The sequence below is a fragment of the Pedococcus sp. P1_H8 genome, assembly GCF_056405175.1.
Genome location: NZ_JBFUCP010000011.1, coordinates 56,597 through 111,642 on the forward strand (window position 1 = coordinate 56,597; position 55,046 = coordinate 111,642).

58 protein-coding genes, 1 tRNA gene and 1 pseudogene (2 of these 60 running past the window's edge) are annotated in these 55,046 nt (G+C 69.2%); 21 read left to right on the forward strand and 39 right to left on the reverse strand.

What is annotated here, in order from left to right:
• Positions 1 to 499: the 3' portion of an alpha/beta fold hydrolase gene (locus tag AC1DYG_RS16125; RefSeq protein ID WP_477640885.1), read on the forward strand. The gene continues 413 nt to the left of window position 1, outside the view; only the last 499 of its 912 coding nucleotides appear in the window; the start codon falls outside the window, past its left edge; it ends in the stop codon at positions 497 to 499.
• Between the two features lie 139 nt (positions 500 to 638).
• On the opposite strand, the gene AC1DYG_RS16130 is transcribed toward AC1DYG_RS16125, so the two are convergent.
• From AC1DYG_RS16130 to nth, 3 genes are read right to left on the reverse strand one after another with little or no spacing between them, the layout of a single operon-like run.
• Positions 639 to 1,850 (reverse strand): MarP family serine protease, encoded by a 1,212-nt coding sequence (locus tag AC1DYG_RS16130; RefSeq protein ID WP_477640886.1) that lies wholly within the window; start codon positions 1,848 to 1,850, stop codon positions 639 to 641.
• On the reverse strand, positions 1,850 to 2,542 hold the full coding sequence (locus AC1DYG_RS16135; RefSeq protein ID WP_477640887.1) for an NUDIX hydrolase: 693 nt from the start codon (positions 2,540 to 2,542) through the stop codon (positions 1,850 to 1,852). Before AC1DYG_RS16135 ends, AC1DYG_RS16130 begins: the two co-directional genes overlap by 1 nt.
• The gene (gene nth, locus AC1DYG_RS16140) at positions 2,539 to 3,306 is read right to left on the reverse strand and encodes an endonuclease III (protein WP_477640953.1); all 768 of its coding nucleotides are present in this window, start codon (positions 3,304 to 3,306) and stop codon (positions 2,539 to 2,541) included. Before nth ends, AC1DYG_RS16135 begins: the two co-directional genes overlap by 4 nt.
• Before the next feature lie 120 nt (positions 3,307 to 3,426).
• Here nth and AC1DYG_RS16145 point away from each other — a divergent pair, with 120 nt between their 5' ends.
• Entirely contained in the window at positions 3,427 to 4,104 is a 678-nt protein-coding gene (locus AC1DYG_RS16145) for a Crp/Fnr family transcriptional regulator (RefSeq protein ID WP_477619215.1), read from the forward strand.
• 9 nt (positions 4,105 to 4,113) lie between these two features.
• Here the strand turns inward: AC1DYG_RS16145 and AC1DYG_RS16150 are convergent, their stop codons facing one another.
• From AC1DYG_RS16150 to AC1DYG_RS16165, 4 genes are read right to left on the reverse strand one after another with little or no spacing between them, the layout of a single operon-like run.
• A complete protein-coding gene (locus AC1DYG_RS16150) occupies positions 4,114 to 4,953 on the reverse strand; it encodes an MBL fold metallo-hydrolase (RefSeq protein WP_477640888.1) in 840 nt (279 codons plus the stop codon).
• Complete coding sequence (locus AC1DYG_RS16155) at positions 4,950 to 5,813, reverse strand: NUDIX hydrolase (RefSeq protein WP_477640889.1); 864 nt, start codon at positions 5,811 to 5,813, stop codon at positions 4,950 to 4,952. The genes AC1DYG_RS16150 and AC1DYG_RS16155 overlap by 4 nt, the downstream gene beginning before the upstream one ends.
• 6 nt (positions 5,814 to 5,819) lie before the next feature.
• Positions 5,820 to 6,296: a RidA family protein gene (locus tag AC1DYG_RS16160; protein ID WP_477640890.1), complete on the reverse strand. Its 477-nt coding sequence runs from the start codon at positions 6,294 to 6,296 to the stop codon at positions 5,820 to 5,822.
• Complete coding sequence (locus AC1DYG_RS16165; RefSeq protein WP_477614564.1) at positions 6,293 to 6,448, reverse strand: DUF4177 domain-containing protein; 156 nt, start codon at positions 6,446 to 6,448, stop codon at positions 6,293 to 6,295. Before AC1DYG_RS16165 ends, AC1DYG_RS16160 begins: the two co-directional genes overlap by 4 nt.
• Before the next feature lie 63 nt (positions 6,449 to 6,511).
• Here AC1DYG_RS16165 and AC1DYG_RS16170 point away from each other — a divergent pair, with 63 nt between their 5' ends.
• Genes AC1DYG_RS16170 through bagB form a run of 3 tightly spaced genes read left to right on the forward strand, consistent with a single transcriptional unit; the run spans position 6,512 to position 9,522 of the window.
• Positions 6,512 to 7,279, forward strand: coding sequence for an alpha/beta hydrolase family protein (locus AC1DYG_RS16170; protein ID WP_477640891.1), 768 nt, complete (start codon positions 6,512 to 6,514; stop codon positions 7,277 to 7,279).
• 9 nt (positions 7,280 to 7,288) lie between these two features.
• The gene (bagA, locus tag AC1DYG_RS16175; RefSeq protein ID WP_477640892.1) at positions 7,289 to 8,293 is read left to right on the forward strand and encodes an ATPase BagA; all 1,005 of its coding nucleotides are present in this window, start codon (positions 7,289 to 7,291) and stop codon (positions 8,291 to 8,293) included.
• The gene (gene bagB / locus AC1DYG_RS16180; protein WP_477640893.1) at positions 8,293 to 9,522 is read left to right on the forward strand and encodes an ATPase BagB; all 1,230 of its coding nucleotides are present in this window, start codon (positions 8,293 to 8,295) and stop codon (positions 9,520 to 9,522) included. Before bagA ends, bagB begins: the two co-directional genes overlap by 1 nt.
• A 192-nt stretch (positions 9,523 to 9,714) precedes the next feature.
• Here bagB and AC1DYG_RS16185 read toward each other — a convergent pair whose 3' ends face one another.
• The gene (locus AC1DYG_RS16185) at positions 9,715 to 10,050 is read right to left on the reverse strand and encodes a WhiB family transcriptional regulator (RefSeq protein WP_477640894.1); all 336 of its coding nucleotides are present in this window, start codon (positions 10,048 to 10,050) and stop codon (positions 9,715 to 9,717) included.
• A gap of 271 nt (positions 10,051 to 10,321) precedes the next feature.
• Here AC1DYG_RS16185 and AC1DYG_RS16190 point away from each other — a divergent pair, with 271 nt between their 5' ends.
• Positions 10,322 to 12,754: a transglycosylase domain-containing protein gene (locus tag AC1DYG_RS16190; RefSeq protein WP_477640895.1), complete on the forward strand. Its 2,433-nt coding sequence runs from the start codon at positions 10,322 to 10,324 to the stop codon at positions 12,752 to 12,754.
• A 114-nt stretch (positions 12,755 to 12,868) separates the two neighbouring features.
• Here the strand turns inward: AC1DYG_RS16190 and AC1DYG_RS16195 are convergent, their stop codons facing one another.
• On the reverse strand, positions 12,869 to 13,333 hold the full coding sequence (locus AC1DYG_RS16195) for a GatB/YqeY domain-containing protein (RefSeq protein WP_477640896.1): 465 nt from the start codon (positions 13,331 to 13,333) through the stop codon (positions 12,869 to 12,871).
• A 78-nt stretch (positions 13,334 to 13,411) separates the two neighbouring features.
• Between AC1DYG_RS16195 and AC1DYG_RS16200 the strand changes: the two genes are divergently transcribed.
• Complete coding sequence (locus tag AC1DYG_RS16200; RefSeq protein ID WP_477640897.1) at positions 13,412 to 14,347, forward strand: metallophosphoesterase; 936 nt, start codon at positions 13,412 to 13,414, stop codon at positions 14,345 to 14,347.
• A 103-nt stretch (positions 14,348 to 14,450) separates the two neighbouring features.
• A tRNA-Pro gene (locus AC1DYG_RS16205) sits at positions 14,451 to 14,527 on the forward strand.
• An 81-nt stretch (positions 14,528 to 14,608) separates the two neighbouring features.
• Here the strand turns inward: AC1DYG_RS16205 and AC1DYG_RS16210 are convergent.
• Genes AC1DYG_RS16210 through AC1DYG_RS16235 form a run of 6 tightly spaced genes read right to left on the reverse strand, consistent with a single transcriptional unit; the run spans position 14,609 to position 19,827 of the window.
• Positions 14,609 to 15,748 (reverse strand): tyrosine-type recombinase/integrase, encoded by a 1,140-nt coding sequence (locus tag AC1DYG_RS16210; protein WP_477640898.1) that lies wholly within the window; start codon positions 15,746 to 15,748, stop codon positions 14,609 to 14,611.
• Complete coding sequence (locus tag AC1DYG_RS16215) at positions 15,745 to 15,981, reverse strand: helix-turn-helix transcriptional regulator (RefSeq protein WP_477640899.1); 237 nt, start codon at positions 15,979 to 15,981, stop codon at positions 15,745 to 15,747. Before AC1DYG_RS16215 ends, AC1DYG_RS16210 begins: the two co-directional genes overlap by 4 nt.
• Complete coding sequence (locus AC1DYG_RS16220; protein WP_477640900.1) at positions 15,978 to 17,540, reverse strand: replication initiator; 1,563 nt, start codon at positions 17,538 to 17,540, stop codon at positions 15,978 to 15,980. The genes AC1DYG_RS16215 and AC1DYG_RS16220 overlap by 4 nt, the downstream gene beginning before the upstream one ends.
• Before the next feature lie 3 nt (positions 17,541 to 17,543).
• Positions 17,544 to 19,100, reverse strand: coding sequence for an FtsK/SpoIIIE domain-containing protein (locus AC1DYG_RS16225; RefSeq protein WP_477640901.1), 1,557 nt, complete (start codon positions 19,098 to 19,100; stop codon positions 17,544 to 17,546).
• A gap of 14 nt (positions 19,101 to 19,114) precedes the next feature.
• A complete protein-coding gene (locus AC1DYG_RS16230) occupies positions 19,115 to 19,363 on the reverse strand; it encodes a hypothetical protein (protein WP_477640902.1) in 249 nt (82 codons plus the stop codon).
• Positions 19,363 to 19,827 (reverse strand): plasmid replication, integration and excision activator, encoded by a 465-nt coding sequence (locus AC1DYG_RS16235; RefSeq protein WP_477640903.1) that lies wholly within the window; start codon positions 19,825 to 19,827, stop codon positions 19,363 to 19,365. The genes AC1DYG_RS16230 and AC1DYG_RS16235 overlap by 1 nt, the downstream gene beginning before the upstream one ends.
• Positions 19,828 to 19,949: 122 nt before the next feature.
• Here AC1DYG_RS16235 and AC1DYG_RS16240 point away from each other — a divergent pair, with 122 nt between their 5' ends.
• From AC1DYG_RS16240 to AC1DYG_RS16250, 3 genes are all read left to right on the forward strand, one after another.
• Entirely contained in the window at positions 19,950 to 20,750 is an 801-nt protein-coding gene (locus tag AC1DYG_RS16240; RefSeq protein WP_477640904.1) for a GntR family transcriptional regulator, read from the forward strand.
• 19 nt (positions 20,751 to 20,769) lie between these two features.
• The gene (locus AC1DYG_RS16245) at positions 20,770 to 21,426 is read left to right on the forward strand and encodes a YdcF family protein (protein WP_477640954.1); all 657 of its coding nucleotides are present in this window, start codon (positions 20,770 to 20,772) and stop codon (positions 21,424 to 21,426) included.
• Positions 21,427 to 21,700: 274 nt separating this feature from the next.
• Positions 21,701 to 22,735: an SIR2 family protein gene (locus tag AC1DYG_RS16250; protein WP_477640905.1), complete on the forward strand. Its 1,035-nt coding sequence runs from the start codon at positions 21,701 to 21,703 to the stop codon at positions 22,733 to 22,735.
• Between the two features lie 388 nt (positions 22,736 to 23,123).
• Here AC1DYG_RS16250 and AC1DYG_RS16255 read toward each other — a convergent pair whose 3' ends face one another.
• The 3 genes from AC1DYG_RS16255 to AC1DYG_RS16265 all read right to left on the reverse strand — a co-directional run bounded on the left by AC1DYG_RS16255 (position 23,124) and on the right by AC1DYG_RS16265 (position 24,945).
• A complete protein-coding gene (locus tag AC1DYG_RS16255; RefSeq protein ID WP_477640906.1) occupies positions 23,124 to 23,468 on the reverse strand; it encodes a hypothetical protein in 345 nt (114 codons plus the stop codon).
• 108 nt (positions 23,469 to 23,576) lie between these two features.
• Entirely contained in the window at positions 23,577 to 24,095 is a 519-nt protein-coding gene (locus tag AC1DYG_RS16260; protein WP_477640907.1) for a DUF6584 family protein, read from the reverse strand.
• A gap of 328 nt (positions 24,096 to 24,423) precedes the next feature.
• A complete protein-coding gene (locus tag AC1DYG_RS16265) occupies positions 24,424 to 24,945 on the reverse strand; it encodes an HNH endonuclease (RefSeq protein ID WP_477640908.1) in 522 nt (173 codons plus the stop codon).
• A 366-nt stretch (positions 24,946 to 25,311) separates the two neighbouring features.
• Between AC1DYG_RS16265 and AC1DYG_RS16270 the strand changes: the two genes are divergently transcribed.
• A complete protein-coding gene (locus AC1DYG_RS16270) occupies positions 25,312 to 25,920 on the forward strand; it encodes a hypothetical protein (RefSeq protein ID WP_477640909.1) in 609 nt (202 codons plus the stop codon).
• 961 nt (positions 25,921 to 26,881) lie between these two features.
• Here the strand turns inward: AC1DYG_RS16270 and AC1DYG_RS16275 are convergent.
• The 7 genes and pseudogenes from AC1DYG_RS16275 to AC1DYG_RS16305 form a co-directional block, all read right to left on the reverse strand.
• Positions 26,882 to 27,313 (reverse strand): hypothetical protein, encoded by a 432-nt coding sequence (locus AC1DYG_RS16275; RefSeq protein ID WP_477640910.1) that lies wholly within the window; start codon positions 27,311 to 27,313, stop codon positions 26,882 to 26,884.
• A gap of 119 nt (positions 27,314 to 27,432) precedes the next feature.
• Positions 27,433 to 28,587: a hypothetical protein gene (locus AC1DYG_RS16280; RefSeq protein WP_477640911.1), complete on the reverse strand. Its 1,155-nt coding sequence runs from the start codon at positions 28,585 to 28,587 to the stop codon at positions 27,433 to 27,435.
• 56 nt (positions 28,588 to 28,643) lie between these two features.
• A pseudogene (locus tag AC1DYG_RS16285) lies at positions 28,644 to 29,306 on the reverse strand (ABC transporter ATP-binding protein); the annotation flags it as partial.
• Between the two features lie 142 nt (positions 29,307 to 29,448).
• Positions 29,449 to 29,790, reverse strand: a complete 342-nt coding sequence (locus AC1DYG_RS16290; RefSeq protein ID WP_477640912.1) for a hypothetical protein — start codon at positions 29,788 to 29,790, stop codon at positions 29,449 to 29,451.
• 375 nt (positions 29,791 to 30,165) lie between these two features.
• Positions 30,166 to 31,914, reverse strand: a complete 1,749-nt coding sequence (locus AC1DYG_RS16295) for a S8 family serine peptidase (protein WP_477640913.1) — start codon at positions 31,912 to 31,914, stop codon at positions 30,166 to 30,168.
• Positions 31,915 to 32,071: 157 nt separating this feature from the next.
• Positions 32,072 to 32,422, reverse strand: coding sequence for a hypothetical protein (locus AC1DYG_RS16300; RefSeq protein ID WP_477640914.1), 351 nt, complete (start codon positions 32,420 to 32,422; stop codon positions 32,072 to 32,074).
• A gap of 52 nt (positions 32,423 to 32,474) precedes the next feature.
• Positions 32,475 to 33,266 carry a VOC family protein gene (locus AC1DYG_RS16305; RefSeq protein ID WP_477640915.1) on the reverse strand — a complete coding sequence of 264 codons (792 nt, stop codon included), beginning with the start codon at positions 33,264 to 33,266 and terminating at the stop codon, positions 32,475 to 32,477.
• Positions 33,267 to 33,436: 170 nt separating this feature from the next.
• Here AC1DYG_RS16305 and AC1DYG_RS16310 point away from each other — a divergent pair, with 170 nt between their 5' ends.
• Positions 33,437 to 36,733: a S8 family serine peptidase gene (locus AC1DYG_RS16310; RefSeq protein ID WP_477640916.1), complete on the forward strand. Its 3,297-nt coding sequence runs from the start codon at positions 33,437 to 33,439 to the stop codon at positions 36,731 to 36,733.
• 52 nt (positions 36,734 to 36,785) lie between these two features.
• Here the strand turns inward: AC1DYG_RS16310 and AC1DYG_RS16315 are convergent, their stop codons facing one another.
• Together AC1DYG_RS16315 and AC1DYG_RS16320 are read right to left on the reverse strand one after the other, a co-directional pair.
• Entirely contained in the window at positions 36,786 to 37,172 is a 387-nt protein-coding gene (locus AC1DYG_RS16315) for a hypothetical protein (RefSeq protein WP_477640917.1), read from the reverse strand.
• Between the two features lie 72 nt (positions 37,173 to 37,244).
• A complete protein-coding gene (locus AC1DYG_RS16320) occupies positions 37,245 to 37,514 on the reverse strand; it encodes a DUF7218 family protein (protein ID WP_477640918.1) in 270 nt (89 codons plus the stop codon).
• 157 nt (positions 37,515 to 37,671) lie between these two features.
• Between AC1DYG_RS16320 and AC1DYG_RS16325 the strand changes: the two genes are divergently transcribed.
• Both AC1DYG_RS16325 and AC1DYG_RS16330 read left to right on the forward strand, forming a co-directional pair.
• Positions 37,672 to 38,172 carry a DUF6328 family protein gene (locus AC1DYG_RS16325; RefSeq protein WP_477640919.1) on the forward strand — a complete coding sequence of 167 codons (501 nt, stop codon included), beginning with the start codon at positions 37,672 to 37,674 and terminating at the stop codon, positions 38,170 to 38,172.
• 19 nt (positions 38,173 to 38,191) lie between these two features.
• The gene (locus AC1DYG_RS16330; RefSeq protein WP_477640920.1) at positions 38,192 to 38,845 is read left to right on the forward strand and encodes an MBL fold metallo-hydrolase; all 654 of its coding nucleotides are present in this window, start codon (positions 38,192 to 38,194) and stop codon (positions 38,843 to 38,845) included.
• A gap of 3 nt (positions 38,846 to 38,848) precedes the next feature.
• Here the strand turns inward: AC1DYG_RS16330 and AC1DYG_RS16335 are convergent, their stop codons facing one another.
• A complete protein-coding gene (locus AC1DYG_RS16335; RefSeq protein ID WP_477640921.1) occupies positions 38,849 to 38,998 on the reverse strand; it encodes a hypothetical protein in 150 nt (49 codons plus the stop codon).
• A gap of 156 nt (positions 38,999 to 39,154) precedes the next feature.
• Between AC1DYG_RS16335 and AC1DYG_RS16340 the strand changes: the two genes are divergently transcribed.
• Positions 39,155 to 41,077 (forward strand): DUF362 domain-containing protein, encoded by a 1,923-nt coding sequence (locus AC1DYG_RS16340; protein ID WP_477640922.1) that lies wholly within the window; start codon positions 39,155 to 39,157, stop codon positions 41,075 to 41,077.
• Positions 41,074 to 42,207: an NAD-dependent epimerase/dehydratase family protein gene (locus AC1DYG_RS16345; RefSeq protein ID WP_477640923.1), complete on the forward strand. Its 1,134-nt coding sequence runs from the start codon at positions 41,074 to 41,076 to the stop codon at positions 42,205 to 42,207. Before AC1DYG_RS16340 ends, AC1DYG_RS16345 begins: the two co-directional genes overlap by 4 nt.
• On the opposite strand, the gene AC1DYG_RS16350 is transcribed toward AC1DYG_RS16345, so the two are convergent.
• Genes AC1DYG_RS16350 through AC1DYG_RS16370 form a run of 5 tightly spaced genes read right to left on the reverse strand, consistent with a single transcriptional unit; the run spans position 42,155 to position 46,054 of the window.
• The gene (locus AC1DYG_RS16350) at positions 42,155 to 42,865 is read right to left on the reverse strand and encodes a hypothetical protein (RefSeq protein ID WP_477640924.1); all 711 of its coding nucleotides are present in this window, start codon (positions 42,863 to 42,865) and stop codon (positions 42,155 to 42,157) included. The genes AC1DYG_RS16345 and AC1DYG_RS16350 overlap by 53 nt on opposite strands.
• Before the next feature lie 10 nt (positions 42,866 to 42,875).
• Positions 42,876 to 43,664: a hypothetical protein gene (locus AC1DYG_RS16355; RefSeq protein WP_477640925.1), complete on the reverse strand. Its 789-nt coding sequence runs from the start codon at positions 43,662 to 43,664 to the stop codon at positions 42,876 to 42,878.
• Between the two features lie 5 nt (positions 43,665 to 43,669).
• Positions 43,670 to 44,335 (reverse strand): COG1470 family protein, encoded by a 666-nt coding sequence (locus AC1DYG_RS16360; RefSeq protein ID WP_477640926.1) that lies wholly within the window; start codon positions 44,333 to 44,335, stop codon positions 43,670 to 43,672.
• 7 nt (positions 44,336 to 44,342) lie between these two features.
• Positions 44,343 to 44,798 (reverse strand): hypothetical protein, encoded by a 456-nt coding sequence (locus AC1DYG_RS16365; protein ID WP_477640927.1) that lies wholly within the window; start codon positions 44,796 to 44,798, stop codon positions 44,343 to 44,345.
• Positions 44,798 to 46,054 carry a hypothetical protein gene (locus AC1DYG_RS16370; protein ID WP_477640928.1) on the reverse strand — a complete coding sequence of 419 codons (1,257 nt, stop codon included), beginning with the start codon at positions 46,052 to 46,054 and terminating at the stop codon, positions 44,798 to 44,800. The genes AC1DYG_RS16365 and AC1DYG_RS16370 overlap by 1 nt, the downstream gene beginning before the upstream one ends.
• 281 nt (positions 46,055 to 46,335) lie before the next feature.
• Between AC1DYG_RS16370 and AC1DYG_RS16375 the strand changes: the two genes are divergently transcribed.
• Genes AC1DYG_RS16375 through AC1DYG_RS16385 form a run of 3 tightly spaced genes read left to right on the forward strand, consistent with a single transcriptional unit; the run spans position 46,336 to position 48,218 of the window.
• Positions 46,336 to 46,839 carry a hypothetical protein gene (locus AC1DYG_RS16375; RefSeq protein WP_477640929.1) on the forward strand — a complete coding sequence of 168 codons (504 nt, stop codon included), beginning with the start codon at positions 46,336 to 46,338 and terminating at the stop codon, positions 46,837 to 46,839.
• Between the two features lie 60 nt (positions 46,840 to 46,899).
• Positions 46,900 to 47,448, forward strand: coding sequence for an RNA polymerase sigma factor (locus AC1DYG_RS16380; RefSeq protein ID WP_477640930.1), 549 nt, complete (start codon positions 46,900 to 46,902; stop codon positions 47,446 to 47,448).
• A gap of 26 nt (positions 47,449 to 47,474) precedes the next feature.
• On the forward strand, positions 47,475 to 48,218 hold the full coding sequence (locus AC1DYG_RS16385) for a hypothetical protein (protein WP_477640931.1): 744 nt from the start codon (positions 47,475 to 47,477) through the stop codon (positions 48,216 to 48,218).
• 48 nt (positions 48,219 to 48,266) lie between these two features.
• On the opposite strand, the gene AC1DYG_RS16390 is transcribed toward AC1DYG_RS16385, so the two are convergent.
• The 6 genes from AC1DYG_RS16390 to AC1DYG_RS16415 form a co-directional block, all read right to left on the reverse strand.
• On the reverse strand, positions 48,267 to 48,692 hold the full coding sequence (locus AC1DYG_RS16390) for an NUDIX hydrolase (protein WP_477640932.1): 426 nt from the start codon (positions 48,690 to 48,692) through the stop codon (positions 48,267 to 48,269).
• Between the two features lie 142 nt (positions 48,693 to 48,834).
• The gene (locus tag AC1DYG_RS16395; RefSeq protein ID WP_477640933.1) at positions 48,835 to 50,553 is read right to left on the reverse strand and encodes an AMP-binding protein; all 1,719 of its coding nucleotides are present in this window, start codon (positions 50,551 to 50,553) and stop codon (positions 48,835 to 48,837) included.
• Between the two features lie 13 nt (positions 50,554 to 50,566).
• Positions 50,567 to 51,766 (reverse strand): pyrophosphate--fructose-6-phosphate 1-phosphotransferase, encoded by a 1,200-nt coding sequence (locus tag AC1DYG_RS16400; RefSeq protein WP_477640934.1) that lies wholly within the window; start codon positions 51,764 to 51,766, stop codon positions 50,567 to 50,569.
• A gap of 61 nt (positions 51,767 to 51,827) precedes the next feature.
• Positions 51,828 to 52,646, reverse strand: a complete 819-nt coding sequence (locus AC1DYG_RS16405) for a L,D-transpeptidase family protein (protein WP_477640935.1) — start codon at positions 52,644 to 52,646, stop codon at positions 51,828 to 51,830.
• Complete coding sequence (locus AC1DYG_RS16410; RefSeq protein ID WP_477640936.1) at positions 52,643 to 53,563, reverse strand: M15 family metallopeptidase; 921 nt, start codon at positions 53,561 to 53,563, stop codon at positions 52,643 to 52,645. Before AC1DYG_RS16410 ends, AC1DYG_RS16405 begins: the two co-directional genes overlap by 4 nt.
• A gap of 69 nt (positions 53,564 to 53,632) precedes the next feature.
• The gene (locus tag AC1DYG_RS16415; RefSeq protein WP_477640937.1) at positions 53,633 to 54,487 is read right to left on the reverse strand and encodes a LytR C-terminal domain-containing protein; all 855 of its coding nucleotides are present in this window, start codon (positions 54,485 to 54,487) and stop codon (positions 53,633 to 53,635) included.
• A 148-nt stretch (positions 54,488 to 54,635) separates the two neighbouring features.
• Between AC1DYG_RS16415 and AC1DYG_RS16420 the strand changes: the two genes are divergently transcribed.
• Positions 54,636 to 55,046 carry the 5' portion of a hypothetical protein gene (locus AC1DYG_RS16420; RefSeq protein ID WP_477640938.1) on the forward strand. Its footprint extends 96 nt past the window's final position, so only the first 411 of its 507 coding nucleotides appear in the window; its start codon is at positions 54,636 to 54,638; its stop codon lies off the right edge, out of view.

The window sequence follows — 55,046 nt, forward strand, 5'->3', positions numbered from 1 at the left end:
GGTGTTCCGCAAGGCGTCCTTCGCGAACCCACGCCAGCTCAAGGCCAACGCCTATCTCGGCGGCCTGCAACGGCCGTTCGTGCCGGAGCGGCAGATGACCGTCCACGGCGGCTACGTCCAGCGGCTGCTGCGCGAGTGGGCCTCCCCTGAAGGGATCTGGCCCTCGCCCGAGGAGGCGCGAACCTACGCCGACGCGATGGCCCTGCCGTTCGTGGGGCACTCGGCCGCGGAGTACTACCGCTGGGTCGTGCGCAGTCAGATCCGCCCCGACGGCTGGCGGTTCGCCGCGAGGATGCGGACCACCATCACCCTGCCCGTGCTCCAGCTGCACGGCGAGCACGACCGGGCGGTGCTGCCCGACACGTCCAGCGACTCGGCGGACTTCGTCACCGGCCCGTTCGAACGACACCTGGTGCCCGCGGCGGGCCACTTCCTGCCCGAAGAGGCGCCTGAGGTCGTCAACGACTACCTCTGCGCCTGGCTCACCACCCTCCGCTGACGGTCAGCCCGCGACGCAGACTCCCCGTCACGGGTTCGCCGACTTGTTGCCGGCAGGTCGTCATCGAGGCCCCCAAAAGACCATCCCGTGACCACCGGAGAGCAACAAGTCGCCGAGCTCGAGGGATCGACCGCCAGCCTCAGCTGGCGACGCAGGCGCCGGTGTCCACCGGGGTGGACGCGCTCGACGCAACGTCGAGGACCGGCTTGGCCTCGTCCATGGTCAGGGCATAGCCCGTGCTGGGGTCGTCCAGCGACTTGGCGAACACGACGCCGACGACCCGGCCGTCGGTCGACAACAGCGGACCGCCCGAGTTGCCCGGCCTGATCTGGGCGTAGAGCGAGTAGACCTCACGACTGGTCCCGGGACTGCCGTAGATGTCCGAACCCCGCGCGTCGACGACCTCGCGGACGCGGGCCGCGTCGAGCCGGTAGGGACCGTCGAGCGGGAAGCCCGCCACGACACCGCTGTCGCCGCGGGAGAGGTCGGGCCCCTGGCGCAGCGGTTCGGCGGGAAGGCCCGGCACGGAGAGCACGGCGAGGTCGCGCTTCGCGTCGAAGATGACGACTCGGCCGGTGTAGGACCGGCCGGTGCCGTGGATGCGCAGCGTGGCGGTCTCCATGCCGGCCACGACGTGGGCGTTGGTCACCACCCGCTCGCGGGCGACGACCCAGCCGCTGCCCTCCTGGCCGCGGTTGCAGGCAGCCGCGACACCGGTGATCTTGATGATGGAGGAGGCGGCGTCGCGCACGCCGGCGGTCTGGGCCACGGACGGGTCCGGAGGCGCGACCGGCGCGATCCGCTCACTCTCCAGGCCGTCGAAGACCCGCGGGAAACCCTCGCGGTCGAGCACCTCGCGGAATGACGCGAAGAGCCTCGACGTGCCCGGGGGCACCACGTTGTCGATCGTGCGCAGCACCCGGGACTCACCGATCGCCTTGGCGATGGGCGCCGGGGCGCCACCGCGCAGGGCGCCGGCGATGAACCACACGAGGATCGCGGCGGACAGCACGACGGCCACCGCTCCGAACGTCGCGTCGAACCACTGGGCCGGCTTGATCTTGAGCCGTGACCGCAGCGAACCGCCGATCGCCACGGCGACCGCCTGGCCGCTCGAGGCCAGGATGAACACCCCGGCGATGAGGACGACCGAACGCAGCAGCGGGGAGGACTCGAGCTCGGTCCAGTGGCCGATCGCCAACGGCAGCAGCCACATGGCGAGCGCTCCGCCGAGGAAGAAGCCGGCGAGGGACAAGACGCTGACCACCAAACCCTGTCGAAACCCGGTGAAGCCGTAGCTGATGAAGAGCAGGATCAGGAGGTAGTCCAGGACGGTGAGTCCGAGGAACATCAGGCTCGGCCTTCCGTCGCGGTCTTGGTCAGGGCGTCCTGGGACCCGCCCGGCCGGTACCGGTCTGGGAGGGGACGCTCAACGCTACGGTCCCACGGAACGGTCAAACCACCGAAATCGAGCACAGCGGACAATAGCCCCGCCGTGAATCCCCACACGAAGAGCCCGTCGAACTCGAACCCCGGCCCCCGGTAGCCACTGGGGTGCGACACCGTGAACCGGGCCGCCGGGTCGAGCAGGTCGGCCAGCGGAGCCCGCACCGCCCGGTGCACCTCGACCGGGTCGACGGCGTCGAGCGGGCCGGCCTCGCGCCACCACCCCAGCACGGGGGTGACGACGAACTGCCGCGGGCTGAGGTAGATGTCGGGGAGGGTCGCGACCACCTCGATCGTCGCCGGGTCGATCCCCACCTCTTCCTGGGTCTCGCGCAGGGCAGCCGCGGCGGCCGAGGCATCCGAGGGCTCGCGCTTGCCACCGGGGAAGGAGATGTCGCCGGGCTGGGTGCGCAGGGTGTGCGCCCGCTCCGTCAGCACAACGTCCTGGCCCTCACCCTCGGAGGGCCCGAACAGGATCATCACGCTGGAGCGCTGCCCACCCTCGGGGGGTGGCGCGAACGTCTCGAAGTAGCCCCGGTCGGCGGCCGCGATCGCGTCGCGGGCGCGGTCGATCCAGGCAGGTCGGGCCGTCGTCACGATGTGGCGACCCCCGCCGTGGGCGCCGTCGACACCGTGGGTATGCCGCGTGGCTGCGATGGCGCGCCGCCGGCGGCAGGTGCCGCCGCGGCATACGGATTGGTGGCCCCGGGGGCGAGCTCGAACTTGAGCAGCTTGTCGGCCTTGACGGGGTCGGTCTCGCCGACGCCGTAGGAGGGACACAGTCGCGCGACCGGGCAGGCGCCACAGGCGGGCTTCTTGGCGTGGCAGGTGCGGCGCCCGTGGAAGATGAGGACGTGCGACAGCATCGTCCACTCCTTGCGCGGGATCAGCGCCCCGACGGCGTGCTCGACCTTGACCGGGTCGTCCTCGGTCGTCCAGCCGAACCGGCGGACCAGCCGCCCGAAGTGGGTGTCGACGGTGATGCCCGGGATGCCGAAGGCGTTGCCCAGCACGACGTTGGCCGTCTTGCGCCCCACGCCGGGCAGCGTGACCAGGTCCTTCATCCGCGGGGGGACCTCGCCGTCGAAGCGCTCGACCAGCTCGGCGCCGAGCTTCATCACCGAGTTGGTCTTGGCCCGGAAGAAGCCCGTCGGCTTGAGCAGGGTCTCCATCGCCTCGCGGTCGGCGCCGGCGAGCGCCGCGGCGTCGGGGTAGCGCGCGAAGAGCTGGGGGGTGACCTTGTTGACCATGACGTCGGTGGTCTGGGCCGACAGGACGGTCGCCACGAGCAGCTGCAGGGGGTTCTCGAAGTCGAGCTCGCAGTGGGCGTAGGGGTAGTGCTCGTGCAGCGCCCGGTACATCCGCCGGGCACGCCGGGTGAGGGCGACGGGGGACTCTTCACGGGCGGCCGGCTCGGGGGATCCAGACACCTCCACAGACTACGGGGCGGCGCGGACATCCGACGTGGCACACTGTCGCCCGTGGATCACGACGTGGTGAAGAAGGCCCCGCTGTTCGCTGCGCTGGACGACGAGGCGTCCTCGACGCTGATGGCCTCGATGACGCAGACTCGGCTCGAGCGCGGCGACGTGCTGTTCACGGAGGGCGACCAGGGCGACCGTCTCTATGTCATCCGTGAGGGCAAGGTCAAGCTCGGTCGCCGCAGCGCCGACGGTCGCGAGAACCTCGTGGCGATCCTCGGCCCCGGCGAGATGTTCGGCGAGCTGAGCCTGTTCGACCCCGGCCCGCGCACGATGACGGCGACCGCGGTGGCCGAGACCCAGCTGCTCGGCATCGGCAACGACGACCTCAACGGCCTGCTCGAGGGTCGCCCCAGCGTCGCGAAGGTCCTGCTCGCGGCCCTGGCGAAGCGGCTGCGTCGCACCAACGAGAACCTCGCCGACCTGGTCTTCACCGACGTGCCCGGCCGCGTCGCCAAGGCGCTGCTCGACCTGTCGGCCCGCTTCGGCCGCCCCGTCGAGGAGGGGGTCCTCGTCGCCCACGACCTCACCCAGGAGGAGCTCGCCCAGCTGGTCGGCGCCTCCCGAGAGACCGTCAACAAGGCCCTCGCCGACTTCGCCACCCGCGGGTGGCTGCGCCTCGAGGCGCGGGCCGTCCTGCTGCTCGACGTCGAGCGTCTCCAGCGTCGCGCCCGGTGATTCAGGCGGCTATTCCAGCTTGAGGTAGTCCAGCTGGGCCGCCACGGACATCGCCGCCGCCGGCCAGACCTCCCGGGGCACGTCGGCATACACCCGCTCGACCACGGCCCGGACCACGTCAGGCGCCTCGCTCGCTCCGTCAGCCAGCGCCTGCCGCACCTGCTCCAGCCGTTCGGCGCGGTGGATCCGGTAGAACGCGACCATCGCCGCGGCGTCCGGCACGACCGGCCCGTGCCCGGGCAGGATCGCGGTCACCGCACCGTCGCCGGTCAGGTGCGCAATGCGCTCCAACGACGCGAGGTATGCCGCCAGCTCACCGTCGGGGTGCGCCACCACCGTGGTGCCGCGGCCGAGGACCGTGTCGCCGGTGAGGAGCGCGTGATCGGCGGGCAGGGCGAAGGACAGTGAGTCGGAGGTGTGACCCGGGGTCGCGACGACTCGTAGCTCGAGCCCGCCCACAGTGACGACGTCGCCGTCGGCCAGGTCGTCGTGCCCGCGCCCGACCGCCCGGGTCGGCGCGCCGCTGAGCTCGGCGAAGCGCCCCGCTCCCTCGGCGTGGTCGGCGTGACCATGGGTGAGGATCGTCTGGGCGACCCGGGCCCCGCGGGCGGACACCGCCTCGACGACCGCCTGCAGGTGCCCCTCGTCGAGCGGGCCGGGGTCGATGACGACCGCATCGGTGGCGCCCGGCTCGAGCAGCACCCACGTGTTGGTGCCGTCGAGAGTCATCGGGCTCGGGTTCGGGCACAGCACGCACAGGGCGCGCTCGGTGACCTGGCCGCCGTGCCAGTCGCCGACCGCCGCCGAGGGAGTCGGTGGGGTCGCTGGCCGGGCCGGGTTGGGGGTCATCGGGGGAGCTCTGCCCGCATCACCAGTCCGTCGCCGGTGTCGACCAGCTCGGGTTGCACGGGGGCGATCACGGGGCGTTCGGCGATGAACTCCCGCGCCGACGTCGCGGCGGCGACCTCCTCGACCGCGACGACGGTGGGCGGGAGCATCAGGGCCCGTCCGTCGCGCCAGGCATCGAGCAGGTCTGCCGGGCGCACCCAGTCGGCGACGTCGGCCTCGGTGGTGTCGTCGTCGGCACGCTGACCCTCGGGGACGGCCGCACTGAAGAACCGGGTGTCGTAGCGCCGCACCTCGAACTCGGGCGTGATCCAGTGGGCGCGGTAGCCGAGCAGGTCCGACCGCAGCAGCAGGTCGTGCTCGCGCAGCACCTCCGACAGCGAGGCCTCACGCTGGAGCAGTCGCTGTCGCTGCTCGTGCCAGTGCTTCCCGCTGACGTCGGCGATCACCTCGTCGGCCGTCGGACCGGCCAGCAGGACACCGCACTCCTCGAAGACCTCACGGACCGCAGCCGCCACGAGCACCCGGGCCGTCGCCTCGTCCACGTCGAGCCGGGCCGCCCATTCGGCGGGGGTCGGACCGGCCCACGGCAGACCGGGGTCGGCGTCGCGCGGGTCGACCCCGCCGCCGGGAAAGACCATCATCCGCGGGGCGAACTCCATCGTCGCCACCCGGCGCAGCATGAAGACCTCGACATCCGAGTCACCGTCCGAAGCCCCGTCGCGCACGAACATGACCGTGGCGGCGCGCTTGGGCACAACCGGGCCGTCGGGCGAGGGCGCACTCAGCCAGGAGTCCGCCCTGGCCCGCAGCGACGGGGAGTCGGCGATCGGGAACTCGCGCCTGACCAAGCGCCGGACCACCCGGGACTACTCGTCGGCGAGGGCGACGACGATCTCGACCTCGACGGGGGCGTCCAGCGGGAGCACGGCGACCCCGACGGCCGACCGGGCGTGGATGCCCGCGTCACCGAAGGCCTTGCCCATCAGCTCGCTGGCGCCGTTGATGACGCCGGGCTGACCGGTGAAGGCGGGGTCGGACGCGACGAACCCGACCAGCTTGACCACCTGGGCCACCTTGTCGAGGTCGCCGACGATGCTCTTGACCGCGGCGATGGCGTTGAGCGCGCAGATCTCCGCGAGCTTCTTCGCGTCCTCCGGCGGCACGAGGCCGTGGCCTTCGCCGACCTTGCCGGTCTGCACGAGGGCGCCGGAGACCATCGGCAGCTGCCCGGAGGTGTAGATCCGGCGTCCGTCCTGGATCGCGGGGACATAGGCGGCCACCGGCGTGGCGACCTCGGGCACGGTCAGGCCGAGCTCGGCCAGACGATCTTCGACTGCACTCATGCTCTCTCCCGCTTCAGGTAGGCGACCAGGCCGTTGCCGTCAGGACCGGTGAGGACCTGGACCAGCTCCCAGCCGTCCTCACCCCACTGGTCGAGGATCTGCTTGGTGGCGTGGACGATGAGCGGCACCGTCGCGTACTCCCATTTCTGCATGTCCCGCAGCCTATCCCCGTGATGTCCGGGCGCCGACCGGCAGGAGTGCACGAGGATGGGGGCATGGCCAACCATCGCGACCCCAGCCAGGTGCTCGACGAGGTGGCCGCTCCCCCCACGCGCACCACGGCCTACGGCGACGATCCCGCCCAGGTCTACGACGTGCGCCTGCCGGACCGCGTCACTCGGAACCTCACCGTGGTCGTCGTGCACGGCGGGTTCTGGCGTCCCGAGTACGACCGCACCCACGCCAGCCGGCAGGCCCAGGCCTTCGCCGATGCCGGCTACCCCACCGCCGCCGTCGAGTACCGCCGGCCGGGGATGCCCGGGGGCGGTTGGCCCGGCACTGCCGACGACGTCGCCGCCGCCATCACCGCCGTGCGCCGCGACCCCGATCTCGGCCACCCACCGGTGCTGGTCGGCCACTCCGCAGGGGGGCAGCTCGTGGCCTGGGCCGCCGCCCAGCCGTGGGCCCACGGCCTGCGCGGCATCGTGAGCCTCGCCGGCGTCCTCGCCCTCGGCCACGGCGCCGAGACCGGCGTGGGCGGCACCGCCATCACCGACTTCCTGGGCGGCTGGCCCACCGACTCACCGGAGGCGTATGCCGCGGCCGACCCGCTCGGGCTCGCACCCGGCATACCTGCGCTGTTGGTGCACGCCCACGACGACGACGTGGTGCCGTTCGACCAGAGCGAGCGGTATGCCGCGGCGCACCACGCGCCGAACGTGCGCCTCACGCCGGTGCCCAGTGGCGGCCACTACGGACTGATCGACCCCGAGCACCCGGCTTTCGCGCAGGTCCTCGCCGCGGTCGACCTGCTCTCCTCCTAGGCTGACGGCATGCCTGAGCCCACCCACGACCTGTCCCGGGTCCGGCTCCACGTGGTCACCGGCAAGGGCGGCACGGGCAAGACCACGGTGGCGGCCGCGCTCGCGCTGGCGCTCGCCCGCCAGGGCAAACGGGTGCTGCTGGCCGAGGTCGAGGGGCGCCAGGGGATCTCCCAGACGTTCGACGTGCCGCCGCTGGGGCACACCGAGACGCGCATCGTGACCGACCGCAGCGGCGGACAGCTGTGGGCGATCTCGGTCGACGCGAAGGACTCGCTGCGGGAGTACCTCCAGAAGTTCTACAAGGTCGGCAAGGCGATGTCGGTGCTCGACCGGTTCGGCGCCGTGGACTTCGCCACGACGATCGCGCCCGGGGTGCGCGACGTCCTGCTCATCGGCAAGGTCTACGAGGCTGCGGGTCGCCGCACCGGCAAGGGTCCGGCGGCACCGGCCTACGACGCGGTGGTGCTCGACGCTCCCCCGACCGGTCGGGTCGTCCGGTTCCTCAACGTCAACGCCGAGGTGGCCGATGTCGCCAAGGTGGGCCCGATCCGCTCGCAGGCCGACTCGATCACCCGGATGCTGAGGAGCCACACCACCGCCGTCCACGTCGTCACGCTGCTCGAGGAGATGCCGGTGCAGGAGACCGTCGACGCCCTGGCCGAGCTGCGTCGCACGGAGCTTCCGTTGGGTGCGATCGTCGTCAACCAGCTGCGCGACCCGCTGCTCTCCGACAAGGCGCTGTCGGCGGTGCGCCGGGCCCGCAACGCGAGGTTGGCCAAGGGCGTCGCGGCCGATCTCGCCACGGTCGGGGTGCGGGTCACCGACGGCATGGTCGCGGGCCTGCTCGCCGATGGCGCCAACCACGCCGACCGGATCGCCCTCGAGCGGGAGCAGGACGCGATCCTCGAGGAGGAGGGCCGGCTCACGATCCGGCTGCCCTTCCTGGCGGAGGGCACCGAGGCCGGCGGGATCACCGTGCTGGCGCAGTCGCTGGGCGAGCAGGGGATGGTCTGATGGCCCCGCGCGCCAGGGTAGGACAAGCCGCCACGAACACCGCTGCGCCTCGGAGTGCCGCACCGGGCAAGACCACCGCGCTCGACCTGGCGGCCCTGCTGACCGACCCCCGGACCAGGATCGTCGTCTGCTGTGGCGCCGGTGGAGTGGGCAAGACCACGACGGCAGCCGCCCTCGGGCTGTGGGCGGCAGAGCACGGCCGCAAGGTCGTCGTCCTCACCATCGACCCGGCCCGCCGGCTCGCCCAGTCACTCGGCCTGACCGAGCTCGACAACACGCCCCGTCCGGTGGACGGAGTCGGCACGAGCGACCAGCCGGGCGGAACGCTCGACGCGATGATGCTCGACATGAAGCGCACCTTCGACGAGGTGGTCGAGCAGCACGCCACCCCCGACAAGGCCGCCCAGATCCTCGCCAACCCCTTCTACCAGGCCGTCTCCAGCTCGTTCGCGGGCACGCAGGAGTACATGGCCATGGAGAAGCTGGGTCAGCTGCGGGCCGAGGCGGGCCGCGACGGCCGCTGGGACCTCATCATCGTGGACACGCCCCCGTCGCGGTCGGCGCTGGACTTCCTCGACGCCCCCAAGCGGCTCGGGTCGTTCCTCGACGGCCGCTTCATCCGGCTCCTGTCGGCCCCGGCCAAGGCGGGCGGACGCGCCGGGTTCAAGGTGTTCAGCGTCGGGGTCAACGTCGTCACCAACACCCTGTCCAAGGTGCTCGGTGGCCAGCTGCTGCAGGACGTGCAGACCTTCGTGGCCGCCCTCGACACGATGTTCGGTGGCTTCCGCGAGCGGGCCGACCAGACCTACGCCCTGCTCAAGGACTCCGAGACGGCCTTCGTCGTGGTCGCCGCGCCCGAGCGCGACGCGCTGCGGGAGGCGTCGTTCTTCGCCGGCCGCCTCGACGAGGAGGGTATGCCGCTCGCCGGCCTGGTCGTGAACCGGATCCAGCGCGTGGCCGCGCCTTCCCTGACGGCCGCCCGAGCCCTGGCCGCGGCGGAGCAGCTCGCCGATGCCGACGACCCGTCCCCCACGGCGGCGACGGCCGAAGGCCTGCTCCGCCTGCACGCGTCCCTGGCCGAGACGGCGGCGCGGCAGGAACGGCTGGCCGCCCGGTTCACGGCCGGACACCCCGGCATACCCGTCGTCGAGGTCCCGGCGTCAGCGCAGGACATCCACGACCTCGACGGCCTGCGCGAGATCGCCACCGCCCTGACCGCCTCCCCCTAGCCCTTTTATCGGGTTTAGGGACAAGGGTGCGCTTCACCCGACAACCGTTCCGGGGTGAGGCGCACCCTTCTCGGGTGGAGCGCTGCCAGTCCGGACGACGGGCCGATCAGGGCCGGACGCGACAAAGTCCCTGGACCCGGGGGGATGGGCAGGGACTCTGTCGTGGAGGTGACAGCCGTGGGGTGCGGACCGTCAGGCGCTCTCGGCCTCGGTCGGCGTCTGGTTGCGGGCCTGGGCGAACAGGGCGGCCCAGGAGGAGATGTTGGGTCGGCGCTTGAGCAGGGCCCGACGCTCACGCTCGGTCATCCCGCCCCACACGCCGAACTCGGTGCGGTTGTCGAGGGCGTCCGCGAGGCACTCGGCGATGACCGGGCACCGCTGGCAGACGACCTTGGCGGTCTGCTGCGCTGCGCCCTGGACGAACAGGGCGTCAGGGTCGGACTTGGAGCAGGAGCCCATGGGCGCCCAGTCATCCATCCATCCCGTGCCGACAGCCTGTCCGCCGGGTCGCGCTGGTGCGATGGTCATTTCGGTGCCTCCAGATACTGCTGATTCAGACGCTTCGCTGTGCGTCTTATGTCCGTATCGACGTTTGAAAACGATAGGAAGTGAAAGCACCTTCACGACATGGCCCATTCGTGTAGTTCTGCGATGGCCGAAGGGACTAGTCATTCCGAGCCATGCCGTCCCAGCACGAAGGGGTCGTGGCCAAAAGCGGCAAACGTGACAAGCGGGCCCAATTCGAGGCGACGGTCGTCCAGAACCGGGTTACCCCATGTTCGGCAGTTACCCTGTGGCCATGCACGAACGCGCCACCGACCTCGGAAAAGTTGTCAGTCTGCTCGGAGCCTTTGTCGCCACGGCGATGGTTGCGGGCATCTTGGCGGCCGGCCTGCTGATCCCCGCAGCCTTCGCCACGGGCCGCACGGCCACCGGTGGAGTGAAGATGTTCGACGACCTCCCGGGGGAGTTCACCGCCACCCAGCTGTCGCAGCAGTCCACGATCAAGGACGCGCGCGGCGGGATCCTGGCGACCCCCCAGCAGGAGAACCGGATCATCGTCAACCTCAAGGACGTCGCGCCGATCATGCAGAAGGCGCAGATCGCGATCGAGGACAGCCGCTTCTACGAGCACGGTGGCGTCGACCCGCGCGGCATCCTGCGCGCGGTCGCGTCCAACGCCCAGGGCGGCGACACCCAGGGTGCCTCCACGCTGACCCAGCAGTACGTCAAGCTCACGTTGCAGGAGAACGCCCTGCGCAACAACGACGAGGAAGCGGCCCAGGCCGCGGTGCGCAAGAGCGCCTCGCGCAAGGTCCAGGAGATCAAGTACGCGGTCACCCTGGAGAAGGAGATGACCAAGGACCAGATCCTGCAGGGCTACCTCAACCTGGCCTACTACGGCGACCTCGCGTACGGCATCGAAGCCGCCGCCCAGCACTACTTCAGCGTCAGCGCGAAGAAGCTCAACCTGCCCCAGGCAGCCCTGCTGGCCGGCCTCGTCCAGAACCCGGGCAAGACCGACCCCCGCAACAACCCCGAGAAGGCCCAGGCGCGCCGCGACGTCGTCCTGGACCGGATGCGCTCCCTCAACATCATCACCGACAAGGAGCTCAAGGCCGCCAAGGCGATCCCGGTCTCGAAGATGCTCAAGCTGAAGAACCCGCTGAGCAACTGCGCGGCCTCGTCCGAGCCGTACTTCTGCAACTACGTCATGGCCTACCTCAAGGACACCAGCAACCACGCCCTGGACGCCCTCGGCAAGTCGGAGCCGGAGCGGATCAAGAACATCACCGGCGCGGGGCTGACCATCCAGACCACCCTCGACCCGGTCGTGCAGAAGATGGCACTGAAGGAGCTCACCCAGCGCGTCCCGATCGGCAACAAGGCGCTCCCCCGGGCCAAGGGCGACAAGTCCAAGAACGGCAAGACGCGTTTCGTGGGAGCCGCCGCAAGCGTCGTCTCCCCCGGGACCGGCCGGGTCGTGGCCATGGTCCAGAACACCAGCTTCCCCAGGTCCAGCAAGGACACCAGCGTCGCCTACAACCAGGTCAACCTGAACGTGGACCGCGCCTACGGCGGGACCGTGGGCCAGCACTTCGGCTCCACAGCCAAGATGTACGCCATCGTCACCGCGCTGCAGAAGGGTCTGTCGGTCAACGGCACCGTCCCGTCGAAGTACGCCAACACCAAGAAGCCGGCTGTCTACAGCCCCGCTGAGCAGGGATCCTGCGGCTCGCAGGATCCCTGGATGGTCCGCAACGACGAGTCGATCGGCGGCAAGCCGATCCCCTTCAAGAAGGCCACCGCCAGCTCCGTCAACACCGCCTTCGCCTCGCTGGTCCTCAAGCTGGGAGTGCCGACCGTCCGCAAGACGATGACGACGATGGGTCTGCACTCTGGCAGCGGTGGGCAGATCGAGTGCGGCCCGTCAGCGGTCACGCTCGGATCAGCGGACGCGACCCCCCTGACCCTGGCCGCGTCGTACGCGACGCTGGCCGCGGATGGCAAGTACTGCCCGCCGAACCCCATCCTCTCGATCACCACGGCGGACAAGAAGCCCCTCAAGATCGGCGCCAACCCCTGCAAGCAGGTCATCGACAAGGACATCGCACGCGGCACGACCGAGCTCCTCAAGGGCGTCATCAAGAGCGGCACCGGCAAGGCCGCCTCGCTGGGCAGCCGTCCGGCCGCCGGCAAGACCGGCACGACCGAGGACAACGCCGAGGGCTGGTTCATCGGCTACACCGCCCAGCTCTCCACGGCAGTCTGGATCGGCACCCCCGACAGCCAGTCCAGCCTGCGCAACCTGACGCTCGGCGGCCGCAGCTACGGCGACATCTTCGGTGGCACCCTGTCCGCCCCGACGTGGCGGGCGATCATGCTCGGAGCCTCCGAGGGGATGCCCGAGCGCCAGTTCGGCGAACCCAGCGCCAAGGTCCTCAACGGCGACCGCATCGCGGTGCCGGTCGTGAGTGGCATGTCGATCGCCGAGGCCAGCGCACGGCTCAAGGAAGCCGGTTTCCTGGTTCAACTGGCCGGGCAGACCCCCAGCGGGTACCCGCAGGGCATCGTGGTCTACACCGACCCGAGTGGCACGGCGCTCCGCGGGTCGACGGTCGGCCTCTACGTCTCCACCGGGGTCGCCCCCGTCCCCAAGCCCCCCAAGACCCCGGACCCGAAACCGACCAAGACCAAGGGCCCCGGGCCATTCCCGCCACCACCAGGGTGACCCCCTGATCACCGTGAACGAACGGGGCCCCTCACCATCGCGGTGAGGGGCCCCGTTCGTTCGGTATGCCGCGCGAGTGCCCGGCTGCGCGGGGCGCCGGCCCCGCGGCATACCTCAGGCTTTGGTGAGCGCGGCCTTGACGGTGGCCGCCACGCGCCCACCGTCGGCGCGTCCGGCCACGACGCCCTGGGCGACCTTCATGACCTGGCCGAGCTGCGGCATCCCGGTCGCGCCGGTCTGCTCGATGGCGGCGGCGACGATGGTCGTGAGCTCCTCGTCGGAGAGCTGGGCGGGCAGGTAGGCCTCGAGCACGAGGAGCTCGGCCTCCTCCTTGGCCGCCAGCTCGGGACGGGCCGCATCGGCGTAGGCAGTCGCGGCTTCCTTGCGCTTCTTGGCCTCCTTGGCAAGCACCTTGAGCACCTCGTCGTCGCTGAGCTCGCGGGCCTCGGTGCCGGAGACCTCTTCGTTGGTGATGGCGGTCAGCGCCAGGCGCAGGGTGCCCGAACGCACCTGGTCGCGCTGACGGATCGCGTCGGTGAGGTCGCTCTGGACGGTGGCCTTGAGGCTCTGGTCGGTCATGCGACCAGTCTCTCAGGCGGGAGGTGGGCCGACCTACCGACTTCTGTTGACAAGCACTTCTTTGCAAGGATGGCGGCGATGAACACGATCCTGGGGGCTGCGGCCGGCGTCGCCGCGCTGGGCGTGGCCGGCGTCGGCTACGCGAGCGTGGTGGAGCGGAACTGGTTCGCGCTGCGCCGGTTCGACGTGCCGGTGCTGAATCCGGGATCTCGGCCGCTGCGGATCCTGCAGGTCTCCGACCTGCACCTCGTGCCCCGGCAGCGCCGCCGCATCGAGTGGGTGCGGGGGCTGGCCGCCCTGGAGCCGGACCTCGTCGTGAACTCGGGCGACAACCTGGCCGCGCTCGACGCCGTGCCGGGGGCGCTGCACGCGATGGCGCCGCTCTTCGAGTTCCCGGGCGTCTTCGTCATGGGGTCGAACGACTACTACGCGCCGGTCCCCAAGAACCCTGCCCGCTACCTCACCCGGCGTCACGCCGAGGCACCGCCCGGCCTGGTGCGCCTGCCGATCGAGGACCTGCGCGCCGGCCTGTGCGCCGGCGGCTGGGTGGACCTCGACAACGTGCGCACGACGCTCACGGTGGGGGGCGCCGAGGTCGAGTTCGTGGGCACCGACGACGCGCACGTCCACAAGGACAGGTATGCCGGTGTCGCCGGACCCGCGTCCACCTCGGCTGCCCTGACCATTGGCGTTACGCACGCGCCCTACCAGCGGGTGCTGGACCCGATGGCCGCCGACGGTGCTCGGCTGCTGATCGCGGGTCACACCCACGGTGGGCAGCTCGCGTTGCCGTTCTACGGTGCGCTGGTGACTAACTGCGACCTGCCGACCGACCGCGCCAAGGGGGTCTCGCGGTGGTGGCCGGGGGCCGGTTCGGCACCCTCGTCGGCGGCTCCCCCGGACGCGGCGTGGCTGCATGTGTCGGCCGGGCTCGGCACCTCTCCGTACGCCCCGGTGCGGTTCGCCTGCCGACCGGAAGCCAGTCTGCTGACCCTGGTGCCCGTCGGCTCCTGAGCGGGCGCGAGGCACCCGGCATACCGATTGGGAGGGGCCGGGTCGGGTGGGCTATCCTTCGATGTCGCTGCTCCCGTCGAACTGGCGTGGGTGGCGATAGCCACGGGGTGTGGCGCAGCTTGGTAGCGCGCTTCGTTCGGGACGAAGAGGCCGCAGGTTCAAATCCTGTCACCCCGACCAACACGTTTCCGCAGGTCAGAGCCACAATCAGAGCCACTGCGACGACATCGAACAGCACGAAGAATGCGGCGTGCGAGCCCATTACGAGCCCTCGGGATTCTCGACGGGCTCGTCCGCCTTCTGGGGCGCCACGTCGGCCGCGTCAGCCAAGCCCTTGGCCATCATGTCCGCTGCCCTCGTCAGGGTGTCATTGAGGACGTGCGCGTAGAGGTCGAGCGTCATGCTTGCCGTGCTGTGACCCATGAGGCTCTGGACCGCCTTGAGGTCGCCGGTCATCCGGAGCCATGCCGTCGCGGCGGTGTGCCGCAGGTCATGGGGACGCAGGCCTACCCGGTCGACGACCTCACACGCCTCCTTCCACCCTCCGTCTCGCCGCCAATGCCGTGAGTCGAGGCGGGCGCCGCGGGGCGAGGGGAAGAGCGGCGCGTCCGGCTTCCCAGTCAGGTGGCGCTCCACGATGGGCACCAGCTCGGGCAGGACCGGCACCATCCGCGTGACACCTCGCCCACCTTTCGTCCCCGGCAGGGTGACCCGTTTGCCCTCCTCGTCGAGGACGTGCCGACGTCTGATTGCCAGAAACAGCCGCCCGTCGTCGTCCCGGACCGCGTCACGCTCGTCGAGGGCGGCTATCTCCGACCAGCGCAGACCAGCCAACGCCAAGACCAGGGCGATCTCGTGATGCGGAGGTTTGAGGGCTGCTACGAACACACGCAGCTCGGCCAGCGAGAGCGCCTGACCCGGGGTGCCCTTGGTCCCCGCGATCTTGATCCCAACCGCTGGGTTGCGGGCGATCCGCCCGTCCTCGACCGCGTAGGCCAACACGCCCCTGAGCACCCGCAACGCGTCACGCTTGGTCCTCGGCGCAGCCGGCCCGTTCTTGGTCATCAGCCCCGCCACCCACTCACGGACCATCGGAGCCGAGACCGACGCCAGCGGCCGTTTCCCGAACGGACCCTCGAGGTACGCGTGCCAGATCGCCCGGTCGTTGCGCCGGGTTGAGCCCTCGACGTCTCTCGATGCCAGCCACTTCTCGAACAACGCCCCTGCAGGCAGCTGACCCCGCGAGGGATCGAGCCATGAGCCGCGGTCGATCTCCGTCCTCTGCTCGGTCAGCCACCGGATGGCGTCCTGTCGGCGCGTGAACGTCCTCGAGTCCCGATGCCCTCGGTACTTCAGGAACGCCCGCCACGACTTGCCGTTCGGCGTCCGGTAGACGCTCATCCGGCGCTCCGGAACTTGTAGGTGGCCGACTCCCCGGGCTCCTCCGTGGACTCGACCAGCCACTCGCGCAGCACGGACTCCCGCCACACCACCTTCTTGCCGATCTTCGTCCCTGGGGCGAACTTGCCCTCGGCCCGAAGACTCCAGACCGTGCGAGCGCAAACCCCCAGGTAGTCGGCCACTTCCCTCACATTCATCAGCCGCTCTCGCGGCGGCATCTCCTCGACCGTCATTGGTCGTCCCTCCTCATCTCGTTCGATGCCTTTGCTCGCTTCTGCCCTGCCCGGTGTTGGGCGTACTCGCGAGCCCGAGCGGCAGCAGCGCGGGCGAGTGCGACGTCGCCTTCGGTGTCCCACCCGGTCCCGACGAACGACCAGGACCCGACAACGAGCGTGGCTTCGTCCTCGTCGTCAGCGAGCAGCTGGGCTTCCATCGACGCGAGGTCGACGGGTATGCCGGTGCGTTGCGCGTCTGCCATGAGCACCTGGGCGCGTCGACGTGCGCGACGCAGGGCGCCGAGGGTCACGGAGTAGCCGCGTGACTTGGTCGCAAAGTGGCCGCGGAACCCGAGGGCGGTGTGCCACTTGCCGAGGAGCCCGTATGGCAGCTCTTTCAGGTCGCATGGCATCTGCTCCGCGACCCATTCGTCCTCGACGAGGGTGGCGAATTCTCCTGCGACGGTTTGGATCCGGCGCAAGTGTGGGTTCGACGCCCCTCCGTCCACGGTGTCGGTGGCGGATTTGGTCGAGTACTTCGCCAGGTACCCGGCGACCTGCTCCGCGTTGAGGGGTCCGTCTGGGTCATCGGTGCGGTGCCCGACCTTCACCGGGCGGGAGTCGACCTGGGCGCCGAACGCCAGCACCCTCGGCACGTCACTGGCGAAGACTGGCGGGGCAGTGAACCGGACCGATGCAACGGCCTCCGCGACGACCTCGGCAAGAATCTCGGCTGTGACCCTGTCGGGGGCGGGCGCGAAGCATTCATCGGTCTTGGGTCCGTCGAGGCGGACGAGGGCGTGGAAGTGGATCAGCCCGCGCCGTTGGTACTCGGCCACCTTGGAGTACTGCACGTTCGCGACATGCTTGAGCCGGGACTCCTTGACCCCGAGCCGGCGTGCCAGCGCGCGCTTGATGCCGATGTTGAACCGTCGCCACAGTTCGGGCGCCCACCACTGCCACACGATGTGGGAGGCGTAGTCGTAGCACTCCCAGCACAGCGGCTGCCCCAGCAGTTCGTCCCCGTCCTCATGCTTGGTCGTGCAGGTGGTGGGCCGGCCGTGCTCGCACCGAGGAGTCTTGGCGTGGGGTCGGCAGCGGCGTTCGTTGTCGCGCAGCCCGTGGACGTGCCCGAACGAGGGTGCGGTGACGGTGGCGAAGACCAGCGGGTTCTCCCCCACCCGTTGCGGGACGCCCTTGCCTCCCGCGACTCCGGCCTTGATGAGGTGGAACATGTCGGCCGCGTAGACCCGTGAGCACGACGGGCACTCGGAAGCTCGGCGGTTGCCGCACCGGATCAAGGTGGTCCCCAGCGGCTCGGCGTCGGACGAGTAGGTGGACAGCACCTCACCCGTGGCCGCGTCGACGCGCATGGACGATCCGGTGAGGTGGATCGGGTTGGTGCACGACCCGACCCGGGCGACCGCGTTCGACCAGTCCTCGAAGTCCGGCGACAGCAGCCGCGCCATGACCTGGGCCGCGACCCGAGGCGAGGCCAACTCGAGATCCAGCGCGGCCTCGTCCCCGAACCCCGCAAAGGGCTCAGGTCTCGTGGCAGCGGCGACGATGACAGTCACGGGTCAGGCCACCGGGGATCCGTCACGGTTGCGCGGCTTGCGCGGGGTGCGTGGCTTCCTGGGCTTACCGCCAGGGTCAGGGGTCGGCTCCTGAGTCGGCGAGGGTGTGCCAGGGCGCGACCACGAGTCGAGCGGGTCGACCGGCTTCGGAGGTCGTGGTGCGGTCAGTGCTGGTGAGGCGGTGACCGATCCGGCGAGAGCATGGATGTCGTCGTCGGTGAGGTAGGAGGCGCGGACTCGGCGGATGGCGCGGGTGCCCTCGACCCGGACGAACGCGACACCGGGGGTTTGTTCGTTGATGTGGTCGGCGGTGGCGCCCATGTCGCGGGCTCCTTCGCCGAGGACCATGTCGACCTGGATCGGGTTGTCCAGGCGCATCGCGACCCGGGTGGGGAACAGGTCGCGCCAGCCGACGACGTCCTTGCCGGGGTCCTGCACCGCCGCCAGCACGGTGATCCCGGCCGCGCGGCCCTTGGTCAACAACAGCCCGAGGGCATTGTCGATCCGGCGCACCACGTCCCGTTCGGCGAACGCGGTCAGGGTGGCGAGTTCGTCGATTACGGCGAGCAGGTGCGGCGACTCAGGGGACGGTTGGTGCTTGCGGACTCCCAGGTGCGCTAGTCGCTTGGCGCGCTGGTCCATGACCGCGACGAGGTCTTCGAGCAGGTCGCACATCGTCTCGGGGGTGCCGTCCTCGAATCGGGAGAACAGCCGCTGCCCTGGGCGCAGTTCCATGCCGCCCTTGGGGTCGATAGCCCACACCTGCACCCAACCGGCATTGATCGCCGGGGACAGGCCGCGCAGTAGTGACCACAGGATGGAGCCCTTGCCGGCCCCGGTGGCTCCCGCGATCAGGACGTGCGTCTGCCACAGCGAGAACAGCCAGGGCGTGCCGTCCTCGTGCCGCCCGACCGGGACGGCTGCAAGGTTCAGCTCCCCTGACGCCAGCACGGGCAGAGGTTTGATGGTGTCGGTCAGGACGTCCGTGTGGTGCAGCTCGACCCACACCGATGATGTCCCGGCCCGGGTGATCCTTGCTTCGCGGACTCCGAACGCGACCGCGATCGCATCGGCGCGGCGCGCATAATCGTCCAAGGTCAGCCCGACCGGGATCACCAGCAGGACACGGACGATCCCCGCCTTGGTGACTCGGACCCGTGACAGAGCGCCGTAGGTGTAGCCGCTGCGTCGCCCGTCGCGCTCGGGGACGACGAGCCCGAGCCGGGGAGCGATGCGCGCCCACTTCGCCGGGTACATCATCGACAGCCACAGCCGGGTCAGGCGTGGCCGGACCTGTCCCCGATAGGTGTCCGGCCACACGACCCGCCACACCAGCAGGGCGGCAAGCAGGGCCACGACGAGACCGACAGCCAGCCACCGGCCAACCATCTGGTCGACGGCCAGCAAACCGGCCGCGGGCGCCGACACTGCCGGGAACCGCACCGCCAGCACCACCAACCGCACGGCCGTCTTCACGATCAGGAACGCCGACCGGAACGCGCCCTCGATCAAGATCGCGACCGGGTCGTCACTGCCGAACATGCCAGCCCTACGGCCCATCACCATCACCCCCTTCAGGCGGTACGCCGTGCGTCGGCGGCCACGGCCATCAGCTGCCCCTGCGCGGCACTCCACGCCGACAAGGCCCGCCACAGCGTCGCCCGGAAGTCCTGCTGCGGGGCGTCCGCCAACTCCTGGTGCAGCTTGGCCATCTCGTGTCGCAACCCGTCCATCCGCGACACCTCCAAGCCCAGCACCGACGGCAGGTCACGAACATCGACCTCCAGCGCGTCAGCCCACTGGACCGCTTCGACGGGGCGCATCACGCCGCACCCTTCTCAGACGCCGCCTGCGGCTTGGCAGCGGTCAACCCGTTCGGCTTGGCGCCGGGGGCGTGCATCCCTTCCGCACGCAGCGACCATCCGATCTTCGGCCGCTTGCCACGGTCGTCGATCCACGCCGTCACCGTCAGGTTCTCGAACTCCACCGGCCGCAGCTTCTGACCCTCCACCTTCGACGGAGGCACCGGTTGCACGTCGGCGGCGATCTTCACCGTCACCTCGCCCTGGTTCTTCGGGGCCTCCTCGTCATAGTCGACGACGCGGACCTCCCACACCCGCAGCCCGGACTCCTTGTCCCGGACCTGCACATCACCCGGCTCCCTGCCCTCGGCCTTCGCGGCCTGGATCAGGTCGAAGTCCTCCACCGCCGTGACCGGCCCGCGCATCCCCACACCCTCAGGGAAGACGTCCTCGAACCGGACCCGCATCCTCTGCTGAATAGCCATGACACTCCCTCTCGTAGTGGAACCACTTAGAGGTGGTTCTATTGAGGAACGTACCATATGCCCGTTTTTAGAACCGGTTCTATTTGCCAACTTTTTACTTTGGGTCGATTAGCAGTAGCGTTATGGCAGGTCAGAGCGCGGACGAAAGGCGTCGGATGGGCATGGGCTATCGAGAGCTTGCGGCGCAGCTGCGCGGCGATATCGAGCGGGGCGACTACAGCCCCGGGTCCACGCTGCCCAAGCAGGACGACCTGGCAGCCGAGTTCGGGGTCAACGTCAAGACCATCCGCAACGCCGTTGCCCTCCTCGAGGCCGAGGGGCTGGTGACCCCGGTTCGACGACGAGGGACCGTCGTTCGCGAACGACCACCCATGCGGCGACTGGGGGCCGAGCGGTACTCCAAGAGCAAGTGGAAGTTCGGCGACAGCGTCGCGTTCATCGCCGACCGCGAGGCATCCGGACAGCCATGGCAGCGAAACGATCAGACCCAGACCGTCGAGCTGGTCAGCCCGCCCCCGCGAGCCGTCGAAGTGCTCGGCATCGAGCCCGAGAGCCGGGTCTACGCCCGAGCGCGCATCGTCAAGCAAGAGGGCCGGCCCACCCACACGCTCACGAGCTACTACCGGCCTCAGGACGTCGAAGGCACTCCCCTGGTAGACGCGACGCCGGGACCGGCTGGTCGTGGTGGTGGCTTCGCCGTCCTCACCCTCCAGGGCCTTGAGCCCCACGAGGTCACCGAGACGTTCCACGCGCGAATGCCGACCCCGGACGAGATCTCGACGCTGGAACTCCCAGCCGGAGAGCCGGTCATGATCCTTGAGCGGATCACCCGGACCAAGGACGGATATGCCGTGGAGTACGCGACCGGAGTGCACGCCGCGTCGCGTTTCTCGTGGACCTACACCTACGACATGCCTGACTGAGGAGCCCGCAGTGAGCGTCATGGACGATGCCCAGATCCTTTGGGACTACCACCAGATGCACCACGAGCCGCGGAACACCGACATCGCCATAGGGCTCGGCAGCCACGACATCGGCGTCGCGGAACACACTGCCGACCTCTACCGCCAGGGCCGGTTCCCGCTGATCGTCTTCACCGGGGCCAACGCACCGACAACGGTCGGCGTCTTCCCCCGAGGCGAGGCCGTCCACTACGCGGAACGCGCCGAAGAGCTCGGGGTGCCCGACACTGCGATCGTCCTTGAGGAACATGCGCGCAACACTGGCGAGAACTTCACCCTCAGTCGGGCGCTGCTCGACCGTGAAGGCATCCTCCCCAAGTCCGCGACCATCGTCAGCCGGCCCTACCAACAGCGCCGCGCCTACGCGACCTGCCAGAAACTCTGGCCAGAGCTAGACGTCGTCTGCTCGTCGCGCCCCCAGTCATTGACCGAGTACGTCGCGTCGATTGGCGACGAGGACAGGGTCCTCAACATGCTCGTCGGCGACACCCAACGCATCTGGGTCTACGCCGACCAAGGCTTCGCCGAAGCGCAGAACGTCCCGCCGCACGTCATGGCCGCATTCCGGCGACTCGTGAGCCACGGCTACATAAGCAGGCTCACTCGGTCCAACCCGACCGCTGGAGGAAGTCTCTAGCGGTCTGCCGGGGATGGCGACACGAATCCGAGGGCCGCGTGCAATTCGCGATAGGAGCTAGCGCGACGTCACCAGGTCACCGTTGACGCGCGCATAGGATCGTCGGGTGCTCAGGCGAACCGTTGTCTTAGGGGCCGGCTTCTCCCGCGCCGTGTCGGACCAGATGCCCCTAACCGATGGCCTAGGGACGATGGTGTCGGCCCGGCTTCGAGACCAGGGCCACGATGTCCCGAGAGACTTTGAGGGCGGTACGTTCGAGACTTGGGTTTCATCGTTGGCCGAACCGCAGCCCTACTTGTCTGAGGCAGAGAATCTGGAGAGTCGCGCCCTATTCCTCCGCGTCGCTTCAGAGATTCGTGAGGTCCTAGTCGAGGTCGAGCAGGAGGTGCTCTCCCATCCTCCGGCATGGAGCCTGCAGTGTTTCGTCGGGGCGTTGCACACTGCCCGCGCCGACGTGATCACCTTCAACTACGACACGTTGCTTGAGAGAGCCATCGGGCAGCAGGGCCGAATCGATTGGGATACCAGCACTCAGGTGTCTGGCGTGCACGTCATACAGAACCGCCCCGCACCGCCCCCAACGCCGGGCATGTGGGGAATCGGATCCGCCGAAACCTTTCGCCTCCTGAAACTGCATGGCTCGCTGGACGTGTTTTGGGTTCCAGACGATCGAACCGGAGCAACTATTAACCGCCTCGGCGACGGTTGGCGCTGGACAACAGGCGCCCTCGATCCAAGGGCGCGAGAACTGCGCCTGCCGGGTCGATCACCCTTCATCGTCCCGCCCGCAGCGACGAAGTCCGCCTTCTACGGCAACCCGTTCAGTAACCAACTGTGGCGAGAGGCCGCCAATGCCTTGACCTCGGCTGAGCAAGTGGATGTGGTGGGTTACAGCTTGCCCGCCACAGATCTCGTCGTTTCGAGCATGATCAAGCACGCCTTGGCGGAATCTCCTTCGCAAGTGACCGTCGTAAACCCTTGCCCCGACCCGGTCGCCGGTCGATTGCATGATCAGGGGATCGAGGTATCGCGTATTCAGTGTGTGAGTGGTGACGGGGCGTTCGATGAGTACGTGGACGACTTCCAGCGCTCATTCCGTCCGCTCTTGGAATCATCGGATGCCTTCAAGTTCGCGCTCGCACAGGACTCCCAACTCATCGTCGCCTCCGGCCGGAACTCCGGCGCCCCCGTGCTGGACATGCACGTCGAGGCGGAATCAGGACAGTCCGGCTTCGGGTCGGCGATCGGGTGCGAGAGGGAAAGGACCAAGGCACCCACCCGGGAACCGTCCTCCGAGCATCCGATCTAGTTGGCCCGACAGGTCAGCCCGATCGCCTCCTCATCGAGTACCCCGACGGCAGGTCTGCCTACGTGGTAGCTGCCACATTCTGGGGGATGACCGCTCTCGGGGACACGAATTGGCTCGCCCTGGTTCCGACCGCGCTCCCCTGGTCGGATTTCGATGTCTAACAACTGATTCCGCCCATGTCGATGCACACCTGCACCTGTCCCACAGTGGTGCAATTGATCTGCGCCAGCCGGGGTGCGCCTGTGATCCGACAGGCGAGGTGCGCCTGTCTTGAGTCAGTAGCTTCTTGACAGATCTATGTCACCACCTGCTTGACGGTCTAGACCCATGGGTGCGGTACGCGCACTCATCTGCCGAATTGAGGGCGTCAAGCGTGCACGTCTGGGAGTCAGTCGTCGACGGCCAGGTCGATCACATACCGTCCCTCGGCTTCACTGTGGAGGTCGTCCGGGATACTGCTCCACGGCCCGAGCAGGGCTGCCCGGGCTTGGGCGTAGGCGAGGTCGGGCTCGCCGACTTTCGAGTAGTCCGCGATCCGGCTTAGGGACGGGTAGATATTGACCTCTCCCACGACGAAGCCCTCCATCCCCATTAGGCGGAGACCACGCCTTTGCGCAAGCTCCACCGCAGCGATGGCGTCCTCATAAGGGACCCAGACCTCTCCGCCCGGCGTGGTGTGGGATCCGAGGAAGCGTGCTAGCAACTCGCGTCCGAACGAGCCGTGATCTGTCATGACCCGAGTGTGTCGCACCCACGCGTCCCTACGACCAGGATCCCGCAGATCGCCGATCCCGCTGAGGCGATCAAAGACCGCCAACGTCCGGATCTACCGCATTTCGCGTCAACCGCTGAGCCAGCCGATCAACACCTTGACACCCTGGATCACGAAGGAGATCCCACCGAGGACGAATAGTCCGATGACGGCGAAGAGCACGAACTCGCCCAGCCGATCCCCCCAAGTGGTCGAAGCCTGTTCGTGATTCGGCAGCTTGTCCCACGACAAGGGATGACCAACGAGGTGCTCGGCCTCGGAACGGACAGCTGCGAGGCGCGCCGCGACCTCTGACCCTGCGGCGTTCTCAGGACCACGCCAGGCCAACGCTTTCATTCGACGAACGGGGTCTGCGTACTCACGCTCAAACGCAGCCACCTCGGCCCGGTCTGCTGTGTCGCTGAGAAACGACCAACGACCCGCCTGGCTGGCCACGCCATCGCGGCGGTAGAGCTCAGCCAACTGCTCACGCAGGTCCAGCCGATGTGGCGAGGTGCCCACCAAACCGCGAAGGCGCTGTCTGGCCAAGGCGGACCGGCCCACTGCCAGATCCTCTCGTACACGCGCAAGCGTCTCGTCCTCAGCCACGGCACCAATCATGACGGCCGTGCAGAGCGAACGCTACCGACTTGTCAAACACTCGCATCTGCCGCATTCCGCTCGCCTGCCGGAACCTGTGTCAAGCACCTGCTGACACACGACCGTCAAGCACCTACCGGGACAGGACACAGGCGAGGTGCGCCGGCCCGTGAGCACTTTCCTTACTGGCTCAAGCGCGGCTCCGCCGCGAGGCGCGGGGCCTCCGCGATGGGGGCCCCGCGCTGCGGGCGCTTCGCGCCCTACGCGCACCCCCACCGCACCCCACGCACGACAGACCAAAGCGCCCCGATCTCTCAGGGCGCTAGTTACGGATGGATCACTCCAGGGTGAGGCTCGCTCCCTTGCGGCGGTTGCAATCGGAGCACAGCAGCTGCAGATTCTGGGCCGTGCTACTACCGCCCATAGCGACCGGAATCACGTGGTCGAACTGGAGGTTGACGGAACTGCCGCACCCTTGGCACCGCCCTCCATCCCGGACCCACACGTACTTCTTAACTTCGTCGGGGATACCAATGCGCAAGAAGCCATCAGCTATGGGGTCACCCAGGCCGGCCACCTGCTTAGCCCGCTCCACCTGGGCGACATTCCGCTTCCGTCTGGCGATAAGGAGAGCTGCAACCGCCTCACCGTCCAACCCCTCGTCCTCCCAGTAGAACTTATCCTCAAACTGCCAATAGTTACGGCCGCTCTCGGTCCACACCAACACTGCGGTGTTTGGTTGTCCTTGGCACCGAGCGTCGTACTCCTGTCGAGTCTCGAGTGCGATTTTGACCCAGCGCTGGCCCCCGGTGAAGCGCGTCCAACCCTTCCTCCCGAACACCTTTTCCGCCCAGATCAACTGAGGACCGTTCATCCGGCGAAGCACTGTCAACCACCAACCTCTCTCGTCCTGACCTGACCCGACAATCATGCCGCCCCAAGAGGCCGCGAGGCCCTGACGCCGCCGACCCTGCGCTCCACTCTCCGCCCACCTCCGGGCCGCATCAAGGGCGCTACGCGTCACTCCGTGATGGCCTCCGGCCACCCTTGACCCGACCACTCCGGCAGGCTCCCCTGCTCCGCTATCGGGTCGGTGGCTCGATGTGGTCCAGGCTTCACCCACCAGACCCATCCAAGGCCAGGTCCCGAAGACGACCAGCATTACCACGGCGTGTCCGACTGTATTGAACGGCTGACTGTCATCCCCAGCGCCTACGTTCGCCACGTGGACTCCGCCTTGATCATCAACGCTGCTACGGCACTCGGTTCCGCCGTCGTGGGCGCCGCCGCGGTGCTCCTCGCTCAACGCAACCAGTGGAAGCGGGATTCGCATGCAGCGACCGCGGACCAACTTAAGCGCGCCGTTGAGGAGGTTCTGGTCAAGGCTCAATCGGTCGCGATGAGGTCGAACGAATTCACGCTCCTGGGCGCCAGCATTAGTTCGCCTGGTGGGCAGTTTGCCCGACTGATCGGCACCGTAACGCCGCTCGACATTGCCGCCCTGTTCGATGCCATGAATGCCGACGTTGAAGCCATGCAGCGGGCTGGTGCCCGGATTTGGATGGAGAGCGACCAAGAAACCGTATCGCTCACGAATGCTGTGGTCGTCGCTGCGGCCGAGGTGATTGACGCCCACCAAACACCGTTGCCGGGAGGCAGGGTGGTCAACTTCTGGCGAACCTTGCTCAAGGGCCAGCAGTCCGGCGATCCAAGCCAGGTCAAAGATGCGCGGGAAGCACTCGGCCAAGCCCGGAAAGTCCTGGTCGAACACACTCGACGCACTCTGAAGCTGGAGCACGTCGACCTCTTCGCTCTGCCGACAGACACGGCGTGACCGTGATGAGACGGTCACGCTTCCAGATTTCCTAATCAGGTACCTGAGAGGTACCCACAGGGTCTGAAACAGCCAGAACCACCAGGCATGCGCTATGGTCCAAACCGTTGCGGCACAATGGAATTCAGATCCTTTCGCACCCTCGGGCTCGCTCCTAACGCGGGGCTTCCTCAAGTCCGATGCCTGGGCTGCCGTCTGAGGGCCACAGGTCGTCATCTGTGATCTGCCCGCGGGCCTGGCATACGTCCACCAGGGAACTGATGAACTTCTGGCACAGCAGCCTTCCGGCGGTCGACTCCTGCCCTGGAATCGAGAGCTCGAATGTGTACTTGTGGGCAACACCGGACTCGGTTGGATCCGCCACCTCGATGCTGAACTCTGAGTAGTCCTCCAACCAGTCGAGTCCAACCAGGCGAACCAGCGGGTACCAGTCCATCCATTCCCCGGCGTCGAAGAAGAGAATGCGATTCGCTCCCAAAACAAGCCCGCGGACAGGCCCCCCGGGGCGCGCTGGGTCACGTAGTTGGTACGCATGGAGCCAACCAACCGGTGCAAATGGCAACAACCGCACGGGCCAGACGTCGCGAATGCGTGCCCAAACCTCTTCGTCTCTGCTAGCGGTATACCGCTTAGCGATTCGGCGCCACATGGCTCGACGCTACGCAATGTCCGGGTTCGAAGGTGCCCTAATGGCCAAGAGCGGTATGCCTGCGGATCTCTGACTCGCGAGCCCGTTGCGAGCCCGCACGCCCTCAGAACACCCGATGTCGTCAACCAACTTGCCACCGGATTGCATTGTCCTGCAACGGAAGGTGACCCCACCGAAATGCCCGAGCGCGTTCGGGACGAAGAGGCCGCAGGTTCAAATCCTGTCACCCCGACTCGACAAAGGGCCGGAACGGCGTCAGCCGGACCGGCCCTTGTCGCGTCCGGGGACAAGGATGCAGGGAGCCGGGAACCCTCAGGATCTGACTTCCTTTGCACCCAGTTTCACGTAGACGGAGCCTGCACTGAACAGAATGACGGCCGGAACCAGTACACCGATGTCATGCAGTGCCGAGCTGACCGGCTGCGTCTGGCTGGCTCCGTCGACGAGCAGGCCAATCGCACCCATCGACAGCACCAGGGACCAGGCGTACTCGCCCATCGCCACCAAGGCGATCAACCCCACAGCCATCAGGAGCATGATCCTCGGCCACTGCGTGGGGCCGCTGTCAACGCCCCACGTTGCAGGCAGGTATGAACCGAGCGTCAAGGCGCAGGCGGTGACTGCGCGGACCAACCGAACAGTGGGCTCGCGGCTGAGGCCCGCATCGAGCCCGGGAACCACCGCGTACAGGGGGCCGAGCAGAACGGTGACGGCAGCCAGCATCACCAGCAGCGCAACGGGCACCGAACCCGAAGTGAGCGGGATGTGGATGTCAGATCCTCGGTTGGCCCACCCGACGAGCCCTAGCGCGGCCGTCCAGATGAGGCTCGCGCGCCAGCGCTGTACCCGGAGAAGTAGTCCGATCATGAATCTGGCGAGCGCGCCGGCCTGCAGCCAGAAATCGACGCATAGGCGGACACGACATCGGTCGGCGCTGCAACCGCAGGCCGGCCGTCCGCGAGGGCTTTGGCCGTCCATGTCATGACCACCTGCTGATCGGACAGGAGCCCCTTTGGTGGCTGCGGCCCGAAGTACTCCTGACAGAGTCGAGGCATTGCCAGAGTTGCTGCCAAGGACTGCGCCGTCACGCGCCCGGAGTCGATGTCTTCCGGCCCCACGCGGAGAAGTCCCGCTTCCTCCGGAAGCGAGAACACGTCATCACCGCGCCGCAGGTCGTATCTCGTCCTCCACTGGATCCCCGACGCGTCCAGGAGCCGAGTAGCCCTTTCCAGACCGCCCGCCGAGAGCGTCAATAGGGCACGACCATCTGGCGGACCGCACACCACGACCGTTTCCCCGACGCAGATCGGCCTCTGCTCTCTCGCTTGGTACGTGTTGCCGTCGCTGCTCGCAATCCCATGGACGCCAGTTGCGACAAGCAGGGCGACCATGGCGACGACCGGTGCTGGCGTTGCGCCTCCCCATGCTGAGGCGACCTGTCGTCGATGCCAGACGACTGCGAGTGCGGCAAAGGCCAAGCTCATGGCAATCGCATTCACAGCGGCCGCGGGGACCTGCTCCGTCCCGATGAGACTCCCCGTGGATCGACCAGCAACGAAGATTCCCGGGAGGCCAAGAACATTGGCCAGGATCACCAACACATACACGACGATCGCTGCGGAAGGCGCGGCTGCGACACTTCGGAACCGGGAACCCCACGCCAACCCGAAGAAGGATGCGGCCAACAACGCAGCGGGAACCTGGAAGAAGATCCAGGGATCCGGCGTGCCGGACGCGCCGTGGCGGGCGGCCATGAATGCGGCGGAGCCGGCAACAACCACCCATGCCAACACTGCCCACGCCCAGCCTGCTACCGCGATCAGGGACAGGCCCACGCGTGGCGTCGTCCCGGCAAGAGCCTCCAAGGTAGGGGTGGCGCGCCTACCACGGTCGTATGCCACGAGGCCGGCAACCAGGGGGCTGAGCAGAATCGTGGGCGTTGACGCGTTGCTCAGGGCCCAGTTCCACTCGTACTGCCATCCGGACCGGGCGTAGGCCACCACGGCAGCAGCAGCCACCAACCCGGGCCAGGCGAACTTGGCACTGGAACGCCACAACCACATCCGAAGTCCGCTCACGGGGTGACCTGTGCGCGTCGTGTCGAAACAATCTGGAGAAAGCCGGCTTCCGCCGTGCGGCCGGCAGGAGTCCCGCCTGGCGCGTGGGCCTGTAGGCCACCGATGTCGCCGTCGAACGCCAACCAGCCGTCATGGAGAACCAGGACGCGCTGCGCGGCCTCGGTCACGTCTTCCATCACGTGGCTGCTCAGCAACACGCATCCGTCGAGCTGCGACAGCAGGTCGACCATGATGCGTCGTTGTTCCGGGTCCAATCCAGTACTCGGCTCATCGAGCAGAAGCACCTCGGGCTGGGCCGCGAGGGCTTGCGCCAGCCCCACTCTGCGGACCATGCCCCCCGACAGCTCACCGATGCGGGAGGACATCCGATCGCCCAGCCCCACGAACTCAAGCGACGTGCGGGCCTTCTGGCGGGCTGATCTGGAACCAGCGCCGCGCATCCAGGTCAGGTACTCCACGAGTTCAAGAGCAGTGAAGTTCGGCGGAAATCGAAGCTCTTGCGGCATGAGTGCACAGCGACCGAGCGCTTCCTTGCGCTGGCCCCGAGCGTAGGGGTTGACTTCCGCGATCCGTACCCGTCCCGACTGCGGCCTGAGTCCCCCGGAGGCAACGCGCATGAGGGTGGTCTTCCCCGCTCCGTTCACTCCGACCAGAGCCGTGACCCCGGCCGACAACGTGGCGCAGACCCCTTGGAGCACATCCCTGGAGCCATAACCGAACGTGACGTCGTCAACAACCAAACCCATGTGCTTCCCCGGTGTCGATCCACGGTGCAGTCGGGACGTGTACGGATGTCACGCTTTAGAGGGACCCGGACTTCGTGGACGAACAAGCATCGGGTGACCAGGGGTTGTCCTCGCACGCCTTCACGCCGAACAAGTGCGACGAGATGTAGTTGCCGTTGACGTCCTTGGTGGCCATCGTGGCCCACCAACTCTCGCCGTCCGCCCGTCGACCTGTCTGCGCGGAGGAGTAGTACGTCATCGTGCCGATCCTGGTAGACCCCTTGACGTCGATGAACGTCCGGTAGCCGTTGGACTTGTTGTCCGTGAGCTGGGTGCCCAACTTCGCCTGGTTCCAAGCGTGGAAGGTCAGCGAACCAGCCCCTTGGCCGGCAAGGGTTCCCGCGCTGTAGACCTTCATGGGGCTACTCGTGGTTGCAAAGGCCCAAGCCGCTGCACTCGAGGCGCCAGCGATCGAGACGAGGGCCACCAGTCCCCCGCTCCGAACCAACCGTTTTGATGACTGTCATCTGCCGTGCTCCCTTCGATCTATCGGGTCGCAGGCGCGCCGCCCCCCCCACATCTCCCGATGTTCATCCCACGACCATGTGGGTGCGGCGGACGCTAACAGCAGACCACAAGGCCATCTGAAATGCGTCCAACTCCTTACCATCCACTGACCATCGCCATACCTTCTGCAGCCTGTGCCGACCACGTCGGGAGCCCGGCGCGCCCGCCGCAGCAGAAGGCCCCGGCGAGTGCGCCGAGGCCTTCCGCGTTGCTGACGAACCAGCGGTTACTGCACCACTCCCAGGGCGTTGACGATCCCCGCGCCGTAGAAGGCGTTGAAGTCGTCGGTGCCGTTGCAGGTGGCGGTGAACTGGGCCGAGCGGCCCTCCTGCAGGTAGGACTGCACGCCACCCGGCGGGCAGGCGTGGTTGGTGGCGGTGGCCATCATGAGGGAGGCCACTGCGTCGGGAGACATGGTCATGCCGCGGCTGCCGTCCACGGTGCCGTGGGCGCTGACAGCGAGGGCTGCGACGCCGGCGGCGTGTGGTGACGCCATCGAGGTGCCCTGCAGGAACTGGTAGTAACCGCAGTCGCTGTTGGCGCCCTTGGTCACGCAGTCACGCTGGACACCGGCTGCCACGCCGTCCTCGTTGATGGTCCCGTCGGCGTCGACCAGGCCCTCGGCCTGGAGCACGTGCAGCGGAGCCGTGGAGAGGATCAGGTTGCCGTTGGTGCGGTAGGTCGGGGTGCCGAAGCCGTCCCGGAACCATCCGCCGGGCGCAGACACCTCGAGCTCACCGGACGTCAGGTCCGTGGCCCAGTTGGAGTAGTCCGACTTCTTGCCCGACGGCCCGAGAGCGGAGACGCCGATGACGTGCGGGCCCTCGACCGGCAGGTCCTTGCAGGTGGCGTTGTCGATCGTCCGCTCGTAGGGCGTGTTGTCCCACGAGAGGTCCGGGTTGTCGTAGTCCGGGCTGGAGAAGTCGTGCCGCGGGCTCGAGATGTTGTCGTGGTCGTTGCCCAGGGCAGCTACCTGCGTCACACCGTGGGCGTACGCGTAGTTGAGCGCACGCGTCATACCCTCGATGATGACCTGCTGGTCGGCCACGGCCGGAGCCGAGTCCTGCGGCGCACCGTTGGCGCAGTTGTACAGCCAGGGGTCGACGTAGAAGGACATGTTGACGACGTCGATGCCGACGTCGCCGGAGTAGGTGAGCGCGCTGGTCACCGGACCGAGGAAGAAGTAGCCGCTGTCCTGACCGCCTCGGACGTTGACCAGGGTCACGCCCGGGGCCACACCACTCACGCCGAGGCCGTTGAGGGCCGCGCCGATGGTGCCGGCGACGTGCGTGCCGTGACCGTTGTCGTCCACGTCGGCCGGGTCGACACAGCCTGCGTACTCGCACGGACCGTCGATGCCGACGATGTCCGTGGTGAAGTTCCGCGACTTCGCCGAGTCGAAGTTGGCCGCGAGGTCAGGGTGGTTGCCGTCCACGCCCGTGTCGATGATGCCGACGGTGACGCGCTTGTCGCCACTCTCGATGGCGTGGGCCGCGGAGCGGTTCAGCATGTCCATGCCCCACAGCTGGTTGTCGAGGGGGTCCTCGCCGGACTTGCGTGCCTCGTGCTTGGCCTGGCCGGTGCCCTTCGTCGTCGCGGCGGCGGCAAGGTGCTCTCGCTCCACGGCGTCCTTGGACACAGCGCCCTGTGGCGTGGAGCCGATGGACACGTCGGTCGCGACCCCCTTGACCCCGGAGATGGCGCCGGCGGAGGCGCGGAAGGCGCTGTCGCGCGATGTCACGCTGATCAGGCCGATCGCGGCGTTGGCCCGGGTGACCGTGGCTCCGGCCGCGCTGAGCTGGGCGGCGACGGCCGACGTCGACGCGCCGGCGTCGAGCAGGACCACATAGTTTGCTGCTGCGTCGGCGGCGGTGACCGCCGTCGTTGCTGCCGAGGCTGTCGTCACTGCACCGGTGATTCCGGCCGCAACCATCGCCCCGGCGGTAGCCGTGGCGAGCAGGCGTCCTCTACGCATGGATGACTCCCTTCGTGTGTCACGACCTCGTTGTCGCGCACGATTTGCAACCTACGACCGTTCGAGACAGGACGGAAGATGCAAGGGGCCGACAAAGCGAGGTATGGCGCGTGGTCGCCACCATCACGACCGCCGCCGTCACGAACGGCCACGCTCCTCATCCGCCTCCGCTGACGGCATACGAGACAAGAGCCAGGAAGGCCAGGAGCACCACCAGGAGGACGGGGATAGCTAGCGCGGTGGCAGTGACAGCGAGTCTGCGCTCGCGCGGGCTTGCCCCATCGGACACCTGTCTGGCTTGGCTTGCGCGCGACAGGGCCCAGACGGCAAGGCCAAGGGTGACCGGGAAGCTCCACATGTACCAACGGCCGGATGCGAAGCCGTGCAGGGCGCCCACCCAGCCCCGAACATCCGCGAGGGCCATCAGATGCGGCGCGACTGCCGCCAGGGCCACCACGACGGTCCACCCCTGCTCGGGGCGTTGACCGCGCTGGCGCCGGGTCGACACCACTCCACGATAGGGGTCTGCGCGCAGCACGTCGGCTGCGCCGACGGTCGTCCTATCGAGGGGTCAGGACGCAGAACTCGTTGCCGTCGGAATCTGCCAGCACGACCCAGCTGACGTCTCCCTGGCCGATGTCGACTCGGGTTGCGCCGAGGGAGACGAGCCGGTCGACCTCCGCCTGCTGGTCGCCGTCGAGCGGCGGCGCGAGATCGAGGTGCAGCCGGTTCCTGCCGGTCTTGGGCCGCACTGGCGGACCTCCCCAGGAGATCTTCGAACCACCGCTCGGCGACTGGATCGCGGTCTCCTCGTCCTGGTCCCACACGAGCGGCCAGCCGAGCGCCTCGCTCCAGAAGTAGCCCACCTCCTGCGAGCCGTCGCAGTTGACCGCCCCGATGAATCCGCAGTCAGCAAGGAAGTTGTTGCCCGCTTCGATGACGCAGAACTCGTTGCCCTCTGGATCGGCGAGCACGACGTGCCCCTCCTCCGGGCGCTGGCCGATGTCGATGTGATGGGCGCCGAGCTCGAGCGCCCTCGCCACGGTCCGCTCCTGGTCCCCGAGGGTGGTGCTGGTGAGGTCCAGGTGGATCTGGTTCGGGCCGACCTTCGGCGCCCCGGTCTTGACGAACCGGATCCGGAAGCCGGGGTCCTCACTCGGCAGGAGCACCAGCCCGTCGTCGGCGAGCCCGTCGTGGGTTCCGTCGTGGGGGTCGTCGACCAGCTCCCGGCCCAGGACCCCGGCCCAGAAGCGTGCGAGCCCGAGCGGGTCGTTCGCGGCGAAGCAGAGCGCGAAGAACTGGGAAGTCGCGGCCATGGCCATGATCATCGGCTGGTCCACGGTGGTCGGCAATGCATTAACGACGCGGGGCGCTGACCAGCAGTTACTTACGAAGAATTTACCCATGCCGCCCTCGTCGCCGACCTCAAGTCGGGTGACACTGACTCGGTTCGCCCCCGGCCAACCCGGGTGCGACGCCTGCAGCTCAGGAGGACCTGCAGGATGACTGAAGGGACACCACCGTGACCGGACGACGCATCACGCGCCGCGGCATCACGACGATCGCTGGGATCGCTGCGGCAGGACTTGTCGCAGCAGCAACTGCCCCCATGGCGGGCGCAGACCCCGGAGACCGCGTAGCCGGCAATGACAAGGCACCCATGGCCCAAGCGGCCCAGGGCAAGATCAAGAAGCCGAAGGCGAACGACAAGCTCGGTCAGCACGACCGCGAGCTGCTCACCAGGGCCCAGGACAAGGGCACGCCGCGCGTGACCATCATGGTCGCCACCGGCAAGGGGCAGGCAACCGCCGTGGCCAAGAGCATCAAGGCCGCCGGCGGCTGGGTCGCCAAGGTCAGCGACAAGTACGGCTACGTCAGCGCCAGCGTGCCGACCGGCAAGGTCGACGGTTTGGCCAAGTCCTCGGCCATCCTCGCGGTCGACCTCAACGAGTCGATCTCGCTCCCCAAGCCCGAGGCGGAGCAGACCGACGCGACAGCTGCGGCGGCGCCCCAGCCCGCGCCCGGGGCCGGCACGTCGAACGACAACCCCTACATGCCGACCCGCGACATCGGATCGATCGCCTTCAAGAACGCCCACAACACGTGGGACGGCCGGGGCGTCACGATCGGTGTCATCGACTCCGGCGTCGACCTGGACCACCCCGCCCTGCAGACGACCAGCACCGGTGAGCGCAAGATCGTCGACTGGGTGACGGGCACCGATCCGCTGCTCGAGAGCGACGGGTCCTGGCGAGCCATGCTGACGAGTGTGACCGGCCCGACGTTCCCCATCACGGGCGCGGGCACCTGGACCGCTCCGGACGCCGGAACGTACAAGTTCAACCGGGTCTCGGAGAGCATCTCGGCCAACGACGAGGCCGCCGGTGACTTCAACCGCGACGGTGACAAGACCGACCGCTGGGGCATCCTCTACAACGAGACGACCCACGACATCTGGGTCGACGCCAACCAGGACCAGACGTTCTCCGCGGCCGAGAAGATGCGGCCCTACAAGGAGCACTTCGACGTCGGCCACTTCGGAACTGACAACCCGGCCACGGCGATCGCCGAGTCCATGCCGTTCACCGTCGAGTACCGCGAGGACGTCGACCTGTCGGCGGCGGGCCTGCCCGGCCAGAAGGCCGACTTCGTCAACATCGGTGTCGTCGAGGCCGCCCACGGCACCCACGTCGCCGGAATCGCCGCCGGGCACAGCCTGTTCGGCGGAGCGATGGACGGCCAGGCGCCCGGCGCCAAGATCGTCTCGACCCGCGCCTGCTCGTGGGGCGGTGGCTGCACCGCGGTCGCGCTGACCGACGGCATGGTCGACCTCGCCGAGAAGCGCGGCGTCGACGTCATCAACATGTCGATCGGTGGCCTGCCTGCCCTCAACGACGGCAACAACGCCCGGGCCCGGCTCTACGACGCCCTCATCGACGGCGGCGTCCAGCTGGTCATCTCGGCCGGCAACAGCGGCCCCGGCATCAACTCGATCGGCGACCCGTCGGTCGCCACGAAGGTCATCAGCGTCGCCTCCTCGGTGACCAAGGAGACCTGGCTGTCCAACTACGGCGCCGAGGTCTCCTCGGCCCTGGCCCTGCACAACTACTCCTCGCGCGGCCCGCGTGAGGACGGCGGCTTCAAGCCCAACGTCATGGCACCCGGGTCGGCGGTCTCCTCGATCCCGACGTGGCAGCCCGGTGGTGCGGTCCCCGAGACCGGCTACTCGCTGCCTCCGGGCTACGCGCACTTCAACGGCACGTCGATGGCTTCGCCGCAGACTGCCGGCGGCGTGGCCCTCCTCCTGTCGGCCGCCAAGGCCACCGGCGTGGACGTGACCACCCGACAGCTGCGCGACTCGCTCTACAGCTCGGCCGACTACGCCCCGAACGTCGAGGCCATCGGACAGGGCGCGGGTCAGGTGGACATCCCCGGAGCCTGGGAGCTGCTGAAGACCAAGCCGTCTGCCCAGGACATCACCACGACGGCCCCGGTCTGCACCCCGCTGTCGGACCTCCTGGCAACGCCGAACCAGGGTCCTGGTGTCTACAACCGCTGCGACGCAGGGCACGGCGGCCAGGTCTCGGGCGAGTACAAGACCTACATCGTCAAGGCGACGCGCACCAGCGGAGCCGGTGGCCGGGTGACGCACAACCTGCGCCTCGTCGGCAACGACGGCACCTTCTCCCTGCCGGCCAGCAGCCGTCCGATGCCCAAGGGTGAAACGGTCGACATCCCGGTGAAGGCACGCACGAGCACTCCGGGCACCCACTCGGCGATCCTCGAGATCGACGACCCCGCAACCAAGGTCGTCGACCAGCGCGTGCTGCTCACCGTGGTCCTCTCGCAGGACCTCGCGGCACCGTCCTACGCGAAGACCACGTCGGACTCGGTCGAACGCAACCTCACCAAGAAGGTCTACGTGACCGTCCCGCAGGGTGCCAAGGCCCTGCAGGTCAACCTGAGCGGCGTGCAGGCGGGTGGCCAGGTTCGCTGGATCGCCTTCAACCCGTACGGCGTTCCGGTCGAGTCGACGTCGTCGCTGGTGTGCTTCACCAACTTCAGCGACCCGTCGTGCAACAGCACCTCACGGAGCTATGCCAACCCGCTGCCCGGCATCTGGGAGCTGGAGGTCGAGGCGCGGCGCACCACGCCGACCCTCGCCAACCCGTTCACCCTCGCCGCCGCGGTCCAGGGTGTGGTCGTCGATCCGGCGTCCCAGACCCTCGCCTCGGTGACGGCCGGCCAGCCGGCTCCGGTGTCGTGGACGGTGACCAACCAGTTCGGTCAGGTCAGTGCCACGCCTCAGGGCGGGGTCCTCGGTAGTGCGGTCTCCGGCCGCAACACGATCGCCAACCACGAGGTGAAGGAGTTCCAGGTCGTCGTGCCTGCGGGCGCCACGCGCCTCACGGCGACGATCGGGAGGCCGTCCGACCAGGGCGCCGACCTCGACCTGTTCGTCCTGCGCGGCGGCGTCGTCGTCGCCCAGCAGGCCGACGGCGACTCCGAGGAGTCGGTGACCATCACCAACCCGGTGGCAGCCACCTACACCGTGCGGGTCGACGGGTACGCCGTCCCGAGCGGCAGCACGCAGTACGACTACCTCGACGTGTTCTTTAGCCCCGCGCTGGGTTCGTTGACGGTCCCCGCGACCGTTCTCGACCTCGCGCCCGGTGCCTCGGCGCCGGTCACGGGCCAGCTCACGGCGAACGCGGCCCCGGCTGCTGGTCGTCAGCTCTTCGGTGAGATGCGGGTCCTCTCCGACCAGGGCGCGGTGCTCGGCACCGGCTCGGTCGTGGTCGGCTCCGTCACGCCGTAACCCGCTCGACCACCGGACCCCGCAGCCCTCGTGGCTGCGGGGTCCCGTGCGTTCAGCGCTCCAGCACCTCGTCCACCCAGAGCGGCCGTCCTTGTTGGCAGGTGGTCGCCATGCCCTGCATCACAAACCCCCGCACGGTGACCCTGTCCCCGGCCGCCAGCCCCGATGTCTGACCGACCAGAACCCACAAGCCCTCGCCCTCGCCCTCGGTCAGGAGGAGACAGCCGGACTCCGCCCCGTCGGCCAGCGTGCCGGCCACGGTGACCACGCGTCCACGGCCCGGAGGTGAGGTGACGGTGAGGTCCTCGGTGAACGAGGACGGCTCGGCCGACGATGACGGGCCGGCCGACCTCGGGCCGACCGCAGGCGTGTCCCCGACGGCGCCGCAGCCGGCGACCGCCAGCAGCAGGCACCCCGAGAGGACCATCCGCATCGTCACGCTCCCATCATCACCCCGCGCGGGAGCTTCTGGCACTCAGCTGGTTTCGGGCACTCCGCCGGTTTCGGGGACTCAGTGGTTTCGCAGGGCGCGGATCAGCTCGGACTTCGACATCGAGGACCTCCCGTCGATACCGATCTCCTTGGCACGCTTCATCAGCCGGTCCTTGGTCCAGTCGTCATAGTCACCGCTCTCGCCGCCCTTCGTGCTGACGGCGGAGCGGGACGTGTTGGCCGCGGCGTTGGAGATGCGGGCGGCCTTCTCCTTGCTGGCGCCGTCGTCTCGCAGCGCTTCGTAGAGCGTCGGGTCCTTCACGGACGGTCCGGGCTTGCGTTGCGGCATGACTTTCTCCTGATCCGTCGGTGGGCGCCGGTCGAGGACTTCGACGGGCTGATTCCACCTTCACCGTCGTACCCATCGATCGCCACCCGAAACGTTTTACGGGGTGAGCTTCCCCGTTGCGCTGGCTGGAGCAAGCCAGCTGGGGTACATCTGGACCATGAGCGAGGAACCTCTCAACCGTGGTCGCCACGAGACCCCAGAGGAGAGGCTCGACCGCAACTGGGACGAGCTGCTCCAGGAGCTGCGCGTCGTGCAGACCGGCGTGCAGATCCTGGCGGGCTTCCTGCTGACCCTGCCGTTCCAGCAGCGGTTCACCGAGATCGAGGAGGTCGACCGAGCGGTCTACCTCGTCGCGTTCTGCCTCACGGTGGTCGCCACGGCGTTCCTCGTCGCCCCGGTCGCCTCCCACCGCCTGTTGTTCCGCAGGCGCGAGAAGGCCACCCTCGTCGCCATCGCCCACGTCTGCGCGCGCATCGGCCTGGTCGCCCTCGCGTTGGCGGTCAGCACGGTGGCCTTCGTCATCTTCGACGTCGTCACCGGCAGAGGCGGGGCGGTGGCGGCCGCGAGCGCCATCCTCCTGCTCTTCCTCGTGAACTGGCTGCTGCTGCCGTTGGGTCTGCTGCGCCGTGACCAGGCCTCTGCCAATGACCGCACCTGAGGTGCGCGAGGATGGGGGCATGCCGGACATCGCAGCTTCCCCGGGCGGCGTGCGCATCCAGCGCGTCGTCACCGCAGGCACCTTCGACCGACCCGGGGGGCCGCTCACCCTCGAGAACAACACCTGGGTCATCGGCGACGAGGCAGAGTGCCTGGTCATCGACGCCGGGCACGACGGTCGCGCGATCGTGAAGTCGATCCCGCGCGAGCAGCGGGTGCAGGGTGTCCTCATCACCCACGGTCACTTCGACCACCTCGATGCGGTCGGCGAGGTCTGCGACGGCACGCGCGCCCCGGCCTACCTGCACCCACGGGACCGGTTCCTGTGGGACGAGCTCTATCCCGTGACCCCCGACCGCGAGCTGGCCGACGGCCAGACGCTGACGGTCGGCGACGTCGAGCTGCAGGTCCTCCACACGCCGGGCCACACCCCCGGGTCGGTCTGCTTCCACGCGCCGTCACTCGGCGTCGTCTTCACCGGCGACACCTTGTTCCCGGGCGGGCCCGGAGCCACGCGGCACGACTACAGCGACTTCGACACGATCATCGACTCGGTCCGCGACCGCCTGTTCAGCCTCCCTGATGACACCGTGGTGCTCCCGGGTCATGGGGACTCGACCGTCATCGGCGCCGAGCGACCCCACGTGCAGGAGTGGATCGACCGGGGCTGGTGAGGTTCAGGTGAAGAGCAGCACGCCCGCGATGACGAGCAGGACCGCGGCGACGTAGACGAGCAGGACCGCGGCGGCGACGACGGCGGCGCTGTGGCTCAGCCACCACCGGGTCTCGTGGTGGGGGACGTGCAGGTGGGCGAGTGCTGTGCGCATGGGCGCACCCCCTTGGGGTTGGGAACCGGCCTCTCTCGAGACTAGGACGCTCAGCCGTCCTGTCCAGCCCGCCACGCCGCTCGCGGGCTCCCAGGGCGGCCCATCCACGGGCTCGCGCCCCTGTCGCTGGCGAGGTCGCGCTGGTTTCATGGACGGGTGGCACCACGGGGCGTGCCGAGCCGGGATCCGCTGGCCTGCATCGTGGTCAGGGGCGGAGACGCCCACGCCCTGGCCTCCGCCACCAGCCGGCTGGCCCCCTCGTGGCAGGGACCGGCCGTCGTCCTCGCCCGCCTCTGCCAGCCGACACCCGTGAGTGCTGCCGTGGTCAATGCGGTGGTCGACCTGCTGCACGACGAGGGTTGCGCGCCGGTGACCGTCGGCACGAGCCTGCACTCCTACGACCGCGACCGCGGCCACTACTCGGTGGCCGACCTCGCGCGCCTGGCCGGCCTCTCGGGCCGCACGCCGCGGGGCCGGTCCTACGTCGTGGTCGACCTCGGCGTGGAGCTCGTCGAGGCGCCGGTTCCCCAGGCGAGCGTGCTCTCCGGTCACCCGGTCTCGCGACTGTGGGCCGAGGCCGGCTCGCGGGTGGTCGTCGCCCGCGCCGTCACCGACCTCGTGCACGGGTATGCCGCCTGCCTGGCCACGCTGCTGGGCGCGGCACCGGAGGTGGCCGGCGCAGACCCTGCCGACGTCGCCGTCGACCTGCTCGCCAACCTCCCGCCCACCCTCGCCGTGGTGGATGCCCTGTCCGCCAGCGTCGGCCCGGACGGCGCCCGACTCCCCCGGCCGATCGACAGCAAGACCCTCGTCGTCGCGACCGAGGTGCTCGCCGCCGACAGCGCGTGTGCCGCCCTGCTGGGACTGGACCGTGCCGTGTCGGGTCTGGTGGGGCGGGCGGTGCTGGCTGTTGGCGCTCCGGGCGGCCGGACCGAAGGACTCCTCACTCCACTGCCCGGCGCGCAGGCGGCCCACCCCCTGGCCCGGGCCGCGGCCCGATCGGTCGCCGCCGAACCCCGGTTGGCCCGAGTGCTGAGCGCGGCGACGGGCGGTCCGGACGAGGGGGCGCAGTCCCCCGACCCCGTGCTCTCCACCGTGCGAGCCGTGCTGACCCCTCTCGTGGGCGCCGCGGACGACCCTCTCGGTCACCTGCCCCTCACGACCGTCCTGGGCGGGGTCGCCACCCTGCGTCAGGGGACGCTCGCCTGGGCCACCGGGGCGGACAAGGCGACCGTCGACCGACGGGAGGTGCCGCTGGGATTCGACCCCGCGGCATACCCGGAGGTGGCCTTTGACGGCCTGCCGGACTTCGTCGCACCGTTCGAGGCCCTGCTCGACGGGTTGCCGGACAACGCCGACGGCATGCGCTGGCGACTCGTCGACGGCGCGACGGTCTTCGAGGTCGGGCGCGACATCAGGGCCGACTTCGACGAGTTCGTCGCCCGCGTGGACGTGGCCGCCGGGATCAGCCTGATGGCCGACTACCTGGGTGGGCGCCGGGTCGCCCTGCCGGCCGCCGCCGCTGGGGGCGCCACGTCCGCCGTCACGCGCACCCGTCAGGCCGAACGCAACCTCTACCTCCCCCAGCCCAACTACCTGGCCGCCTGGGGTGGCGAACCGATCGACGTCTGCAAGATCGAGCTGGTCGAGCTGAGCGCCGACTGGCATCGACTCACCTGGCGAACTGTCAACAGCCCCAACGGTTCTGCTGAGTTCGACGACGGCAGCCTGACGTTCACCCGCACCTCTTCAGGCATCCGCGCGGTGGTCCGCGGGCGACAGCTGTTCGCCCTCCCCACGGCCTGGGCCGGTGTCGACCTGGCTGCCGTCCCGGAGCTGCGCAACCCGCTGCTCGAGGAGGCCTACCGGCGGTTCTTCACCACGACGTTCGACAACCTCGAAGCCTGCTTCGAGGGACGCGAGTTCCGCATCGGCCGGCCGCCGATGGACCCCACCGAACCGCTGCTCACGCAGTCCCTCGACCTGCTGCTAGGCGCCCTCACCCCGACGGTCAAGCCCGAACCCTCCGACGACGAGGTCGATGCCCAGGGCTTTCGCCACGTCAGGGGACACCGGTGAAGATCGCTGTCACCGGTGCCACGGGGCTGGTCGGCGGCCAGGTCGCGAACGCCGCCCTCGCGGCCGGCCACGAGGTCCTGGCCATCACCCGGCCCGATCCCGAGCGGCGCGAGTCGACCTTGCAGGTCGGCGGTCACACCGTGGCGCGGGCTGCCGCCGCCCTCACGGACACCGACTCCCTCACCCGAGGGCTGCGCGGCATCGACGGCCTGGTCCACTGCGCCGCGGTCTACGCCTTCGGCTCGGCGCGGGCCGACGAGGTCGAGCACGTCAACACCGAGGGCACGCGCGCCGTCCTCGAAGCGGCCGCTGCGGCCGGCGTCTCCCGCGTGGTGGTCACCAGCTCATCGGTGAGCTGTGGTTCGAGCCTGCTTCCCCGATCCAGGTCGGAGCGTGACCACCTCGGCACCGAACCCGCGCCCGCCTACTACGCGAGCAAGGTGGCCCAGGAGGAGGTGGCGCTCGAGACCGGGCGACGACTCGGCATACCGGTGGTGCTGGCCCTGCCGACCGTCGTGCTCGGCGGGCCGTTCACCCGCCTGGCTCCCAGCAACGCCATCGTCCTGCGCTACCTGCTCGACCCCACGCGCAGCACCTACGCCGGTGGCTGCAACGTCGTCGACGCGCGCGATCTCGGCGCCGGCCACGTGGCGATGCTCGAGCGCGGGGTCGCCGGCGAGCGCTACCTCCTGGGCGGCGAGGACCTCAGCTGGCGGATGCTGCACACCCTCGTCGCCGACCTCGCGGGGCTGCCGGGACCGTATGCCGAGATGCCCGCCGGGAGTGCGTGGGCCCTGTCCGCCGCAGCCGAGTGGTGGGCAGGGCTGCGCGACGAGACCCCACTGACCACGCGCGAGGAAGCCTCCACCATCGGCCGGTTCTACTGGTACACCTCGGCCAAGGCCCACGACCTCGGGTATGCCGCGCGGCCGGCTCGCGCCGCTGTCGCCGCCTCGCTGGCGTGGTTGGCGGTCAGCCCCGACCTGCCGAGGTGGGCGCGCGAGGGCCTGCGGCTGCACCCCGAGGTGCGTGCCGCGCGAGACCTCGTGGCCGCCCCCCTGGCGGGGACGGGCGACCTCAGTCCGCGACCTCGACGGTCACCTCCAGCGTGGCCTCGTCGCCGCCACTGACCACGACGCGCCCGACGTACTGCTCACCCGGCTGGACCACGTCCTCGTCGAGGTTGGCCTCGATCCGCACCTGGTACTCACCGCCGGCGGGGATGGTGACCCGGTCCGGGTCGACGGTCAGGGCCACCGCCACCACCGTGCCGGTGGCGTCACGCAGCTCGCTCGGTTCGAGCTCGACCCGACGTGCCCGCGGGTGCCGGTTCACTACCGTGACCGAGGACTGCGCGGTCTGCCCCACGGCGGCGCGCAACAGCACCCGCGCGAGACGCACGCCGTCGTCCTCGTCCTGCGGGGGCGCCGGTGGGGCAGTGCCGTTGTGGGTGTCCGCGCTCCTTCGGCGGGGCCGGGAACCGGCGCCGGCAGTGGTGGCGTCGCTGATGATCCGGGCCGCGCTTCGCGTGCCCAGCGCCATCAGCTCGCTCGCGTAGTCGAAGCCGAGCGCTCCCGCTTCGCGCCAGTAGCGCGCACCCTCGCGGCTGACGGCGTCGAGGTAGGCCCGGCTCGTCGACGACCGATCCACATCACCGGACAACGTCGCCCGGCCCAGCTCGAGGGACTGCTTGGCGAGAGCCGCCTGCGCCTGCAGCGCCTGCCGGGCGAGCTCGGTGATGCGCGCCAACGTCTCGTCCGCAGCCGCCGTGTTCTTCGAGTCGGTCATCGTCGTCCTCCTAGCAGCAGCATCCGCAGTCACACCCGACCTCGACGGCGTCGCAGTCGGCCGGCAGCACCACGACGGCCACCCGCTGCGGTCGGGCGCACCCTTCGAAGCGGACGTCGGCGTAGGCGCTGACGCACGACTCCACGTCGGTCGTCCGCCGGGTCCTGCCGACGAGGACGTCGACCGAGGCTGCAGCAACATCGCCCTCCTCGGTGTCCTTGGTGCCCTTGGTGTCCTTGGTGTTCGACGAACCGTCGTCGGCGCCGCCTCGAGTCGAGATGAGCAGTCGGACGACCCGGTCCTCGCACGGCCCCAGGACGACCTTCTCGTCCTCCAGGACGGCCCGGACCTGGAGGTCGTCGCCGGAGCAGCCGTGCCAGGGCCCGACCTCGAGGGACACCTCGCGCTCGCGGCGCCACGGGTTGTGCAGCCGGAACGGCACCACCCGCAGCTCCCCTGCCCTGGCGTGCACGACGACGTCGGCCTCCGGCACACAGCAGTCGCAGACATCGCGACAGCCACAGCTGTCGTGGCGCCGATGACCTCTGTCCTCCCGACAACCTGCGCCGGAATCCCCACAGCCGCAGCCCTTCTCGCCTTGGTGGTGACCCCCCTTGCGCTGGTGACCGGGCGCGAGGCCCGGAGCACCCGGCATACCGAGGCCGGCGGCTGCCACGACCGGCGACCAGGCTTGCGACCACTGGTCCCAGGCCGTGGTCGACTGGTCCATCCACTGCTGGACGGCCCCGGCGAACCCGTCGCGGAGGGTGGTGAGGTACTCGGGTGCGGTCGTGCTCATGGTGATCACTCCGATGGGTCGCGGGGCAGGATGATGACGTCGAGATCGGCTGTGCCGACAGGGATCCGTGCGGTATGCCGCCGGGTCGGGTCGAGCTCCTCGGGCACTGTGAGGCGCCCCTCGAGGACCGCCGTGCTACCGGGCGCCACGGTCGCCGCGGCGGTCAGCGTGAGGGTGACGTCGGGACCGGCGTCGGGATCCGGACTGCCGTCGTCGGTGCGGGCACGCACGACCGCGGCGAGAGGGATGGCGAGGTTGCCGTCGTTGACGACCGTCAGGGTGAGCGCGTGACTCCCGACGTCGGCGAGGACCCGCCGCGGCGAGACGTGCATCGACAGGTCTGGTTCGACCCGGAGCACAGCCTTCCGACGGATGCCCCCGACCTCGACCTCCGCGGCATACTCCCCAGGCGGGGTGTCCGGCTCGAGCCGGAAGGACACGGGCAGGTCAGCCGTCGCGCCGGGGGCGATGACGGCGGCGCCGGAACCGGTCAGGGCCTGCAGACCCGCACGGTGCAGGGTCAGCCCACGCACGGCGACCCGTTGGTCGACGGCGTTCTCGACCGAGATGGTGGCCCGCAACAGGCCGGGCGGCCCGGTCAGGACGATCGGGTCGGCGGCTGGCTTCCTCGCGGCGGCGGCCTTGGTGGGCTTGCGACGGGCGGTCGTCATGGGAGGCTCACAGGTCGATCACGACGGGACCGTGGTGCTCGGGCCGGATGTGCGTCGTCGTGCTGCCGCGCACGGTGATCGCGAAGAGCTCAAGGCCGAGCACCGACCAGCCCCAGGTCTGTTCGTAGGGCGTGCAGACCTCGGTGGCAGGAGGGGGACCGAGCTCGAGCCGGACGCAGGTGTCCACCGCCACCGGCTTGAGGTCGACCGAGGACGTCGAGTCCACGCTCGACGTGGTGTTGACGGTGGACGTCGTCGTGACCGGTTCGAGCGTGACGGGTTGGAGCGTGATGGTCGAGTCGGTGTGGACCGTGTTCTCGCCGTTGTTGGTGTTCGTGGTGCCCCCGGCGAGCGTGAGGTTCATGCCGTCGAGCCCGGTGAGCGTCGAGGTCACGTCGGCGGTGACGTCGGAGCTGAACGTGTTCCCGCCGAAGACGGTGGTGTCGATCGTGTAGTCGGCCATCAGCGGGCTCCTGCGGGACGGTGTGCATCGGACGAGGGTGCGTCGGGACTGACGAGGTAGGAGTGGTGGAAGCCCAGCCGTGGGTCGCCCCAGGCCCCCAACCGCGAGTCGAACTCCTGGAGCTCCGGCATGACGATCCGGTCGCGCACCTCCAGGGAGGGATAGTCGTAGACGGTGATGTGGTTCTGGCCCCGGTTGGCCGTGAACAGCAACGTCTGGTCGGCGGAGAGCTGGCAGGCGTAGATCCCGTCGACCAGGGCGCCACGACTGACCCGCAACGACTCGGCATACAGCTGGGAGTTGCTGAAGAAGTTGCCCCGCATCACGGATTCGGCGAAGGTCGTCGCCGACTGGCGGGTGAGCGCCAGGCTCTCCAGGGCCCCCGGGTGCTCGTCGATGAGCCGGTGCCGGCTCAGGGTGAGCAGGTCGACGAAGACCACGGTGTGGCTGCCACCGGTGCAGAAGATCAGCTCGGAGTCGGAGATCGTCACGTCGGAGTTGATGTGGGCCGGCAGGTCGCGGTCGGCGGCCCAGTGCCGCACGATGCGTCCGTCCTCGGCGTCGATCTCGAAGGCGTACTGCCGCAGCCACGCCATCCCCCAGTGCTCCCAGTCGGAGCGGTCAGCGGCATTGACCCGGAAGGAGATCGCATAGAAGACGTCGAGGACCGGGTGGCAGACCACGTGCCAGCAGGTCGTGGGCAGCACGATCCGGCGCACCTCGCCGGTGACCGTGTCGAGGATGCCGACCTCCTTGGCCTCACCCCTCGTCGGGTGGTCCATCCCCCCGTAGACGATGTAGCGACCGGAAGCGGTCCGCTTCATGGCGTGCGGGATCTTGAGTCCGTGCGGTGCGATCTGCTCGGCCTTGGTCAGCCGGTTCACGTCGAGCTTCCACAGGTGCTCGCCGATCGAGGTGACGAACTGCGTGTCGTCGAGCCAGACGACGTGGGTGCTGCCCTTGATGGTCGTGTCGGGGACCTCGAAGCGCAGGGTCGAGACGCGGTCGGCCTCCTCCAGCGTCGCGAGGTCGTAGAAGAGCAGGTGCTGACCGGTGTTGCCCAGGAAGCCGATCCGTCTGCTCGGGTCGACGCTCGGCGCGTGACCGCCGGAGGCCCCGGAGAAGTACGTCACCTTGTAGGCATGGTCCCCGGTCATCGGGTCGTAGTGGAACAGGCACACGCCCGCCCTGCCCTCGAGACCGTTCAGTCCGTTGCCGTCGAGGGCGACGTGAAACGCATATGGGTAGGTCCGCACTGGCAGCCCCGGCCTGCTCAATTACCCCGACGGACCCGGCGGGCCGCCGCTTTCACCGTACTCGGGCTCCAACGGCCTCGAAAGGGCTCAACGCCCATCCAGTGAGACCAACCGCGCCCACCCGCACCAGGATGCCCGTAATGTCGGAATGACCAGTGCGCTGACCGGAGAGCGGCACCACGTCGGGTAAAGACTTCGTCAACTACGCCGGTGCGCGTAACCCCCGCCCCCTGCCGGGCGATGACCACCCTGGAACCCGTCCCCCGCGAGTAAGGACAGTCATGGCCCGCACCCTCCCCGTTCGTCGCAAGGTCCTCGGAGCCGGCGCCGCCGCAGCCGTCCTCGGCGCCATCGGATTCGGCGCCGCCCAGGCGGCAACTTCGCCGGTCTCCCACGCCCGACCCGCCGTCTCCGTGACCACCTCCGACGACGAGACGCAGCCCGAGGACACGACCACGAGCGCCACCGACGACAGCGAGAGCGCCGAGCCCAGCGAGTCGGAAACCTCAGAGCAGTCGGAGGCTCCCGAGACAGAAGCCGAACACACGACCCACTCGCACACGTCCACGGCAACCCACACCGAGTCCAGCGACGACCAGGGTGAGGACGGCGACGACCAGGGTGAGGACGAGGACGACCAGGGTGAGGACGGCGACGACCAGGGTGAGGATGGTGACGAGACCGACCACTCGGAGCACGCGTCGGCCAGCTCGACCACGACCCACGACGACGGTGACGACGACCACGGTGACGACGACGGCGAGGACGGCGGCTCCGACGACTGACCCACGGTTCCGAGAACATCGTTCCGGGCGCGGGGCACCGAGTCCTGTCACCCTGACACCGTGAACCAGGTCACCGACGAGCTCGTCGCTGCGGCGGTCGCGGGTGAGTCCGGGGCGCTGCGGTCGGTGTACGACGCGTTGGCGCCGCGCGTGGCCGGGTACCTGCGGGCCCATGGGTCCGCCGACCCGGAAGCGCTCACGCAGGACGTGTTCCTCACGTTGTTCCACCGCTTGCCTGACCTCACGGGTGGCGCGGCGGGCCTGCGGACCTTCACGTTCTCGCTGGCACACGCGAGGGTGGTCGACGAGCTACGAGCCCGCCATCGGCAGCCCGTCAACGTGCCGTACCTGCCCGAGGATGACCGCAGGGCCACTGAGTCCGCCGAGACTGTCGCCGTTCGCACCCTCGGCGCCGAGCAGGCCATGGCGCTGGTCGCTGCCCTCAACGACGGCCAGCGCGAGGTGGTCCTCCTGCGGGTCGTGGCAGGCCTCAGCCTCGAGGAAACGGCGGCCGCGACCGGCCGCAGCGTGGGCGCGGTCAAACAGCTCCAGCGTCGCGGCCTCCTGGCCCTGCGCACGACCGCCCGAGCCCAGGGCGTAACCCCATGACCGGACCGACGATGACACCTAGCGACATGAACTCCACTCCCGAACACGCCGGTCAGCACGACCTCGACGCCGCTGGCGTCGAGGTGGTCCTGACTGGTGCCCAACCCTCGGGCGACCCTGCCCTCGACACGGCGCTCGACGCGTTGCGCGCCCTCGTCACCGCGGCACCGGAGCCCAGCGGCGAGCTCGCCCGGCTGCTCGGGCCCGTCGTCGTCCCGGCGCCCGGAGACGAGCTGGGTCGACGCCGCCAGGGCGGCGCCCGACACGTCGCGACAGGGACGACGGTCGTCGCCGGGATCCTGCTCGCGACCGCGACGGCTGCGGCGGCCATCGGCACCTTGGCAGACACCGAGCACGCGGCGCGCCCGACTCCCCCGCCCGCGGTGGTGTCCCCTCCCGCGGCGACCGTGCCACACCCGGTCGGCACCACGCCGACCGAGCTGCCCAGCCTCGCGATGGCCTGGCCAGACGCAACCCACGAGAAGTCCGAGAATTCCTCGACCACGCGGGGCGGAAGGGTCGGCCCCGGGTCGGTGCCCACCACCGCACCGCACGACGAGGACTCGGACGACCCCACCGAGGCGGACGAACCCGGTGAAGGGGACGGCAGCGACCACGAGGGCGAGGACGAGCCGTCGACGGGATCCAGCACAGAGCCCGCGGACGAGGACGAGGACTCGTCGGGTTCGGGCTCGTCAGCGTCAGGCTCGTCGGGTTCGGGCACGGGTGACCCCGACGGGGAGGACGACGGCGACGCCGTCACGCGCTAGCGACCGCAGTGCTGTCTCTGAGGCTCGTCGCCACCGGGGGCGTCGGGATCAGGTGTCGGGCCAGATCATCGACCACCGCGAGGCCAGGGCCTTGCGGGTCCGGGGCGACAGGTTGAGGCCGACGATCTCGGGCAGGCTCCACCACAGCGCGGACGACCCCGTCACCGTGGGCAGCAGGGAGGGCTCGGCTCCGCACTCGAAGACCAGGTGCACCACGTGCAGATCTCCCTCGACGACGCTCTCGACGTCGATGACCTCGGCCCTGGTGGCTGTCAGCGCCCCCGCCGCGGAGACCAGCCGCCGGACCCGGATGACCGGGTCCTCCCCCACCTCGATGACAGCGCCCGGGAGACCCCAGAACGGCTGCTCCGGCGGCTTGGCCCGGTCGAGGAGCACCCGACGATCCGGGTCGACGCTGAGCACGTGGACGGCGATACACGTCCTCAACGGCATGGCTTTGGCCAGTCGCAACATGCCAACTTCCCATCAGGCAAACGGTCGGTAACCCCCCAGTCCCCACTGTTTGTCGGACAGAACCGCCCCCGGTTCCGGTTCGACGTGGCCAGACTAGTCGAGCGGCCCCACCAAATCCACGCGCTGTCCGCGGGCGCCTCGGTCACCCCTTGAGGTCGGGGAACTGGTCGTCGCGGAACTCCTCGGAGAGCGAACGCCCACCGTCGAAGGCCTGCTGCTCGCGATCGCGCAGCTCGACCCGGCGGATCTTGCCGGAGATGGTCTTGGGCAGCTCGAAGAACTCGACGCGTCGGACCCGCAGGTAGGGCGCGAGGTGCGCACGGGCGTGCGCCAGGATCGCCTTTGCGGTCTCGGCATCGGGCTCCCAGCCGGGGGCCAGCGCGATGTAGGCCTTGGGCACGGCCAGCCGGGTCGCATCGGGCGCCGGCACGACCGCCGCCTCGGCCACGGCTGGATGCTCGATGAGCACGCTCTCGAGCTCGAAGGGTGACACCTTGTAGTCGCTCGCCTTGAACACGTCGTCGGTGCGACCGATGTAGGTGATGTAGCCCTCCGCGTCACGCTGGGCCACGTCGCCCGTGTGGTAGTAGCCGCCGGACATCGCCGCCGCCTGGCGCTCCTCGTCACCGAGGTAGCCGGTCATCAGGTTGACGGGGTGCTGGGACAGGTCGAGGACGATCTCTCCCTCGTCGGCGAGCTCACCGGTGAGCGGGTCGATGAGCGCCACGGGCACGCCCGGCATGGGCCGCCCCATGGAGCCGGGCTTGAGTGGCTCGCCGGCTATGTTGCCGATCTGGAGGGTGGTCTCGGTCTGGCCGTACCCATCGCGGATGGTGAGGTCCCACGCGCGCTGGACCTGGCTGATCACCTCGGGGTTGAGCGGTTCGCCCGCAGCCAGGAGCTCGCGCAGGTCGCCCCTCCCGCCGCTGAGGTCGGCCTGGATCAGCATCCGCCAGACCGTGGGGGGAGCGCAGAAGGTCGTCACCCCGGCCCGCCTGATCTGGTCCAGCAGCGCGCCCGCGTCGAACCGCGCGTAGTTGTAGACGAAGATCGTGGACTCGGCGATCCACGGGGCGAAGAAGCACGACCAGGCGTGCTTGGCCCACCCGGGCGAGCTGATGGCCAGGTGGACGTCACCGGGTCGCGCGCCGATCCAGTACATCGTCGACAGGTGGCCGACGGGGTACGAAACCTGAGTGTGCTCAACGAGTTTCGGCTTGCTGGTCGTGCCCGAGGTGAAGTAGAGCAGCAGTGGATCCGATGCGGCGGTGGTGGTCTCGAAGGGGTGTGGCTCCGCGGCATACGCGTCGGTGTAGGCGTGCCAGCCGTCCGCCTCGCCGACGCACACGCGCAGGTAGTCGCCCGGCACCTCGTCGAACTTGGCGGTGTCCGCGGCGTTGGCCACCACCACCCGCGCACTGCCGCGGTCGACGCGGTCCCGCAGGTCAGCCGGGCCGAGGGCCGCCGTGGTCGGCATGATGACGGCACCGAGCTTGAACACCCCGAGCATCGTCTCCCAGAGCTCGACCTGGTTGCCGAGCATGAGCAGCACCCGGTCCCCCTTGGCCACGCCCAGCCCCGACAGCCAGACCGCGACCTGGTCGGAGCGGGTGGCCACCTCGTCGAAGGACAGCCGCTGCTCGGCGCCGTCCTCCTCCACGATCCACAGCGCCGTGGCCTCGTTGCCGCGGGCGATCGCGTCGAACCAGTCGACCGCCCAGTTGAAGCGCTCGCCCACGTCGGGCCACCGGAACTCGCGCACCGCGCGCTCGTGCTGCCCAGTGAGTGCGACGAGCGTGTCACGAGCCTCTCGGTATGCCGTGGTGCTGGGACGGGGTTCGGCCGCGGACGTGGGTGCCATGGCACCGACTGTGCTACGCCTGCCCGAGGTCAGCAAGCAGGGCTGTGTACCAGTCGACGGACGGGTCGAACGCCTTGCCGCCCTTGATCCGGTCGAACTCGATGGCGCGCAGCGAGTCCCCCCGCTCCTCGTCGTGCCCGACGACACCGGACTCGCCACGAAGAGCCGCGTCCACGGCATACGTCGTGCAGTCCTTGATGAGGGCGAGGTCCGCGTCGTTGGCCGCGGCCGACCGCGCGAAGTAGCCGCTCTTCTGGACGAGCACCTTGTCTGCCCCGAGCTGGTCGGCGAACTGCTTGGCGAACCACGCCCCCGGGTTGACCTTGTCGAGCTGGACGTGGCCGAAGGGGTCGCGCGGCACGTCCTGCCCGGCCTCCTCCATCGCCTCGACGATCTCGGTGACACCCGCACCCTCGGAGACGAAGAGGTTCACGCCGTCGTACTCGTCCATGACGGTGCGCAGCCGCTTCGCCTCGCTCGCGATGTCGAGCGGACGTTCCGGCACGAAGACGCCGTGGACGTCCCACCGCTCGGGCGAGTTCTCCAGCCAGCCACTGAACTCGGCGCCCTGCACCCACTGGTGGTGTGCGAGAGCCGTTGCGGCAGTGAGCCATCCGCAGTTGCGACCCATCACCTCGTGCACGATGAGCATCCTCGGGTTGGCGGAGTGCTCGGCGATCACGTTGCGCGCGAACGACGCGCCCTGCTCAGCGGCGGTCCAGGCGCCCAGGGACTGCCGGATCGGGATGACGTCGTTGTCGATCGTCTTGGGCAGCCCGACGACGGTGAGCTCGTAGCCGTTGGAGTGCAGGTAGGCGGCGAGATCCGCCGCGGTGCCGTTGGTGTCGTCGCCACCGATGGTGTGCAGGACGTCGACGCCGTCGCGGGTGAGCTGTTCGGCTGCGACGTGCAGCGGGTTCTGGCCCTCCTGGACCAGTCCGCGCTTCACGCAGTCCTTGACGTTGGTGAGCTTGACCCGGCTGTTGCCGATGGGACTACCCCCGAAGCCGTGCAGCAGGTGCGCCTTGGCCCGCACCTCGTCGGTGACCTCGACCGAGTCACCCGTGAGCAGCCCGGCATACCCGTTGCGGTAGGCGATGAGGCGCACGTCCGGCGCCACCTCGGAGTAGCGCTCGATGAGCCCGCCCACAGCGGACGAGAGGCAGGGGGCGAGGCCACCAGCGGTGAGCATGGCGACGGTCTTGACGGTCATGGGTTCACTCTGCCGTGTCGGGGAGGGGACGGCCACCGTGGTCTCAGCCCAGCGCCACGACTCAGCTGATCGACATGACGGCGCCGGACCGCTCCCACCGCATCACGGCCAGCAAGGCGGACGTCGGCAGGGACACGCAGCCGGCGGTCCCCCTGCCCGTGTCGACGTGGAAGAAGATGGCGGAACCCCGCCCGGGCGTCCGCGCTTCGTTGTAGCCGATCACCTGGGCGTAGTTGTAGGCAGGCGTGTTGAGGAGGTTCTCGGCCGAGGTCCACCGGCCGTTGGCCGGCTTGTGCTGGTGGGTGTTGTAGAGGCTCGACTGGCTGTCGTCGACCCAGACGTCGGAGCTGTCGACGCCGAACCACCCTTGCGGCAGACCGGGATTCGCGCGGGCACCGAAGCCACCGCGCAAGGGGAAGGTGCCCGCGGGCGTCTTGAGGTCACCCTCGTGCTTGGACCAGCTGACCCCGTTGAGCCCGACGTGGCCGTAGTAGGGGCCGAGGTCGAGGACGTAGCCGGCGGACGTCCGGCGGCAGGCCCGCACGGTCGCCCTGGAGCCCGACGACCGGACGGTCACGACCTGGGCGGCGCGCACCCCCGAGGGGACCGAGCAGGTGGCCGCGGCCTTCGGCTTCGGACTCGGCTTGGGGCTCGGTTTCGGCGTCGAGCGGGTGGTCGTGGACGTCTTCGGCTTGGGTGCCGCCGTCGTGGTCGTGCTGGTCGTGGTCGTGCGGGTCGTGGACGGTGTCGTCGACGAGGCGGTGGCGCGAGTGGTCGGCGACGCGGCCTCGGGCTCGCTCGAGCAGGCGGTGAGCAGGGCAACGGCCGCAAGCCCCACGGCATACCCGCCACTAAGGCGGCGAGGGAACACCCGGGTCATCGGTCGAAGTGCTGGTAGTCGGGGTGGGACCACAGCCCACCCCAGCGCAGGCCTTGGTTGGTGAAGGCCCGCACCGCGGCACTCCCACTCGACGAGAAGACGCCGGGCGCAGGTCCGCGCCGGCTCAGCCAGTAGCGGTCGGGGTAGACGGTCCCGTTGTCGGCGACGTAGGGGTTCTCGAAGTCGTTGACGTCGATCGCCGTGCCGTAGGCGTGCTTGCTGTAGACCTTGCTCGCCTCCTGGCCGCCGACGTAGCGGCAGTTGAACGCGGAGGTGTTGTCCGCCTCCATCGCCGCGTAGTCGTTGGCGCCCGGGCCCTTTGGGTTGTGGCCCCACGACGCGTCCATCGGCTTCATCTGGCGGATGCGGAACTGCAGGGCGTAGAGCCGGGCGAACGCGGCGGCTGTCTCGTCGGCGATCGACGCATTCACGACGAGCGATCCCCTCGACCGCTTGCCGTCGAAGCCCCAGAAGTTGACGCGCACGTATCTCAGCTGCGAGCGCCCCACCGGGCACCCCGCGGTCCACGAGTAGCCCACCATCGCGTTCCAGACGCCGTCGGGGACGCGGGCGATCGAGGCGTTGGCGCCCGAGCCGACTGCAGGCTCGTTCCGCGGGAAACGCACCGTCGGCTCGGCCCCCGCGCGCGGGACCGGGGCCAGGCTCGTGGCCGGCCCGGGCTTCGGAGCCGCAGTGGTATGCCGCGTCGCCGGCGGCGGTGGCTTGCTCGCCTTGGTGGCCGGCGGCTTCGTCGTGGTCGTCGTCGCGCTCGTCGGCGTTGAGGTCGCAGTCGCCGCCGTGGTCGACGCCGCGGCTGGGCCGGTGGTGCTGGTCGCGGAGTCGGGCTGACCGCCACCACACGCGGAGGCGAGGACGGCACACAGGAGGGGAACCGCATACAGGGGGCGAGACGTCATGGGGCACCCACTGTGCCTGTTCCTCGCGCCCGATGCCAAGCCCGGGTCGCGGCGGCTCTCAGGTCGTGGTCACTTGCAGGGACGCGCCACCGTTGGCACCGCCTGCACGGGTCGGGGAGGCAGCGGGGGGACGTCAGCGCTCGGGGTCAGCTCCGTGAACGCGTTGCCGATGACGAGGTCGACACCTGCCCCGAGGCGGTCGTCCTTGACCAGCTGGGCGTCCGGGACGTGTCCTTGCAGCAGGGTCGCGGCCAGGTCGCCCTCCTCGCCGTAGCGGATGACGGCGGTGCCCATCTGCAGGGTGCGCAAGGGGTCGTTGGACACATCCTTGACCTTGAACCCGCGAGCCGCGACGGCATCGGCGACGGTCTTGGCCAGGCCGGTCTTGTAGGTCGTGTTGTAGACGTTGACCTTGACCTCGGACGGAGTCGGCTTGAGCCGCGCGGGAATCGGGACCAGCTGCTGGTAGCCCAGACCCACGACGACGTCGACCGAGGTGCCCGACCGGGTGTCGGCGAACAGCTTCGCCCCGGGAATCTGGGAGGCCGTCAGGAGCGCCTGGTCGAGCCCCTTCGGGCCGTGGTGCACGACGGCGGTCTGGGTGACGTACCAGGACTCGGGAGCGTTGCTGATGCCCCCGACGGTGAACTTCCGCTTGGCCAGGCCGACGGCGACCTCGGCGGCGACGCCCTGGCGGCCGGTGGCGTTCATGACGTTGACGGTGAAGGACGCACGGGCCGGCGCTGGCACGACGATCGGGGTGCAGGCGGGCTTGGGCGGCGGCGGGGTCATCCAGCCTGCCGAGTAGGCCGCGGTGATGCTGGCCGTGCCCAGCAGGACGCCGGGGATGGTGACGAAGAGCATGACCTGGCGCAACCGGTGCTTGCGCCACAGCTGAGTTGGTGTGAGGTCCTCGTCCTTCATTGCTGCCCCCTGGCTCGCGGTGATCCCGAGTCACAATCGTCACACCAGTCACACCAGTCACATGTCAAGCGACACGCGCACGACACGTTTCGTCACCGAGCCGTGATCGGTGGGGCTGCGGAAGGAGGCTGCGCGAGGATGTCGAGCCATGACCTTCCTCGCCACCACGGCAGCGCGAGCCCAGCGAGGCCGACGGGTCGCAGCCGCCACCTGGGTCGCGATGCTGGCCCTCCCGATGCTTGCCCTCACGGGCTGCGGCGGACCGGACGGGCTCGAGGGCACCGTCGTGGCGGTCGACGACACGGGCAAGGACGACCGACCCCTCGGCGGCGGCTGGGTCGCGGTGCTCGGGGACGCTGCGCTGCTGGACTTCCTCGGACAGGCCGGCATCGACGTCCCGGGCAGCGGCGACCTGCCCTATGTCGGGGGACGTGTCCTGCGCGACGAGGTCACGCGCGCCGGAGGGGTCTTGGCGCCCATCGACGAGGACGGGAAGTTCGCGCTCACGGCGACCGGACGGCATACCGTGTGCCGGCTCGTCGAAGCGCCGCAGGTGGAT

Coding starts and splice junctions, on each gene's coding strand:
- AC1DYG_RS16130 (WP_477640886.1), bottom strand. CDS start 1,850: ATGTTCCTCGGACTCACCGTCCTGGACTACCTCCTGATCCTGCTCTTC.
- nth (WP_477640953.1), bottom strand. CDS start 3,306: ATGTACCGGGCGCTGCACGAGCACTACCCCTACGCCCACTGCGAGCTC.
- AC1DYG_RS16150 (WP_477640888.1), bottom strand. CDS start 4,953: ATGACCCCCAACCCGGCCCGGCCAGCGACCCCACCGACTCCCTCGGCG.
- AC1DYG_RS16160 (WP_477640890.1), bottom strand. CDS start 6,296: ATGAGTGCAGTCGAAGATCGTCTGGCCGAGCTCGGCCTGACCGTGCCC.
- AC1DYG_RS16165 (WP_477614564.1), bottom strand. CDS start 6,448: ATGCAGAAATGGGAGTACGCGACGGTGCCGCTCATCGTCCACGCCACC.
- AC1DYG_RS16170 (WP_477640891.1), top strand. CDS start 6,512: ATGGCCAACCATCGCGACCCCAGCCAGGTGCTCGACGAGGTGGCCGCT.
- bagA (WP_477640892.1), top strand. CDS start 7,289: ATGCCTGAGCCCACCCACGACCTGTCCCGGGTCCGGCTCCACGTGGTC.
- bagB (WP_477640893.1), top strand. CDS start 8,293: ATGGCCCCGCGCGCCAGGGTAGGACAAGCCGCCACGAACACCGCTGCG.
- AC1DYG_RS16185 (WP_477640894.1), bottom strand. CDS start 10,050: ATGACCATCGCACCAGCGCGACCCGGCGGACAGGCTGTCGGCACGGGA.
- AC1DYG_RS16190 (WP_477640895.1), top strand. CDS start 10,322: ATGCACGAACGCGCCACCGACCTCGGAAAAGTTGTCAGTCTGCTCGGA.
- AC1DYG_RS16195 (WP_477640896.1), bottom strand. CDS start 13,333: ATGACCGACCAGAGCCTCAAGGCCACCGTCCAGAGCGACCTCACCGAC.
- AC1DYG_RS16200 (WP_477640897.1), top strand. CDS start 13,412: ATGAACACGATCCTGGGGGCTGCGGCCGGCGTCGCCGCGCTGGGCGTG.
- AC1DYG_RS16210 (WP_477640898.1), bottom strand. CDS start 15,748: ATGAGCGTCTACCGGACGCCGAACGGCAAGTCGTGGCGGGCGTTCCTG.
- AC1DYG_RS16215 (WP_477640899.1), bottom strand. CDS start 15,981: ATGACGGTCGAGGAGATGCCGCCGCGAGAGCGGCTGATGAATGTGAGG.
- AC1DYG_RS16225 (WP_477640901.1), bottom strand. CDS start 19,100: ATGGGCCGTAGGGCTGGCATGTTCGGCAGTGACGACCCGGTCGCGATC.
- AC1DYG_RS16230 (WP_477640902.1), bottom strand. CDS start 19,363: ATGCGCCCCGTCGAAGCGGTCCAGTGGGCTGACGCGCTGGAGGTCGAT.
- AC1DYG_RS16235 (WP_477640903.1), bottom strand. CDS start 19,827: ATGGCTATTCAGCAGAGGATGCGGGTCCGGTTCGAGGACGTCTTCCCT.
- AC1DYG_RS16240 (WP_477640904.1), top strand. CDS start 19,950: ATGGCAGGTCAGAGCGCGGACGAAAGGCGTCGGATGGGCATGGGCTAT.
- AC1DYG_RS16245 (WP_477640954.1), top strand. CDS start 20,770: ATGGACGATGCCCAGATCCTTTGGGACTACCACCAGATGCACCACGAG.
- AC1DYG_RS16255 (WP_477640906.1), bottom strand. CDS start 23,468: ATGACAGATCACGGCTCGTTCGGACGCGAGTTGCTAGCACGCTTCCTC.
- AC1DYG_RS16290 (WP_477640912.1), bottom strand. CDS start 29,790: ATGAAGGTCTACAGCGCGGGAACCCTTGCCGGCCAAGGGGCTGGTTCG.
- AC1DYG_RS16295 (WP_477640913.1), bottom strand. CDS start 31,914: ATGCGTAGAGGACGCCTGCTCGCCACGGCTACCGCCGGGGCGATGGTT.
- AC1DYG_RS16320 (WP_477640918.1), bottom strand. CDS start 37,514: ATGCCGCAACGCAAGCCCGGACCGTCCGTGAAGGACCCGACGCTCTAC.
- AC1DYG_RS16325 (WP_477640919.1), top strand. CDS start 37,672: ATGAGCGAGGAACCTCTCAACCGTGGTCGCCACGAGACCCCAGAGGAG.
- AC1DYG_RS16330 (WP_477640920.1), top strand. CDS start 38,192: ATGCCGGACATCGCAGCTTCCCCGGGCGGCGTGCGCATCCAGCGCGTC.
- AC1DYG_RS16335 (WP_477640921.1), bottom strand. CDS start 38,998: ATGCGCACAGCACTCGCCCACCTGCACGTCCCCCACCACGAGACCCGG.
- AC1DYG_RS16350 (WP_477640924.1), bottom strand. CDS start 42,865: ATGACCGACTCGAAGAACACGGCGGCTGCGGACGAGACGTTGGCGCGC.
- AC1DYG_RS16355 (WP_477640925.1), bottom strand. CDS start 43,664: ATGAGCACGACCGCACCCGAGTACCTCACCACCCTCCGCGACGGGTTC.
- AC1DYG_RS16360 (WP_477640926.1), bottom strand. CDS start 44,335: ATGACGACCGCCCGTCGCAAGCCCACCAAGGCCGCCGCCGCGAGGAAG.
- AC1DYG_RS16365 (WP_477640927.1), bottom strand. CDS start 44,798: ATGGCCGACTACACGATCGACACCACCGTCTTCGGCGGGAACACGTTC.
- AC1DYG_RS16375 (WP_477640929.1), top strand. CDS start 46,336: ATGGCCCGCACCCTCCCCGTTCGTCGCAAGGTCCTCGGAGCCGGCGCC.
- AC1DYG_RS16385 (WP_477640931.1), top strand. CDS start 47,475: ATGAACTCCACTCCCGAACACGCCGGTCAGCACGACCTCGACGCCGCT.
- AC1DYG_RS16390 (WP_477640932.1), bottom strand. CDS start 48,692: ATGTTGCGACTGGCCAAAGCCATGCCGTTGAGGACGTGTATCGCCGTC.
- AC1DYG_RS16395 (WP_477640933.1), bottom strand. CDS start 50,553: ATGGCACCCACGTCCGCGGCCGAACCCCGTCCCAGCACCACGGCATAC.
- AC1DYG_RS16400 (WP_477640934.1), bottom strand. CDS start 51,766: ATGACCGTCAAGACCGTCGCCATGCTCACCGCTGGTGGCCTCGCCCCC.
- AC1DYG_RS16405 (WP_477640935.1), bottom strand. CDS start 52,646: ATGACCCGGGTGTTCCCTCGCCGCCTTAGTGGCGGGTATGCCGTGGGG.
- AC1DYG_RS16410 (WP_477640936.1), bottom strand. CDS start 53,563: ATGACGTCTCGCCCCCTGTATGCGGTTCCCCTCCTGTGTGCCGTCCTC.
- AC1DYG_RS16415 (WP_477640937.1), bottom strand. CDS start 54,487: ATGAAGGACGAGGACCTCACACCAACTCAGCTGTGGCGCAAGCACCGG.